This is a genomic window from Streptomyces sp. H27-H1 (genome assembly GCF_026627445.1).
Lineage (GTDB): Bacteria > Actinomycetota > Actinomycetes > Streptomycetales > Streptomycetaceae > Streptomyces.
This window is the reverse complement of the sequence record NZ_JAPNLJ010000011.1, coordinates 1-56,678: the sequence shown is the minus strand read 5'-3', so window position 1 is coordinate 56,678 and position 56,678 is coordinate 1. Positions and strand designations below refer to the sequence as shown.

Annotated in this window: 47 protein-coding genes (1 of these 47 running past the window's edge); 24 read left to right on the top strand and 23 right to left on the bottom strand. The window is 72.5% G+C overall.

Annotated features, from left to right (window positions below):
• Both OTB20_RS14395 and OTB20_RS14390 read right to left on the bottom strand, forming a co-directional pair.
• Positions 1 to 712, bottom strand: partial view of an MFS transporter gene (locus OTB20_RS14395; RefSeq protein WP_267761019.1) — the 5' portion only. 638 nt of this gene lie to the left of the window's left edge; only the first 712 of its 1,350 coding nucleotides appear in the window; it begins with the start codon at positions 710 to 712; its stop codon lies beyond the left edge, outside the window.
• Positions 713 to 736: 24 nt separating this feature from the next.
• On the bottom strand, positions 737 to 1,174 hold the full coding sequence (locus OTB20_RS14390; protein WP_267817669.1) for a MarR family winged helix-turn-helix transcriptional regulator: 438 nt from the start codon (positions 1,172 to 1,174) through the stop codon (positions 737 to 739).
• 119 nt (positions 1,175 to 1,293) lie between these two features.
• On the opposite strand from OTB20_RS14390, the gene OTB20_RS14385 reads away from it, so the two are divergent.
• A complete protein-coding gene (locus tag OTB20_RS14385) occupies positions 1,294 to 1,476 on the top strand; it encodes a ribbon-helix-helix protein, CopG family (RefSeq protein ID WP_267761025.1) in 183 nt (60 codons plus the stop codon).
• A gap of 60 nt (positions 1,477 to 1,536) precedes the next feature.
• On the opposite strand, the gene OTB20_RS14380 is transcribed toward OTB20_RS14385, so the two are convergent.
• Complete coding sequence (locus OTB20_RS14380) at positions 1,537 to 2,943, bottom strand: NCS2 family permease (RefSeq protein ID WP_267817667.1); 1,407 nt, start codon at positions 2,941 to 2,943, stop codon at positions 1,537 to 1,539.
• Positions 2,944 to 3,079: 136 nt separating this feature from the next.
• Between OTB20_RS14380 and OTB20_RS14375 the strand changes: the two genes are divergently transcribed.
• From OTB20_RS14375 to OTB20_RS14360, 4 genes are all read left to right on the top strand, one after another.
• Positions 3,080 to 3,379, top strand: coding sequence for a DUF2530 domain-containing protein (locus tag OTB20_RS14375; protein ID WP_267817665.1), 300 nt, complete (start codon positions 3,080 to 3,082; stop codon positions 3,377 to 3,379).
• Between the two features lie 218 nt (positions 3,380 to 3,597).
• Entirely contained in the window at positions 3,598 to 6,072 is a 2,475-nt protein-coding gene (locus OTB20_RS14370; protein ID WP_267817664.1) for a cation-translocating P-type ATPase, read from the top strand.
• Between the two features lie 65 nt (positions 6,073 to 6,137).
• Positions 6,138 to 6,449, top strand: coding sequence for a hypothetical protein (locus tag OTB20_RS14365; protein ID WP_267817663.1), 312 nt, complete (start codon positions 6,138 to 6,140; stop codon positions 6,447 to 6,449).
• Positions 6,446 to 6,889, top strand: a complete 444-nt coding sequence (locus tag OTB20_RS14360; protein WP_267817662.1) for a hypothetical protein — start codon at positions 6,446 to 6,448, stop codon at positions 6,887 to 6,889. The genes OTB20_RS14365 and OTB20_RS14360 overlap by 4 nt, the downstream gene beginning before the upstream one ends.
• A 14-nt stretch (positions 6,890 to 6,903) precedes the next feature.
• On the opposite strand, the gene OTB20_RS14355 is transcribed toward OTB20_RS14360, so the two are convergent.
• Positions 6,904 to 8,094 carry an MFS transporter gene (locus tag OTB20_RS14355; protein ID WP_267817661.1) on the bottom strand — a complete coding sequence of 397 codons (1,191 nt, stop codon included), beginning with the start codon at positions 8,092 to 8,094 and terminating at the stop codon, positions 6,904 to 6,906.
• A 73-nt stretch (positions 8,095 to 8,167) separates the two neighbouring features.
• On the opposite strand from OTB20_RS14355, the gene OTB20_RS14350 reads away from it, so the two are divergent.
• A complete protein-coding gene (locus OTB20_RS14350; RefSeq protein WP_267817659.1) occupies positions 8,168 to 9,163 on the top strand; it encodes an ArsR/SmtB family transcription factor in 996 nt (331 codons plus the stop codon).
• Positions 9,164 to 9,169: 6 nt separating this feature from the next.
• On the opposite strand, the gene OTB20_RS14345 is transcribed toward OTB20_RS14350, so the two are convergent.
• Both OTB20_RS14345 and OTB20_RS14340 read right to left on the bottom strand, forming a co-directional pair.
• Positions 9,170 to 10,810, bottom strand: a complete 1,641-nt coding sequence (locus tag OTB20_RS14345; RefSeq protein WP_267817657.1) for a hypothetical protein — start codon at positions 10,808 to 10,810, stop codon at positions 9,170 to 9,172.
• Positions 10,811 to 10,904: 94 nt separating this feature from the next.
• Positions 10,905 to 14,105, bottom strand: coding sequence for a sacsin N-terminal ATP-binding-like domain-containing protein (locus OTB20_RS14340; RefSeq protein WP_420716395.1), 3,201 nt, complete (start codon positions 14,103 to 14,105; stop codon positions 10,905 to 10,907).
• Positions 14,106 to 14,226: 121 nt separating this feature from the next.
• Here OTB20_RS14340 and OTB20_RS14335 point away from each other — a divergent pair, with 121 nt between their 5' ends.
• On the top strand, positions 14,227 to 14,811 hold the full coding sequence (locus tag OTB20_RS14335; RefSeq protein WP_267761470.1) for a TerD family protein: 585 nt from the start codon (positions 14,227 to 14,229) through the stop codon (positions 14,809 to 14,811).
• Positions 14,812 to 14,832: 21 nt separating this feature from the next.
• On the opposite strand, the gene OTB20_RS14330 is transcribed toward OTB20_RS14335, so the two are convergent.
• From OTB20_RS14330 to serC, 3 genes are all read right to left on the bottom strand, one after another.
• Complete coding sequence (locus OTB20_RS14330; RefSeq protein WP_267817653.1) at positions 14,833 to 15,477, bottom strand: class F sortase; 645 nt, start codon at positions 15,475 to 15,477, stop codon at positions 14,833 to 14,835.
• Positions 15,470 to 16,267 carry a hypothetical protein gene (locus OTB20_RS14325; protein ID WP_267817651.1) on the bottom strand — a complete coding sequence of 266 codons (798 nt, stop codon included), beginning with the start codon at positions 16,265 to 16,267 and terminating at the stop codon, positions 15,470 to 15,472. Before OTB20_RS14325 ends, OTB20_RS14330 begins: the two co-directional genes overlap by 8 nt.
• 375 nt (positions 16,268 to 16,642) lie before the next feature.
• A complete protein-coding gene (gene serC / locus OTB20_RS14320; protein WP_267761477.1) occupies positions 16,643 to 17,761 on the bottom strand; it encodes a phosphoserine transaminase in 1,119 nt (372 codons plus the stop codon).
• A gap of 95 nt (positions 17,762 to 17,856) precedes the next feature.
• On the opposite strand from serC, the gene OTB20_RS14315 reads away from it, so the two are divergent.
• Complete coding sequence (locus OTB20_RS14315; RefSeq protein WP_420716394.1) at positions 17,857 to 20,961, top strand: FAD-binding and (Fe-S)-binding domain-containing protein; 3,105 nt, start codon at positions 17,857 to 17,859, stop codon at positions 20,959 to 20,961.
• 47 nt (positions 20,962 to 21,008) lie between these two features.
• A complete protein-coding gene (locus OTB20_RS14310; protein WP_267817650.1) occupies positions 21,009 to 22,004 on the top strand; it encodes an EamA family transporter in 996 nt (331 codons plus the stop codon).
• On the opposite strand, the gene OTB20_RS14305 is transcribed toward OTB20_RS14310, so the two are convergent.
• The 4 genes from OTB20_RS14305 to OTB20_RS14290 form a co-directional block, all read right to left on the bottom strand.
• Positions 21,965 to 22,825 carry a hypothetical protein gene (locus OTB20_RS14305; RefSeq protein ID WP_267817648.1) on the bottom strand — a complete coding sequence of 287 codons (861 nt, stop codon included), beginning with the start codon at positions 22,823 to 22,825 and terminating at the stop codon, positions 21,965 to 21,967. The two genes, OTB20_RS14310 and OTB20_RS14305, sit on opposite strands and share 40 nt — an antisense overlap.
• A gap of 25 nt (positions 22,826 to 22,850) precedes the next feature.
• Positions 22,851 to 23,825 (bottom strand): hypothetical protein, encoded by a 975-nt coding sequence (locus OTB20_RS14300; RefSeq protein WP_267817646.1) that lies wholly within the window; start codon positions 23,823 to 23,825, stop codon positions 22,851 to 22,853.
• Between the two features lie 146 nt (positions 23,826 to 23,971).
• Positions 23,972 to 24,178: a hypothetical protein gene (locus OTB20_RS14295; protein WP_267761793.1), complete on the bottom strand. Its 207-nt coding sequence runs from the start codon at positions 24,176 to 24,178 to the stop codon at positions 23,972 to 23,974.
• Between the two features lie 113 nt (positions 24,179 to 24,291).
• Positions 24,292 to 24,966: an HAD family hydrolase gene (locus OTB20_RS14290; protein ID WP_267817887.1), complete on the bottom strand. Its 675-nt coding sequence runs from the start codon at positions 24,964 to 24,966 to the stop codon at positions 24,292 to 24,294.
• Between the two features lie 338 nt (positions 24,967 to 25,304).
• On the opposite strand from OTB20_RS14290, the gene OTB20_RS14285 reads away from it, so the two are divergent.
• The 7 genes from OTB20_RS14285 to OTB20_RS14255 all read left to right on the top strand — a co-directional run bounded on the left by OTB20_RS14285 (position 25,305) and on the right by OTB20_RS14255 (position 34,417).
• Positions 25,305 to 26,120 carry a TIGR03084 family metal-binding protein gene (locus OTB20_RS14285; RefSeq protein WP_267817645.1) on the top strand — a complete coding sequence of 272 codons (816 nt, stop codon included), beginning with the start codon at positions 25,305 to 25,307 and terminating at the stop codon, positions 26,118 to 26,120.
• A gap of 95 nt (positions 26,121 to 26,215) precedes the next feature.
• Positions 26,216 to 28,027, top strand: coding sequence for an acyclic terpene utilization AtuA family protein (locus OTB20_RS14280; protein ID WP_420716400.1), 1,812 nt, complete (start codon positions 26,216 to 26,218; stop codon positions 28,025 to 28,027).
• Positions 28,024 to 29,622, top strand: coding sequence for an acyl-CoA carboxylase subunit beta (locus OTB20_RS14275; protein ID WP_267817642.1), 1,599 nt, complete (start codon positions 28,024 to 28,026; stop codon positions 29,620 to 29,622). The genes OTB20_RS14280 and OTB20_RS14275 overlap by 4 nt, the downstream gene beginning before the upstream one ends.
• Before the next feature lie 8 nt (positions 29,623 to 29,630).
• Positions 29,631 to 31,580, top strand: coding sequence for an acetyl/propionyl/methylcrotonyl-CoA carboxylase subunit alpha (locus OTB20_RS14270; RefSeq protein ID WP_267817640.1), 1,950 nt, complete (start codon positions 29,631 to 29,633; stop codon positions 31,578 to 31,580).
• A complete protein-coding gene (locus tag OTB20_RS14265) occupies positions 31,577 to 32,752 on the top strand; it encodes an acyl-CoA dehydrogenase family protein (RefSeq protein WP_267756647.1) in 1,176 nt (391 codons plus the stop codon). The genes OTB20_RS14270 and OTB20_RS14265 overlap by 4 nt, the downstream gene beginning before the upstream one ends.
• 328 nt (positions 32,753 to 33,080) lie before the next feature.
• Positions 33,081 to 33,818: an enoyl-CoA hydratase family protein gene (locus tag OTB20_RS14260; protein ID WP_267817638.1), complete on the top strand. Its 738-nt coding sequence runs from the start codon at positions 33,081 to 33,083 to the stop codon at positions 33,816 to 33,818.
• Positions 33,806 to 34,417: a TetR/AcrR family transcriptional regulator gene (locus OTB20_RS14255; RefSeq protein WP_420716393.1), complete on the top strand. Its 612-nt coding sequence runs from the start codon at positions 33,806 to 33,808 to the stop codon at positions 34,415 to 34,417. The genes OTB20_RS14260 and OTB20_RS14255 overlap by 13 nt, the downstream gene beginning before the upstream one ends.
• 129 nt (positions 34,418 to 34,546) lie before the next feature.
• On the opposite strand, the gene OTB20_RS14250 is transcribed toward OTB20_RS14255, so the two are convergent.
• Entirely contained in the window at positions 34,547 to 35,653 is a 1,107-nt protein-coding gene (locus OTB20_RS14250; protein ID WP_267817635.1) for a citrate synthase 2, read from the bottom strand.
• Positions 35,654 to 35,860: 207 nt separating this feature from the next.
• Here OTB20_RS14250 and pdxH point away from each other — a divergent pair, with 207 nt between their 5' ends.
• Positions 35,861 to 36,514 (top strand): pyridoxamine 5'-phosphate oxidase, encoded by a 654-nt coding sequence (gene pdxH, locus OTB20_RS14245; protein WP_420716392.1) that lies wholly within the window; start codon positions 35,861 to 35,863, stop codon positions 36,512 to 36,514.
• A 253-nt stretch (positions 36,515 to 36,767) separates the two neighbouring features.
• Here the strand turns inward: pdxH and iscB are convergent, their stop codons facing one another.
• Positions 36,768 to 38,360, bottom strand: coding sequence for an RNA-guided endonuclease IscB (gene iscB, locus OTB20_RS14240; protein ID WP_267817633.1), 1,593 nt, complete (start codon positions 38,358 to 38,360; stop codon positions 36,768 to 36,770).
• A 271-nt stretch (positions 38,361 to 38,631) separates the two neighbouring features.
• Between iscB and OTB20_RS14235 the strand changes: the two genes are divergently transcribed.
• Positions 38,632 to 39,957 (top strand): PAS domain-containing protein, encoded by a 1,326-nt coding sequence (locus OTB20_RS14235; protein ID WP_420716391.1) that lies wholly within the window; start codon positions 38,632 to 38,634, stop codon positions 39,955 to 39,957.
• A gap of 15 nt (positions 39,958 to 39,972) precedes the next feature.
• Here the strand turns inward: OTB20_RS14235 and OTB20_RS14230 are convergent, their stop codons facing one another.
• Positions 39,973 to 40,728: an SIS domain-containing protein gene (locus OTB20_RS14230; RefSeq protein WP_267817629.1), complete on the bottom strand. Its 756-nt coding sequence runs from the start codon at positions 40,726 to 40,728 to the stop codon at positions 39,973 to 39,975.
• 269 nt (positions 40,729 to 40,997) lie between these two features.
• On the opposite strand from OTB20_RS14230, the gene OTB20_RS14225 reads away from it, so the two are divergent.
• Both OTB20_RS14225 and OTB20_RS14220 read left to right on the top strand, forming a co-directional pair.
• Complete coding sequence (locus OTB20_RS14225) at positions 40,998 to 41,690, top strand: metal-dependent transcriptional regulator (protein WP_267817627.1); 693 nt, start codon at positions 40,998 to 41,000, stop codon at positions 41,688 to 41,690.
• A 416-nt stretch (positions 41,691 to 42,106) separates the two neighbouring features.
• Positions 42,107 to 42,991, top strand: a complete 885-nt coding sequence (locus tag OTB20_RS14220; RefSeq protein ID WP_267817625.1) for an alpha/beta fold hydrolase — start codon at positions 42,107 to 42,109, stop codon at positions 42,989 to 42,991.
• Between the two features lie 210 nt (positions 42,992 to 43,201).
• Here the strand turns inward: OTB20_RS14220 and OTB20_RS14215 are convergent, their stop codons facing one another.
• Complete coding sequence (locus OTB20_RS14215; protein ID WP_267817623.1) at positions 43,202 to 46,495, bottom strand: BTAD domain-containing putative transcriptional regulator; 3,294 nt, start codon at positions 46,493 to 46,495, stop codon at positions 43,202 to 43,204.
• Between the two features lie 209 nt (positions 46,496 to 46,704).
• On the opposite strand from OTB20_RS14215, the gene OTB20_RS14210 reads away from it, so the two are divergent.
• Positions 46,705 to 47,769, top strand: coding sequence for an NADP-dependent oxidoreductase (locus OTB20_RS14210; RefSeq protein WP_267817621.1), 1,065 nt, complete (start codon positions 46,705 to 46,707; stop codon positions 47,767 to 47,769).
• On the top strand, positions 47,766 to 48,338 hold the full coding sequence (locus OTB20_RS14205; protein WP_267817620.1) for an NAD(P)H oxidoreductase: 573 nt from the start codon (positions 47,766 to 47,768) through the stop codon (positions 48,336 to 48,338). The genes OTB20_RS14210 and OTB20_RS14205 overlap by 4 nt, the downstream gene beginning before the upstream one ends.
• Before the next feature lie 148 nt (positions 48,339 to 48,486).
• On the opposite strand, the gene OTB20_RS14200 is transcribed toward OTB20_RS14205, so the two are convergent.
• Entirely contained in the window at positions 48,487 to 49,257 is a 771-nt protein-coding gene (locus OTB20_RS14200) for a helix-turn-helix transcriptional regulator (RefSeq protein WP_324290367.1), read from the bottom strand.
• Positions 49,258 to 49,419: 162 nt separating this feature from the next.
• Here OTB20_RS14200 and OTB20_RS14195 point away from each other — a divergent pair, with 162 nt between their 5' ends.
• Positions 49,420 to 49,707, top strand: coding sequence for a hypothetical protein (locus tag OTB20_RS14195; protein ID WP_267817619.1), 288 nt, complete (start codon positions 49,420 to 49,422; stop codon positions 49,705 to 49,707).
• Between the two features lie 93 nt (positions 49,708 to 49,800).
• On the opposite strand, the gene OTB20_RS14190 is transcribed toward OTB20_RS14195, so the two are convergent.
• From OTB20_RS14190 to OTB20_RS14175, 4 genes are all read right to left on the bottom strand, one after another.
• On the bottom strand, positions 49,801 to 50,913 hold the full coding sequence (locus tag OTB20_RS14190; protein WP_267817617.1) for a serine hydrolase domain-containing protein: 1,113 nt from the start codon (positions 50,911 to 50,913) through the stop codon (positions 49,801 to 49,803).
• A 146-nt stretch (positions 50,914 to 51,059) separates the two neighbouring features.
• Positions 51,060 to 52,802, bottom strand: a complete 1,743-nt coding sequence (locus OTB20_RS14185) for a transporter (protein ID WP_267817615.1) — start codon at positions 52,800 to 52,802, stop codon at positions 51,060 to 51,062.
• Entirely contained in the window at positions 52,799 to 53,671 is an 873-nt protein-coding gene (locus tag OTB20_RS14180; RefSeq protein ID WP_267817613.1) for an ABC transporter ATP-binding protein, read from the bottom strand. The genes OTB20_RS14185 and OTB20_RS14180 overlap by 4 nt, the downstream gene beginning before the upstream one ends.
• Before the next feature lie 121 nt (positions 53,672 to 53,792).
• Entirely contained in the window at positions 53,793 to 54,482 is a 690-nt protein-coding gene (locus OTB20_RS14175; protein WP_267817612.1) for a bifunctional DNA primase/polymerase, read from the bottom strand.
• Positions 54,483 to 54,693: 211 nt separating this feature from the next.
• Between OTB20_RS14175 and OTB20_RS14170 the strand changes: the two genes are divergently transcribed.
• Entirely contained in the window at positions 54,694 to 56,073 is a 1,380-nt protein-coding gene (locus tag OTB20_RS14170) for a transcriptional regulator (protein ID WP_267817611.1), read from the top strand.
• On the opposite strand, the gene OTB20_RS14165 is transcribed toward OTB20_RS14170, so the two are convergent.
• Complete coding sequence (locus OTB20_RS14165) at positions 56,045 to 56,452, bottom strand: hypothetical protein (protein ID WP_267817610.1); 408 nt, start codon at positions 56,450 to 56,452, stop codon at positions 56,045 to 56,047. The genes OTB20_RS14170 and OTB20_RS14165 overlap by 29 nt on opposite strands.
• Positions 56,453 to 56,678 lie beyond the last annotated feature (226 nt).

Genomic DNA, 56,678 nt, shown 5'->3' with positions numbered 1-56,678 from the left:
GGCCTTCTCGGAGCTGGCCCTTGGCGCGCGGCTGTACCTCGACCTGGTGCAGGTCGCGCGTCCGCATCAGCAGCAGGGCCACGATCGGGGCCGCGAAGGACAGGCCGTTGAGCAGGAAGGCCCAGCCGGAGCCGACGGCGGTGATCAGGACACCGGCGATGGCGGGGCCGACCAGTCGCGCGGACTGGAAGTTGGCCGAATTCAGGCTGACCGCGTTGGCCACCTGGTCCTTGCCGACCATTTCGGAGACGAAGGTCTGCCGGGCCGGGTTGTCCACGACGGTGACCAGGCCGAGGAGGAAGGCGGCGAGGTAGACGTGCCAGACGTTGACGTGGCCGGCGAGGGTGAGGACACCGAGCGCGAGGCCGGTGAGGCCCATGGCGGTCTGCGTGCAGAGCAGCAGCGGCCGCTTGGGGAGCCGGTCGGCGAGTACGCCTCCGTAGAGGCCGAACAGCAGCATCGGCAGGAACTGCAGCGCGATGGTGATGCCGACCGCGGACGCGGATCCTGTCAGCGACAGGACCAGCCAGTCCTGGGCGATGCGCTGCATCCAGGTGCCGGTGTTCGAGACGACCTGGCCCGTGGCGAAGAGCCGGTAGTTCCGGATCTTCAGCGAGCTGAACATCGAGTTGGTGCTCTTGGCGGTGCCCGGCGTGCGCGTAGTGGTGGATGTGTGGCCGGGGGCGGAGTCTGCTCCGGGTCCCGTACTCAAAAGGTTCGCCTCCTGGCGTCGTTCCTATAGGTGCGCGAGCTTGTCCAGGACGGGCGCGGCTTCGCGCAGCTTCGCCCATTCGTCCTCGGTCAGCTCGGCCGCTAGCCCGGCGAGGAAGGCGTTGCGCTTGCGGCGGCTCTCTTCGAGCATCGCTTCGGCCTCCTCCGTCTGGCGGACCACCTTCTGGCGGCGGTCGTCGGGGTGCGGTTCCAGCGTGACCAGTCCCTTGCCTTCCAGCAACGCGACGATGCGCGTCATGGACGGCGGCTGCACGTGCTCGCGCCGTGCCAGTTCACCGGGGGTGGCCTGGCCGCAGCGGGCGAGGGTGCCGAGGACCGACATCTCGGTCGGGCTCAGCGATTCGTCGACGCGCTGATGCTTGAGGCGCCGGCCCAGCCGCATGACGGCGGAGCGGAGGTCGTTCACGGCGGAGGCGTCGTCGCCATGGGAAAGGTCATGCATGTTCTTTAGAGTAACTCATTACTCTTCCTAAGGAACACCATTATCCGGTGTCACTCGTACGGGTGAGTCGGCTCCGGAAAGTGACACGCGTCCATGCCCTGTGCCCCGACTCTTTCGGCATGGGGACACATGTGCTGAGCATGCGCATAGACGGGGAGCTCCTCGACAGGCTCCGGACTCATGCCGCCAAACGAGGAATGAGCGTCCAGGACTATGTGGTCCGGACGCTCATTCGCGACGACTTCGACGAACGCTTCAAGGCGGCCGTCGACGAGACGGAGAGGTTCTACGGGCTCACCTGAGCCCGTAGAACCTCTCCGGGTTCCGACTTGTGGGTTCCGACCGCGGGTACTGCCGAGGGGCTACGTGAGGCCCAGCGCCGGCATCGCGTAGTAGAAGACGAAGACCGCCGAGACCACGTACATGGCCCCCGGGACCTCGCGGCCCCGGCCGGTCGCCAGCCGCAGCACGGAGAAGGCCACGAAGCCGATGCCGATGCCGTTGGTGATCGAGTACGTGAACGGCATCATCACCATGGCCAGGAAGGCCGGGACGGCGATGGTGAAGTCGTTCCAGTCGATGTCCCTGACCGAGCCGGCCATGATCAGGAAGCCGACCGCGATGAGGGCGGGGGTGGCGGCCTGTGAGGGGACCATCGTGGCGAGCGGCGTGAGGAACAGCGACACGGCGAAGAGGCCGCCCGTCACGATGTTCGCCAAGCCCGTCCTGGCGCCCTCGCCGACGCCCGCGGTGGACTCCACGAAGCAGGTGGTGGCCGAGGAGGAGGAGGCGCCGCCCGCGGCGACGGCCATGCCGTCCACGAACAGCACCCGGTTGATGCCGGGGAAGGAGCCGTCCGGCTTCGTCAGCTTCGCCTCGTCGCCGACGCCCAGGATGGTTCCCATCGCGTCGAAGAAGCAGGACAGCAGCACGGTGAACACGAAGAGGACGCCGGTCAGCATGCCGACCTTGCCGAAGCCGCCGAACAGGCTGACCTGGCCGATGAGGCCGAAGTCGGGCGCGGCCACCGGGTTGCCCGGCCACTCCGGGACCGTCAGGCCCCAGGCCGTGGCAGGGAGCTCGGTGATCAGCTGGACCACGAGGCCGGCGACGGTCATGGCCACGATGGAGATCAGGATCGCGCCGGGGGTCTTGCGGATGATCAGGGTCAGCGTCAGCAGGACGCCGACCACGAAGATCAGGACGGGCCAGCCGTGCAGGTGGCCGTTGCCGCCGAGCTGGAGCGGGACCGTGGTGTGCGCGAGGTCCGGCATCCGGGTGATGAAGCCCGAGTCGACCAGGCCGATCAGCATGATGAACAGGCCGATGCCGATCGCGATGCCCTTGCGCAGGCCGAGCGGGACGGCGTTCATGACCCGCTCGCGCAGGCCGGTGGCGACCAGCAGCATCACCAGGAAGCCGGCCAGGACGACCATGCCCATGGCGTCGGGCCAGCTCATGCGCGGGGCGAGCTGGAGGGCGACGACGGTGTTGACGCCGAGTCCGGCCGCGAGTGCGATCGGGACGTTGCCGATCACACCCATCAGGAGGGTGGTGAAGGCGGCGGTCAGGACGGTGGCGGTGACCAGCTGGCCGCCGTCGAGCTGGTGCCCGTACATGTCCTTCGCGCTGCCCAGGATGATCGGGTTCAGCACGATGATGTAGGCCATCGCGAAGAAGGTGGCGAAGCCGCCGCGGACCTCGCGGCCGATGGTCGAGCCGCGCTCGGAGATCTTGAAGTAGCGGTCCACGGGGGCCGACGTGCTCATGGGGGTCCTGGTCCTCAGTGGTGGTTTCGTACGATGAAAACGGGCCAAGCCCAAACCGTTTCAGTATGAACACATGAACGAAGGGGCGTCTATCTCCGCGCGTAGACCCTCCGCCGACCGGCCTAGACTTGGCCCCATGGCGAAATGGACTGCGCAGCACGAGGCCCCCGAGCCCCTTGAGGGTCCGATCGTCGCCACCGTGACCGGCGGCACGATCCTGTGGTTCGCCCTCTTCCTCTTCCAGCTCCCCTTCTGCGGGTGGTTCGCTGACCGGGGCATGCTGTGGTGGGTCTGGACCTGCGCGCTCGGCGGAGTCCTCGGCCTGGTCGGCCTCTGGTACGTCCGCGGTCGCGATGCGGCGCTGAAGCGCCACGCCGATGCGCTGGCCGCGGGGAACGAGGGGGAACAGGCCGGCCCCGCACCCCGGGCAGGCTAGGCCGTCTCTTTCGGATCGCGGGCAGGCTGTGGCTGGTCGCGCAGCGCCCCGCGCCCCTGGCGGTCCGCTGCGCGGGCTCGTCCGGGCATCCCGCGTCCCCCTCCGGGGCGTCCGGTAGCCCGTAAGGGGCTACCGGAGGAGGATTTGGCTCATCCGGAAGTCGGATCTTCGTACTTCTCGGCGGGTGCGGGGTTGAATCGCCCTTTACCGTCGAAAGCATGACGCAGCGGGCGAGGATCGAAGCAGATGGGCCGGAGCCGGGCGGCGGCAGTGGCGCGGCCGCCGGGACCGCCATCGACGCGGGGGCCGAGCTGGATCCCGTACACCCGATCAAGCCGCCGGCCCCCCGGTTCAAGCCGGCGGGCCTGACCACCGCCGAGGTCGCCGAGCGCGTCGCCCGCGGAGCCGTCAACGACGTGCCCGTCCGCAGCAGCCGCTCCACCTCGGAGATCGTCCGCGCCAACGTCTTCACCCGCTTCAACGCCATCATCGGCGTCCTGTGGGTGGTCATGCTCTGCGTCGCGCCGATCCAGGACAGCCTCTTCGGCTTCGTGATCATCGCGAACACCGGCATCGGCATCATCCAGGAGATGCGGGCCAAGAAGACCCTCGACGGCCTCGCCGTCATCGGCGAGGCCAAGCCCAGCGTCCGCCGCGACGGCCGCACCGCCGAGATCTCCACCTCCGAGATCGTCCTCGACGACGTCATCGAGCTCGGCCCCGGCGACAAGGTCGTCGTCGACGGGCTCGTCGGCGAGGCCGACGGCCTGGAGATCGACGAATCGCTCCTCACCGGCGAGGCCGACCCCGTCCTGAAGAAGCCCGGCGACCCGGTGATGTCCGGCTCGTTCGTCGTCGCCGGCGGCGGCGCCTTCACCGCCACCAAGGTCGGCCGCGAGGCCTACGCCGCCCAGCTCGCCGAAGAGGCCTCCCGCTTCACGCTCGTCCACTCCGAGCTGCGCTCCGGCATCTCCACCATCCTCAAGTACGTCACCTGGATGATGATCCCGACCTCCATCGGGTTGATCATCAGTCAGCTGATCGTCAAGGACAACAACCTCAAGGACGCCATCGCCCGCACCGTCGGCGGCATCGTCCCGATGATTCCCGAAGGCCTCGTACTCCTCACCTCCGTCGCCTTCGCCATCGGCGTCATCCGGCTCGGCCGCAAGCAGTGCCTGGTCCAGGAGCTGCCCGCCATCGAGGGGCTCGCCCGCGTGGACGTGGTCTGCCTCGACAAGACCGGCACCCTCACCGAGGGCGGCATGGACGTCACCGAGTGCCGCCCGCTCGGCGGCGCGGACGCCGCGTACGTCAAGAAGGTCCTCGGCGCCCTCGGCGAGAGCGACCCGCGCCCCAACGCCAGCCTCCAGGCGATCATCGACGCCTACCCCGACAGCGCCGAGTGGCGCTGCACCGAATCGCTGCCCTTCTCCTCCGCCCGCAAGTACAGCGGCGCCAGCTTCAGCGAGGGCGACGGCGAGAACAACACCTGGCTGCTCGGCGCCCCCGACGTACTGCTCCCGGCCGGCGACCCGGCCCTGGAGGAGATCAACGAGCTCAACGAGCAGGGCCTACGGGTCCTCCTGCTCGGCCGGGCCGCCCGCGAACTCGACGACCCGGCCGTGGCCACCGGGGTCAGGCCGACCGCCCTCGTCGTCCTGGAGCAACGGCTGCGCCCCGATGCCGCCGACACCCTGCGCTACTTCGAGGACCAGGGGGTCAAGACCAAGGTCATCTCCGGGGACAACGCCGTGTCGGTCGGCGCGGTCGCCGGCAAGCTGGGCCTGCCCGGCGCCGAGAACACCGTGGACGCCCGCGATCTGCCCGCCGAGCAGGCAGGCATGGCCAAGGTCCTCGACGAGAACGCGGTCTTCGGCCGGGTCACCCCGCAGCAGAAGCGGGACATGGTCGCCGCCCTCCAGTCCAAGGGCCACACGGTCGCGATGACCGGCGACGGGGTCAACGACGTGCTCGCGCTCAAGGACGCCGACATCGGCGTCAGCATGGGCTCGGGATCGGAGGCGACCCGGGCCGTGGCCCAGATCGTGCTGCTGAACAACAGCTTCTCCACCCTGCCGTCGGTGGTGGCCGAGGGCCGCCGGGTCATCGGCAACATCACCCGCGTCGCCACCCTCTTCCTCACGAAGACGGTCTACTCGGTGCTGCTGGCGGTCCTGGTGGTGTGCTCCCAGGTCGAGTACCCGTTCCTGCCGCGCCATCTGACACTGCTGTCCACGCTGACCATCGGCATCCCGGCCTTCTTCCTGGCCCTCGCGCCGAACAAGGAGCGGGCCAGGCCGCACTTCGTGAAACGCGTGATGCGGTACGCGATTCCGGGCGGGGTCGTCGCCGCCGTCGCCACCTTCGTGACGTACGTGATCGCCCGCCACCACTACACCGGCCCCGACGCCCTCAAGGCCGAGACCAGCGCGGCGACGCTGGCGCTGTTCCTGACCTCGATGTGGGTCCTGGCGATCATCGCCCGCCCGTACACGTGGTGGCGGGTCGGACTGGTCGGCGCGATGGGCGGGGCGTTCCTGATCGTGCTCGTCGTGCCCTGGCTCCAGGACTTCTTCCAGCTCAAGCTGGAGGGAACGGTGATGCCGTGGACCGCCGTCGCCATCGCCACCGTCGCGGCCGTCCTCATCGAGTTCACCTTCCGCTGGGTGGACCGCAGGTTCCCGGCGTAGGCGGTCGGCGGCTTCACCTCTTCGAGGGCTGGACGGGCCCCTCGCAGGCGAGTCATACTCGATGTATGGCCACGAAGAAGATCACGATCACCGTGCCTGAAGAGCTCCTGGAGTCGATCCGGTCCCGGGTGGACGCGCGGGGTGTGTCGGCGTGGATCGCCGAAGCGGCAGCGCGCAGGGACGCGGGGGAAAAGCTGGGTGAACTCGCAGACATGCTGGAGACGGAGTACGGCCCCTACGATGACGCAGCCTACGAGGCTGTGATCGACCGCATCGCAGCGATCGATGCCTGGCACGACGAGCGACGGGTCCAAGAGACCACAAAGGCCGAACAGGCCACTGAGGCCCGAGCTGATCGGTCGGAGCAGGCCGCGTGACCCCTCGCCCCCCGCGGCGGCTACCCAAGCGCCGCCGCACGTTCGTGTTCGACTGCGAGGCCCTCTCCAAGGTCACGCGCGGAGACGCAACGCTCGGTCTCTTCGTCAAAGCCTCATCGCAGGCAGAGATCCGTGTCGTCACGTCGGCACTTACTCTCTTGGAAGCCTGGGACCCGCGGGCTGGGGCGCGGGCCAAGGCATGGGACTGGACGTTGTCGAGGGTTGAGGTCGTCTATCTCGATGAACCCCTCACTTCGGTTGCGCAGGAACTTCTGACGCATGCGGGTTTGCACGGTCACAAATACGCCATCGACTCCGTCCTTGCCGCAGTGGCGCTCCAGTGTGTGCAGCGCGGCGAGGAGGTGGCTGTACTCACCTCCGATGTGGATGACATGAAGCGCCTCCTGGGTGCGCACCCCATCCGTATCGAGCCCGTCTAGTGCTGCGGCCGGGCCTACGCAGCCAGCCCGTGGTCCTGCTTCGTGCGGGCCTCGATGCGGGTGTGCAGGCCCAGGATCGTCACCGCGGCCAACAGGCCGGCCGCGAGGGAGCCCCACCACAGGGCGGCCGCCCCGGCCCCGGTGTAGAGGGCGACGCCCAGGGTGAGGGCGGCGAAGCGGGACATGCCCCAGGTCCAGCTGAAGGCGCCCTGGTAGCGGCCCCGGGCGTCGGCCGGAGCCAGGTCGGCGACCAGGGAGGCCGCGATCCCGGCCACGGCCACCTCGCCGAGCGACCAGACCACCACCGAGACCACGTACCCGGTGACGGAGTCCGCGAGGCCGGTCAGCGCCACTCCGGCGGCGATCAGGGCGCTGCCCGCAGCCTGCACGGGCAGTTGCGGCAGTCCCGACAGCCTGGCCGTCACGAACGGCTGCAGGGCCACCACCAGCACGGCGTTGACCGCCGCCAGGGCCCCGTACACGGCCGGCGAGAGCCCGCTGTCGCGGACGGCCAGCGGCAGCGCCACCTCGGTCAGCGAGTACACGAACAGCTGGATCCCGAGCAGCGGGAGCAGGGCGAGCAGCAGCCGGTCGCGCAGGACGACCCCGTAGCCCAGGCCCGCGGCCTTGGCCGGAGCGGTGCGGGCCGGTTCGCGCAGCCGGGTCGCGACCACGGTCGCGTAGACGAGCGCCGTACCGGCGTCGACGGCGAAGAGCAGCCAGTACCCGTGCGCGGCCAGGAAGCCGCCGAGGACTCCGGCGACGGCCGTGCCGATGTTGACGCCCCAGCCGAACAGGGCGTACGCCCGCTGCCGCCAGCCGGTGTCCACCGCGTCGGCCAGCAGCGCGTACGCGGCGGGCCCGACGGTGGCGCCGGCGGTGCTGAGCAGCAGGGCCGCCGCGGCCATCGTCCAGATCCCCGGGGCCAGGAACAGCGCGCCCTGGGCGACGGCGGAGCCCACGAGCCCGATCAGCATGGTCGGCCGGCGGCCGATCCGGTCGGCCAGCAAGCCGCCGATGGCCGGGCCGAGCAGGTTGCCGGCGCCGAGCGCGCCGAGCACGAAGGAGATGTCGGATCCGGTGATGCCCCGGTCGGCGAGCAGGAAGACCAGGAACGGGGTGACGAGGTAGCCGAGCCGGTTGACGACCGTACCGGCGAAGAGGGTCCAGACGAGGGGCGGCAGTCCGCGGAAGGAGGAGGGCATGGCAGGAGCCTGCGCCGGGACGGCCGCGGGTCCTATTGATTAAGGTGGGGCCGAATCCAATGGGGGCAGGGCCATGGAATACGAACTGAACTTCTCCGCAGCCGACCTGGCGCAGACCCGCTTCGCGGTGTCGCCGATGTGGGAGGTCGTCACCAGCTTCCGGCTGCTGAACGTCGAGGCCGATGCGCCGCTGCACCGCCGCTGGGCCGCGCAGGTACGGCCCCGGCTGCTGAGCGCGGGCCTGGACCGGGGCTGGCTCGCCGCCCTGATCCCGGGCGCCGGCTACCTCGCGGACTTCCTCAACCCGACCCCAGCCGGCCCCTTCCCGGAACTGGCCGCCGAGCTGGCGGCCATCCGCGGCAGCAGTCCGCGGAACGTGCGCGCGGACCTGGCCACGATCGCGGCGAAGTGCCGTCCGTCGGACCGCGCGGCGGCGCGCCTGCGGCTGCTCCACGAGGACCCCGAGGCCGTACTGGAGAAGGTCACCGACGAGATCCAGACCTACTGGGAACTCGCACTCGCGCCCTACTGGCCCCGGGTCCGCCAGCTCCTCGAAGCCGATGTGTTCCACCGGGCCCGGCAGGTCGCCGAGCACGGCTCCGCGCATGTCCTCAACGAGCTCCACGACACCGTCAGCTGGGACTCCGGAACCCTGCGCATGGTCCGTAGGCACTGCGCGCTGACCCGCGACCAGACCGGCGCCGGACTGCTGCTCGTGCCCTCCGCCTTCGCCTGGCCCCGGATCCTGACCCGCTCGGTGGCCCCCGATCCGCTCCAACTGGCCTACCCGGCCCGGGGGATCGGCACCCTCTGGGAGCCCCGCGCCACCAAGGCCTCCGATGCGGTGGCCGCCGTACTGGGCCGCTCCCGGACGATGCTGCTCGCCGAACTCGACACCCCGGCCTCCACCACCCAACTGGCCCGGCACAGCGGCCTGTCCGCCGCCGCGGTCTCCCAGCACCTCACGGCCCTGCGCGACGCGGGCCTGGTCACCGGCCACCGCGCCGGCCGCTCGGTCCTGTACGCCCGCACGGCCATCGCGGACGCCCTGCTCACGCCGGTGGGCTGAGTGTGGCTACGGGGAGACGACGACCTCGTCCTCGCTGCTGTACGGGGAGTTCGAGTGCAGCGTGTCGAATGACCAGTACCGCACCTTCCAGGATCCGCTCCCGCCGGCGATCCAGCTCCTGCTGAAGTTGCCGCCGGCGGTGGTCGTCGAGGATCCCACGGCCTTCCAGGCGGTTTCCCCGGCCGGCCGGAAGTAGTACCCGACGGACGCGCCGGAGTAGGGCTTCCACGTCGGGTTCGCCTGGGTGACCTTGCCGCTGACGGTGATCCTCTGGCCCCTCTTGACGGGCTCGGGGCCTACGTCGAACTCCGTGACGGCCGTCTTGACCAGCTGGGGGATCTTGATGGCGGGTGACACGGAGCCGTGGACGTCCGGCGTGCCGGCGTACCGCAGCCGGACGAAGCCCGTGCCCGGGTCGGGAATCCTTTTCGCCGCTGACTCCGGGCTCCTGGAGGCAAGTAGGGAGCTGATGTTCATGACCGCGCGCGTGGTCCAGCCGGTCTTGCCGTCGACGGAGGTCTGGACATCCACCCGCAGCCACTTCAGTGCGGCCGGGATGTCGTCCCAGGAGACCATGCCCGTGACCGTCACCCTCCTTTCCTTGTCCATCTCGGCGCGGAGGTCGGACACGAAGACGCCGGTCGTGCTGTCCACCCAGACGGTCGCCTTGTCGGTGTTCAGCCAGGGCGTTGCGCCCTCGCCCTTCCACACCGCGTCCCCGGCGAAGTGTCCGAGCGCGGTGAACCGGCCGGCGTCGTCCGTCGTGCCGTTGCCCCCGTCCCGGCCCAGGCTGATCAGGGCTCCGGCGGGTACCGGCTGCCACGTGCCGTCGGGGGCCTTCCACGTGACGGCGCCGCTGACCTTGGTCTCCGTCCCGTACGGGCCGGTCACGGTCGGGGAGTCCAGCGCGATGTGCGCCTGCACGGGCGTCACCGGGACCTGGAGGAGCTCGTCCTTCGTGATGCCGGCCAGCGCGGCCGTGAAACGGACGTCCGTATTGTCGTCGCCGGGCCCTGCGCTCGGCGCCGCACCGGAGACCTTGATCTTGGACTTGAAGTGTCCCCCGGCGTCCGTCGCCAACGGAGTGGTGACGGTGCCCGTCGTGGCCGTGAACGTGCCGGTGAAGGGTTTGGTCGACTCGGTGCGGGGGTCGTAGGTCTTGATGTCGCCCGAGACCACGGTCTCGGGGGACGCGAGGGACACTCCGTTCGCGGACTTCAGGTTCTGGAAGTACGGCCGGACGCGGTAGTTCAGTGTCGCCCGGTCCTTGTGCAGGACGGTCTCGTCCATGGTGCCGGTGTACTGCACGTCGACGCTGTAGTCGCCGAGCTCGGCGAGCTTCGGCACGAAGGCCTGGAGGGGGTGTGTCAGGGGGTCCCCGCAGGACGGCTCGCAAGCGTCCTGCGGGGAGACGGGCGTGAAGTTCGTGAGGGTGGCGACGGGCGCCGTTCCGCCCTTCCTTCGCAGGATCACCTTGAGGCCCTTGGGAGCGTCCAGGGTGTCGAAGAACAGGACGACCCTCTCGTTCTGAGCGCTCGTGCTGAACGCCCCCGCAAAGGGGTCGGCGGCCTGGGCGGCCGTGGGTACGGCCACCACGACCGCTAGGGCGGTCATGGTGCAGAGCGCGGTGCCGATGCGCTTGTTCAAGTCTTCCCCCTGGGATTTCTTCAACGATCACCCAGGGGGACCACCGGGCCGGCCCGATGGTTGTACGGGCGCGGCCTGATCCGGAAGACGCGCCTTAGTCGAACCAGCGGTCCCGGGCCAGCTCCGCCGTCCGCGAGGGGTCTTCCAGCAGGGCCGCCACCTCGAAGCGGCGCGGCCACTGGCCCGCCGCCCAGGCGAGGGCCGCCGCGACGCCCTCCAGGGTGGAGGCGTGCAGGGTGCCGTCCGGGGTGCGGCGCCAGTCGAGTTCGATGCCGCCCGCCAGGAGCTCCTCGTGCTCCACGTAGCTCGCCGCAGTGGCCGGGCCGAGGAGCTGGTGCACCGGGTCGGGGACCTCGTGGACCTCACCCTCGGTGGTGACCTCCGCCGGGACCGTCTCCGAGAGGCGGCGGACCTGGAACAGCTCCGCCAGGTCGGCGGCCCGGGCCGGGGCCACGGGCAGCAGCGGGAGGCCGCCCGTCAGGGGCAGCAGGTCGGGGGCGTCCGCGATCACCGCGTCGGCCGCGTCCACCACGACCACCTCGCCGTCCACGACCGCGCGCAGCTCGTCGGGCAGGGTGACCTGTTCGGGGTCCAGGTCGGCCAGCGCCCCGTACAGGCCGTGCAGCTGGCGTCCGCCGACCTCGAGGTCCGGGTCGGCGAGGCGGCTCAGGAGCTCGGCCGCGCCGCCCGGCTCCTCCAGCAGGGCGGACACGGTGGTGCGTACACCCAGCGCCCGCAGGACCTGCTCGTCCTCGAAGCCGGTGGCGTCCGCCTGGGTGTAGAGGCCCGCCAGCAGCGGGTCGCCGCCCGCCGCGCGCAGCCCGGCCGGCCGGCGGCCGTCCAGGACCGGGTGGTCGCGCAGCCACCAGGCGGTGTACGAGCGCACGGAGCGGGTGGTGCCGTCCGGGAGCAGGACCCGCACGGGCTGGGTCAGGGCGTCGCGCAACGGGGGCTGGGCGAGCATGGCCAGCGCCTGGGGCCAGCAGTCGTCGTCGACCAGGTCGAGGTCCCGTACGGCGACCAGCTCGGTGGCGACCGGCGGCACCGGGGTGTCGGGGAGCTGGTCCAGGATGTCCTCGCACCACACGTCGACGGCGTCGAGCAGACCGGCGTCGTCGGGCTCGGCGAAGTCCCCGTCACGGGGCTCCAGTTCGTCGGGGTCCAGGACCACGTCGGTGGCGCGTACGAGCTGGAAGGTGGCCAGGACGCCGACGGCGGTGAGGGTCCGCTCGTCCCAGCGCTCCACCAGTTCGGCGTCCACGTAGGGGACCTCGTCCTCGCGGATCACGGAGGCCAGCGGGGAGCCGGGCAGCAGCAGTTCGCCGGCCGGGGTCGGCTCCCCGTCCTCGTCGGGCAGGGCGAGCGCGCCCAGCCACGGTTCGTCGCCGGGGGAGAGCTCGGCATCGCGGACCAGGCCGAGGACGATGTCGGCCAGCTCTTCGGGGTCGAGCGCGTCCTCGTCCCAGATCTCCCCGGCGTCCAGGGAGGCGGCGACGGCCGCCCGCACCTGCGGGGTGGTCAGGACGGCGCGCGGGCTCGCCGGGAGCGCGCCGAGCTTTTCCAGCAGCGGGTGCACCGCGTCCGGGTGGGCCACCTTCAGGCCGAGCCGGGCCAGGCTCTGCGGGGTGCCCGCCCGCGAGGCCTGCGCGCCGGGCAGCAGCAGGTGGCGGGGCCCGATCGCGGTGCGCCCGTCGGCCAGCGGTACCGGGAGGCCGGAGAGCCGGTCCGGGTCCACGCCCGCGAGGCTGTCGTAGAGCCGGTGCCACCAGTCGGGGGTCCGCTCGATGCCCGCGATCCGCTCGATGGCCTCGCCCAGCGGCAGCCGGCCCACCCCGAGGGTGCGCAGTTCGGGGCGGCGCTCCAGCCCGGCCGGGAGCAGGGTCGGCAGGACCTCCGCGAGGACCCGTACGGTATCGGCGCCCGCGCCCTCCACCACCTCGGCTTCGAAGGGGCGCAGGGCGGCCCGCTCCAGGGGTTCGCCCTCCTCCGGCTGCTCGGGCGGGGCGGCCGGCGCGAGGAAGGCGGTACGGGGCAGGCGCCCCAGGATGGCCCCGCGCAGGGCCCCGTCGAGCTCGCCCTTGCCGAGCGGGCCGGGTACGAGGTCCACGAGCGCGGTGCTCACCGGGTCCCAGGCGCCGAGCAGTTCGGCGTACGCGTCGGCGGCGCGTTCCACCAGGAAGTCGGTCAGCGGCCCCGGCGCGGGGTGCCGGCGGGTGGTGTCCAGCGGCAGGGTCGCGATGAGCAGCGCGGGGATGCCCAGCGGTTCGTCGGTCGGGGTCGGTGCGTGCACCACGGCCGTGGTCGAGGGGCGGACCGGGGCGCCTTCGGCGTCGACGGGCACGGACCAGGACACCGCCCAGACGGGCCGCAGCCGTTCCTCGACGGGCCGGTCGGCGAGCAGCGCCTTCTCGATGGGGCCGGAGTGGCGGATGGTGCGCCAACGCTTGGTGTCCGAGGCGGAGTCGGCGATGACGGTGTACGGGCCTTCGGTGCGGCGGGTCAGCGTCCGCACACCCCCCGCTCCCGTCGACGGGGTCTCGATGACGACCTCGGACAGTCCGGGCAGGGTGAGCAGCAGGGCGTCGTCGACGGCGGCGAGCAGCCGCGCGGCCAGCTCCTCGGCGGCGGCGTCGCGCAGCGGGAGCACCACGACGGTGTCGTAGCCCTCGGGCGCGGTCCCCTCGGCGGGCAACGGGAGGCGCAGCAGCGGGACGTGGCCGTCGCGGCGGCGCAGTTCCTCGCTGAGCCCGGAGCTGCCGACGGCCGCGCCGCGGGCCAGTTCCCGGGCCTCGGCCAGCGACCAGCGCACCCCGCCGTGCCGGCCGAGGACGGCGGGCTCGTCGGAGACGGCGAGGACGGCGGCGAAGCCGACGCCGAAGCGGCCGACGCTCCCGGAGGAGTCGTCGCGCTTGGCGGAGGCGCGCAGGGTGGACAGCGACTCCACGCCGGTGGCGTCCAGCGGGGCGCCGGTGTTGGAGACGGCGAGCAGTGCGTGCCCGTCGGGCCGGCCGGTGCCCGCGTGCAGGGTGAGCCGCAGCCGGCCGGGGACCCCGGCGCGGGCGGCCGCGTCGGCGGCGTTCTGCGCGAGTTCGATGACCAGCCGGTCGCGGTACCCGCCGAGCGCCAGGTCCTCTTCGGCGTTGGCGTCCTCACGGAAGCGGGCCGGGCCGGCGCCCCAGGCGGCGAGCACCCCGCGTCGCAGCCGGGCCGTGCCGAAGGGGTCCACGCCGTCCTGGGCCGCCGTCACTCGCACGCTCACGCCGCTGCCTCCAAGCTGTACTGCCCTGTACGACATCCACGGAACACCGGAGGCCGAGGCACTGAAGGTATCGCGTGAGTCCCACGCCTCCGCAAACGAAGCGGCTTCAGGCAGACTTCATGAGTCGGTATCGCACTGCTATTTGTGAGGATTGCGCATGATCACGCTGACCAAGGAAGACGGCCCCGCGGACCTGGGCGGCGTAACGCACCTGTCCATCGGTGTCTCGTGGGACCCCACCGCGGGCAGCAGCGGTGGCCTGATGGGCAAGTTCAAGCGGAAGACCGGGACCGACCTGGACCTGATCGCGATCGCGATGCAGGGCTCGGCCCCGGTCCGGCTCGCGGGCCTCGACTCCCTGGACCCCATGGGCAACGGCTCGCTGCTCCACAGCGGGGACAACCAGACCGGTCACGGCGAAGGCGACGACGAGACGGTGACCGTCGAGTTCGCCCGGGTACCGGGCAACGTCACGTCCATCGTCTTCGTCGCCGCCGCGTACAAGAAGGGCAGCTCCTTCCAGAGCGCCCGCAACATCAGTTTCAAGGTGTACGACGGGACGGGCGGCAGCACGCAGCAGGTCGCCGACATCTGGCCGAGCCTGCTCGGCACCGAAAACGGCTGTGCCGTGGCCAAGGCGGTCCGGGACGGGGGCGGCTGGAAGCTTCACGTCATCAACGAGACCGGGAAGATCAAGCCGGGCGACGAGCAGGCCCTCATGCGGTTCGCCGCCACCAAGTAGGGGCTGTCCCGCGAGGACCTGTCACTTCCCGGATTCCTGGCCGACGAGGTGCGCGAACACCACGACGTTCGCGTCCCAGTGGCGGTCCTCGGTGAGGCTGCCGCCGCAGGTGATGACGCGGAGCCCGGCCTTGCCGTGGGTGTCCCCGTAGACCTTCTCGGTCGGGAACCGGTCCTTCTTGAAGGTGTCGACCTCGTCGACGGCGAAGACCGCGGTACTGCCGTCGTCGCGGTGGACCTCGATCCTCTCGTCCTTCTTCAGCTTCTTGAGGTTGTAGAAGACGGCTTCGGGCACCTTGGGGGTGTCCATGTGGCCGACGACGGCGGCCGCGCCCTTCTCACCGGGCGTCGGGCCGTCCTTGTACCAGGCCGCGTCCATCGGCTTGGCGAAGTCGGGCTCCCGCATGACGCCCTGGGGGTCGAGTCCCACGGTGTCGAGCGGGGCGTCGACCTCGATGTCCGGGATCACGATGCGGTCCGGGACGGAGGGCTTCAGCACGGAGGCGGCGTTGGCGGCCGCCGTGCTGTTCGGGGCGGTGTCACCGCCGCCGGAGGAGCAGGAGGTGACGAGGGCGGCGGTGAGGGCCGACGCGCCCGCCAGGGCGGCCACGCGCAGTACGCGGCCGCTCCGGCGGGGGGCGGGGGCAGGGGCGGACTGCTCAGCCATTGTCAGCGGCGTCCGAGGGGACCCAGCCGAGGGGGGCCTGGCCGGTGTTCACGGAACCCTTGGGGGTCTTGTGGTGCTTCGGGTCGACCGGCTTCGGCTTCGGGGTGGGGGTCACGTCGCCCGTGGCGTCGGCGGTGAACTTCACGGTGTCGAACTTCTTGCCGCCCGCGAAGGCGTCGACGCCGTAGTAGCCGGACTTGACGTTCTTGGAGACGACCGCGGTGCCGGTCCAGACGCCCTTGCCGTTGTCCTTCAGGTTGACCTGGCCGCCGAAGGCGTCGGACTTGACGAAGGCGCTCTTCTCGTTCGGCGCCGTCTTGATGGTGACCTGGATCCTGTCACCGGGCTTGCCGCTGTCCTTGGACAGGCTGACGGCGGACTCCGTCGGCTTGGGGGCGTCGGACTTGACGGTGAGCTGCGCGGTGGCCTGGATCTTCTTCCCGTCGGGGCCCGTGCCGGTGAGGGAGACGCCGTAGGTGCCGGCGGAGACCTTGGCGACCGTGGCCGTGGCGCCGCGCCCGTCGGTCATCTTGACGTCGTTCAGGGCCTTCGAGGAGATGGAGAGGTTCGTCGAGCCGTCCGGCACCTCCATCGAGAGCTGGATGGAGTCGCCCGCCTTGGCCGAAGAGGCCGACAGCTTCAGGGCCACCGGGGCCGGCTTGGGGCTGGCGCTCGCGCTCGCACTGTCGTGCGGGGTCGGCGTGGAGTCGGCGGCGAACGCGGCGGTGGGGACGGCCAGGGCCATGGACGAGGCGAGGGCGATCGCCGAGAACGTAAGTGCCTTGCGCATTGGGTTCCTCCTGAACGGGCCGGGGTTCGTTCCCGGCACACCAGACATGAGGGACATCCTGGGGCGGTTGGTTGCGGTGCTCCGAGGGGTCGGCGGGGGCCCCTGCCGAAGGTCCCGCGGCATAAAGCCGCAGGCGGCGCGGGTGGTTGGGATCCTCCGTTTGCGGGCTCTTTGCCCCGATTTTTGGGACCAAGGTCCCGGGGTTCCGGGCCGTGCGCCGCACCTCGCCCTTCAGGGCCCGTTCAGGACTGCCTCAGGACTGCCTCAGGACTGCCTCAGGATCCCTTCGGGCGGGGCGCGGACAACGCGAAGCCCCCGGTGACCAGGGGTCACCAGGGGCTTCGGAGCGTGTCCTGGCCGGTTGGGGCCGGTCGGTCAGAGGTTCTCGATGACGTAGTCGACGCACGCGGTCAGCGCCTGCACGTCCGCCGGGTCGATCGCCGGGAACATGGCGACACGGAGCTGGTTGCGGCCGAGCTTGCGGTAGGGCTCGGTGTCCACGATGCCGTTGGCGCGCAGCACCTTGGCGACCGCGGCCGCGTCGATGTCGTCCGAGAAGTCGATCGTGCCGATGACGGCCGAGCGCTTGGCGGAGTCCGCGACGAACGGGCTGGCGTACTTCGACGACTCGGCCCAGCCGTACAGGTGGGCCGCGCTGGCCGACGTACGGCCGGTCGTGAACTCCAGACCGCCCTGGCTGTTCATCCACTCCAGCTGCTGGTCCAGCAGGAAGAGGGTGGAGAGCGCCGGGGTGTTGTACGTCTGGTTCTTCAGCGAATTGTCGATCGCCGTCGGCAGCGAGAAGAACTCCGGAATGTGCCGCCCGGAGGCGTGCACGCGCGCCGCGCGCTCCAGGGCCGCCGGGGAGAACGCCGCCAGCCACAGGCCGCCGTCGGAGGCGAAGGACTTCTGCGGGGCGAAGTAGTAGACGTCGGTCTCGGTGATGTCCACCGGCAGACCGCCGGCGCCCGAGGTCGCGTCCACCAGGACGAGTGAACCGGCGTCGGCGCCCGCGACGCGCTTGATCGGCGCCGCCACACCCGTCGAGGTCTCGTTGTGGGTGTACGCGTACACGTCCACGCCCGCCTCGGCGACCGGGTCGGGGTGCGAACCCGGCTCGGAGGAGATCACCGACGGCGCGTCCAGCCACGGCGCGGACTTCGCGGCACTGGCGAACTTGGAGGAGAACTCACCGAAGGTGAGGTGCTGCGACTTCCGCTCGATGAGACCGGCGGTCGCGATGTCCCAGAAGGCGGTGGAGCCGCCGTTGCCCAGGATCACCTCGTAGCCCTCGGGGAGGGAGAAGAGGTCCCTGAGGCCCTGGCGCACCGATCCGACCAGGTTCTTGACCGGGGCCTGGCGGTGGGAGGTGCCGATCAGGGAGGTACCGGTGGCGGCGAGGGCGTCCAGCGCCTCGGTCCGCACCTTGGAGGGGCCCGCGCCGAAGCGTCCGTCGGCGGGCTTGATGTCAGCGGGAATCCGGATCTCAGCCACGGGCTGAGCGTATCCGGTCCAGGTCCACGCCTTGGAGCCGCGTCCACCCGATGAGATGACGCGCCGCGCCGGGAACGAGTGGCAGGGTGTCGGGCGTGACCTCACCCGGTGAACTCGAACGGACATTGCGGGCGAACCTGCGCGGAGAGGTGGACTTCGGCGCCGCCGCACGGGCCCTGACCACCATGGACGCCTCGAACTACCGCCGGATCCCGGTCGGTGTGGTCGCCCCGCGCGACGCCGAGGACGTGGCCGCCGCGCTCGCGGTGTGCGCCGAAGCCGGGGTCCCGGTCGTCCCGCGCGGCGGCGGCACCTCCATCGCCGGCCAGGCCACCGGGACCGGGGTGGTCCTCGATCTGACCCGGCACATGAACACCCTCGTCTCCCTGGACCCCGCCGCCCGCACCGCCCTGGTCCAGCCCGGCCTGGTCCTCGACCGGCTCCGCGCGGCGGCGCGCCCGCACGGGCTGACCTTCGGGCCGGACCCCTCCACGCACTCCCGGTGCACCCTCGGCGGGATGATCGGCAACAACGCGTGCGGGGCCCACTCGGTGGCCTGGGGGACCACCGCCGACAACGTCGCCGAGCTGGCGGTGACGGCGTACGGAGGCACCCCCTACCGGCTCGCCACCGGCTGGGCGGGCGCGCCGCCGGGGCTGCGGGAGCTCGTGTCGGGAAATTTGGCGGTCCTGCGCACCGGCATGGCCGACGGCTTCTCGCGGCGGATCTCCGGCTACGGCGGCCTGGACGCGCTCCTCCCCGAGCGGGGCACCGAGCTGGCCCGGGCGTTCTGCGGGAGCGAGGGCACGCTCGGGGTGGTGACCGAGGCGCTGGTGCGCCTCGTGGAACTGCCCGCCGCACCGGTGCTGGCCGTCCTCGGGTACGCCGACGAGAGCGCGGCGGCCGACGCGGCGGCGGGCCTGCTGCCCGGGGGCACCTCCCGGACGGAGTCCGGGGGCGGGCCGCTGACCATGGAGGGGATGGCCGCCGACCTGGTCGGCGGGGCGGCCGGCGGGCTCCCGAGGGGCGGGGCGTGGCTGTTCGCGGAGATGCGCGACGAGGGCGCGGCCCGCGCGCTCCTACGGTCCTGCGACGCGGTCGACAGCCTGCTGATCACCGACCCCGCGGGGCAGCGGGCTCTGTGGCGGATCCGCGAGGACGCGGCGGGCACGGCGACCCGGATGCCAGGGGGAGCCATGGCCTGGCCGGGATGGGAGGACTGCGCGGTACCGCCCGCCCGGCTCGGCGCCTACCTGCGGGAATTCCGGGCACTGCTGTCGGAGCACGGGCTGCACGGATCCCCGTACGGCCACTTCGGCGAGGGCTGCGTACACGTGCGGATCGACTTCGACCTGATGACACCCCGTGGCGTGGCCCGCTTCCGGGCCTTCTCCCTGGCCCTGGCCGACCTGGTCGTCGCGCACGGGGGCTCCCTGTCCGGGGAACACGGGGACGGCCAGGCACGGGCGGAGCTGCTGCCGCGCATGTACGGGCCTTCGGTGATCGGGCTCTTCGAGTCCTACAAGCGGGTCTGGGACCCGGCGGGCGGCATGAACCCCGGGATCCTGGTCCGCCCGGCCCGGCTCGACGAGAACCTGCGCTTCGAGGTGCTCCCGGGCGGAGGCCTGTCCGACGGAGTCGCCCGCTGCGTGGGCGTGGCGAAGTGCCGGTCGACCGACGTCGGAGGGCCGGAGGTGATGTGCCCGTCGTACCGGGCCACCGGGGAGGAACGCCACTCCACGCGGGGCCGGGCCCGACTGCTCCACGAGATGCTGGCCGGGGAGATCGTCCGAGACGGCTGGCGCTCGGCGGAGGTCGCCGAAGCGCTGGACCTCTGCCTCGGCTGCAAGGGCTGCCTCAGCGACTGCCCGGTGGGGGTGGACATGGCCTCGTACAAGGCGGAGTTCCTCCACCACCACTGGGCGGGCCGGCTGCGCCCACTGTCCCACTACCTCCTCGGCGGCCTGCCGACGCTGCTCCGCGCGATCGCCGCCCTACGCCTGGCCCGCCTGGTGAACGCCACATCCCGAACCCTCCGAGTCCCCGGCCTGAACCCCGCCCGCCCCCTGCCCCACCTGGCCGTCACCCCCTTCACCCACCGCCGTCCCCCCGCGAACCGGGCCGCCGCCGCCCGCCCCGCCGTCCCAGGGGACCAGCCCCCGGACCCCCGCGCCTCAAGCGCCGGCGGGGCTGGATTGGGCCGGCGTCTCGTGTCCATCTGCCGGAGCTGGCGGGCTGGATGGCCCGTAGGGCAATCACAGCCCCGCCGGCGATTGAGGCGCGGGGACCGGGGCGGAGCCCCAGGGGGTCCGGGCGCAGCCCGGGGAACGGTGGAAGGGAGGGCAGGGGATAGCCGCCCGCAGGGCCCGCCTGCACCCGAGCCGGGGGCTGCGCCGGGGCCCGTGCCCGAGCCGGGGCTCGCGCCGGGGGCCCCGCCCGAGCCGGGGCCCGCGCCCGGGACCGTCGTGACGGTGTGGCCCGACACGTTCACGGAGTACCTCGCCCCCGAGGCCGGCCACGCCGCCGTGCGGGTGCTGCGGGCCGCAGGCCTGGAGACCGTGCTGCCGACGGGCAGGGTGTGCTGCGGGCTGACGTACATCTCCACCGGCCGCCTCGACCGCGCCCGCAGGGTCCTGCGCCGCACTCTGGACGCCGTAGGCACCCCGCAGGGGCCCGTCACCGTCCTCGAACCGAGCTGCGCGGCAGCGCTCCGCACCGATCTGCCCGCCCTCCTCCCGGGGGACCCCCGCGCGCACCGCCTCGCGGCGGCCGTCCGGACCTTCGCCGAGACCCTGGAGGAGTACGCCCCGCACTGGCAGCCGCCCCGCCTCGACCGGCCGGTCACCGGCCAGACGCACTGCCACCAGCACGCCGTCCTGGGGGATGCCCCCGACCGCAGGCTGCGCGAGCGCGCCGGGCTGACGGGTGAGCTCAGCGGCGGCTGCTGCGGCCTCGCGGGCAACTTCGGCTTCGAGCCGGGCCACCACGAGGTCTCGGTGGCCTGCGCCGAGGAACAGCTCCTGCCGTCGCTGCGCACGGCCGGGCCGGGCACGGAGGTGCTGGCGGACGGGTTCTCCTGCCGGACCCAGATCGCACAGCTGGCCGGAGCCCGGGCCCGTCATCTGGCGGAGGTCCTGGCGGAGGGCTTGCCCGGGACGGCGCCGCCCCCGCCCGCCGACCGGGACGTACACCAGATGTAAGGCAAAACACGGACGCACGGTCCTTACGCACCCCCTAATCTGGATAAATGCCCGCACCTGCCTCACCCACGAGCACCCCCACGGCACCGGCACCCGCACCGGCACCCGCATCCGCACCGGCGCCCGCCCCCGCCGACGGCTCTCTCCGGGCGCGCTTCGGCCCCGTAGCCCTGGTCGTCACCGCGGGCGTCTCGGTGCAGTTCGGTGCCGCCCTCGCGGTGATGCTCATGCCGAGGGCGGGCGCGGCGGGCGTGGTCACGCTGCGCCTGGCCGCGGCCGCGCTGGTGCTGCTGCTCGTCTGCCGGCCCAAGGTGCGCGGATACTCCCGCTCCGACTGGTCGACCGTGGTGTGGTTCGGCGTGGCCATGGCCGGCATGAACGGCTTCATCTACCAGGCCATCGACCGCATCCCCCTCGGCCCCGCCGTCACCCTCGAGGTGCTGGGCCCGCTGGTGCTCTCCGTCGTGGTCTCCCGCCGCCTGCTGAACCTGCTGTGGGCCGGGCTGGCGCTGGCCGGAGTCGTCCTGCTGTCCACCCACGGAGGAGGCGGCCTCGGCGGCCTCGATCCGCTGGGCGTGGCCTTCGCGCTCGCCGCGGGCGGCATGTGGGCGGCGTACATCGTGTTCAGCGCGCGGACCGGCCGCCGGTTCCCGCAGGCGGACGGGCTGGCGCTGGCGATGGCCGTGGCCGCCGTACTGTCCCTGCCGCTCGGTGTGATCGAGGCGGGCTCGGCCCTGCTGCTCCCCAGCACCCTGCTCCTGGGCCTCGGCGTGGCGCTGCTGTCCTCGGTGCTGCCCTACACGCTGGAACTGCTCGCCCTGCGCAGGCTCCCGGCGCCGACCTTCGCGATCCTGATGAGCCTGGAGCCCGCGATCGCCGCGACGGCCGGGTTCCTGATCCTGAACCAGGCGCTGTCGGCGCTCGACGCGGCGGCGATCGCACTGGTCATCGTGGCGAGCATGGGCGCGGTCCGCTCGCAGATCCGACCGAGGCCCTCCGTTAGTCAGACCGTCGTCACCGGGGCCGACACGGGCAGGAACTGATCGTAGAAGCCGGCCTTGAGCCGTAGCGCCTGCTCCTGCGTCTCCTTGAAACCGGCCACCCCGCCCGTACGGGAGAGGAGCTCGGTCACCCGCGCGGCCAGCCGGTCGGAGTGGGTGTCGGACAGCATGGACACGGTCGCGAGCGAATGCGTCTTCGCGTCGTGGACCAGGTGCGGGTGGTAGAAGCGCGAATGATTGCGGCCGCCCGGCTCACCCGTGAACAGCGGCCCGATCCGTTCCCACAGCCGCCCGTACTCGACGGAGACCAGCACCTCGCCCCAGAAGCGGAGGAAGGTCAGCAGCCGCAGGTCGGCGTCGGCGCGGCCGCCGGCGTCCGCGATCAGTTCGAGGGTGTCGGTGATGGCGCGCCTCGTGGCGGCCGTGGGCCTCGACGCCGCCAGGGCCTGCCTGGACACTCCGAGCCGGCGCAGGTCATGCGTCATGTCCTCGCGGTGCGAGGGTGCGTGTCCGTGGGGGTCCGGGTACTCCTCGCGCAGGATGATCCGCGCGATCCGCAGCCCCTCCTCGTCGCCGAGCAGGTCGATGGCCAGGTCGTAGGACGGGGTGAACGCGAGCGATACGAAGCGCCGCTGGAGGAGGAGAGCGGTGAAGTCCTCGTCCGGCAGCCGGTTGATGTCCGCCAGGACCGGATGCTCCTGGAAGCGCTCGATCAGCGCGTTCTCGAACCCGTCCAGCGCGTGCAGCCCGGTCTTCTCGTCCATCTCCTCCGTCTCGGCTGTCGCGTCCGTCCCGTCGGTGGGGTCCGTCCCGTCTGCGCGGTCCGCCCCGTCCGTCACGTCCGCCGAGTCCAAGTCGTGCATGGCCGTACCTTTCCGTGGATCGGGATCACCAGCTGATGTTCCGGAGCGACTCGCGCCAGTCGGGCAGGGCCACGTCGCGGCCGATGTCCCACAGCGTGTCCAGCTCCTTCTGGACCTGCCGGCCCATCGTGGTGGCGGCGCCGTCGATCTCGATCTGGGCGGACTCGATCGCGAGCTGGCGGTGCAGGAAGGAACTGACCAGAAAGTGCTCGTCGGCCTTGTGCACGGCGATGGACGGAAGCGAGTTGTACACGCGCACCCTGAGCAGCGTCCGGCCTTCCGGCCCGACCGCCCTGTGCAGCTCCGCGAGCCCGGCCAGGCACATCTCCACCCGCGCCTTCACGTCCACCGCGAAGGCGGGATCCCGTACCGTCCGCAGCGCCTCGTCGCGCAGCCCCGCCACGGGGGAGGACGGGTACAGCAGCATGACGCGGACCGGGATCCGCTGGTCGACGAGCGCCTTCTCCAGTGACGGCTGGAGCTGCTCCAGGTTGGGTATGAAGGTCTGCAGGATGGCCACCTCCTGCGTGGCGCCCTCCACGAACACGTTGAACTGCACGTCCGGGAACTGGCCGTGCACCCGGATCACGCCGAGGTAGTTCTCCTGCTTGAGCTGCTGCGCGACGGTGTCGATGTCCAGTTTGGCGAGCTGTGCCTGAAAGCCGGTGTCGAGGCGGGCGACCTGCGCCTGGACGGTTTCGTCGAGGCGGGCGACCTGCGCCTGGAGGGTCTCGTCCAGGCCGGAGATCCGGCTGCGGACGGTCTCGTCCAGCGCGGTGACCTGGTCCTGGACCACGTCGAGCTTGCGCAGGCGGTCGATCTCCAGCAGCAGGAACACGGTGACCGTACTCAGGATGAGCAGGGTGACCTTGGGGAGCGCGCCCCCGGGGGCGAGTGCGTCGAGCCACCCGAAGAGGTCCGCGATCAGTACCACGACGCCCGATGCGGACATCAGGGACAGCGCGATGCGCTCCACCCGATAGCGAACGTCGACACTCATGTAGCTCCAGCCCCCGTGCCTGTCCCGGTCGGCGACGACGCTATACCGACTCCCCTTGTCTCAGGGGAAGTTAAGGGCGCGTCAGGGGAGGGTCTGGGTGAGTTCAGGCCAAGCCGGGCCGGTCGGTTCCAGATGATTTCGCCGTCCTACCGGGGCGCCACGTCCGCGTGCTGGACGTTCGCCTCGACGTGGCTCTCCGCGGTCGGCCAGTCCGCGGACCAGGCCGAGAGCGGGAGGCCGGAGTCGCCCCGGTCCCCGTCCGGGAAGTCCTGGCCCCAGCCGTTGGCCACGGCCACGCCCAGCGCGAGGGCGCTCAGGGCGGCAGCGGCGAGGTATATCCGAGGAGGCGTCATGGGCGGAGCATTCCAGGAGCCGCGCGGGGAGGGAAGACCTCGGCCGGCCCTCCTTGCCGCCCCGTCCCCACCCCGTGGCGGGGCGCCGGGCGCCCACGCTGCCGGGGTGTGCGTCAGAGCAGTCCGAGCACCGCGCTCAGCCCGTTCGGCCGTCGCTCGACCGGCAGGTGCTCGACCAGCAGGACCCGGCACCCGAGCGCCGCGGCCCCGGTGTCCGCGACGGCGTCGTCGCCGACCATGAGGACGTCGGCGGGCGCCGCCCCGAGTGCTTCGCAGGCGGCCCCGAACAGGCGGGGGTCGGGCTTTTGGACTCCGTGCTCGAAGGACAGTACGTACGCGTCGACGAGCTGGTCGACCCCGTGGGCGCGGAAGACGGGGCGCAGATCCCAGCCGATGTTGCTGACGACGGCGACGGGGACGCCCCGTGCGCGCAGGGCTCCGAGCGTGGCAGCGGTATCGGGGTAGGGCCGCCAGGCCGCCGGGGTCCGATGCCGTTCGTAGAGGGCGTCGGCCAGCTCCGCGGAGGGCAGCGGCACCTCCCGGGCGAGCGCGGTGTAGGCGGCCCGGTGCTGCCCGGGGCTCAGGTCCCGCTCCCGCCACAGCGGCTCCAGCCGGGCCGGGAGCCGCCGCGGCGAGGCGCCACCCGGCAGGGCGCCCGCCTCTTCCAGCAGGGCGGCGCAGGCGGTGAGTTCGGCCTCGGACAGATCGATCCCGGCGTCCGCCACCACCGCACGCAGCCAGTCCTCGGTGGGCTCGACGCGGAAGAGGGTGCCGGAGAAGTCGAACATCACGCCTTTGACGGAGCCCTCGAGCCTGTCCGCTTGCACGTTCTCTCCCACTTCCGCTGTCACGTCCACTTCCACTTCAACGTCCCCTCCCACGCCCGCGTCCACGCCCACGTCCACTCCCGCGTCCACTTCCTCGTCGCCGGTCCCGGCCCGGTGTGCTGCCGTGGTGAGGATCCTTGCCGCGGGCGTACGGCACGTGCAAGCGGTCGTGGCGGGCGCGCGCTCCAAGTGGTGAGCGAGCGACCCTCGTTCACCCCTCGACAAATAATGCAAGCACGCTTGATTGTTTTGATGGCGGCTGCCACGCTTCCCCTCACGCCGAGAAGGGGAGCGCACCCGTGCCCGATCCGTCCGCTGTCGAGAACGCCTTCGCCGTCTTCGCCGATCTCCGCGAGGAGGGCCGGGAACTCGACTCCCTGGTGGGGGATTTGCCCGCCCCCGACTGGGCGAGGCCAACCCCCGCGCCCGGCTGGAGCCTGGCCCACCAGATCGCCCACCTGCACTGGACCGACCGGGCCTCACTGCTCGCCCTCACGGATGCCACCGCCTTCGCGGGGCTGGTCGAGGAGGCCCTGAAGGCCCCCGACTCCTTCGTCGACGCGGGCGCCGAGGAGGGGGCCTCGCTGGCCCCCGCCGAGCTGCTCGCCCGCTGGCGGGCCGGCCGCGGCGCACTCGACGAGGCCCTTGCCGCGGCCTCGCCCGACACCAGGTTCCCCTGGTACGGGCCGCCGATGAAGGCCGCGTCGATGGCGAGCGCCCGCCTGATGGAGACCTGGGCGCACGGCCAGGACGTGGCCGACGCGCTCGGGGTGCGCCGCGTACCGACGGCCCGGCTGCGGCACGTGGCACGGATCGGGGTACGGGCCCGCGACTACGCGTATGCCGTACGGGGCCTGCCGGCGCCGGCGGGGGAGTTCCGGGTGGAGCTGACGGCTCCGGGAACGGGCGCCGAGGTGTGGACGTACGGCCCCGAGGACGCGCCACAGCGGATCACCGGCCCGGCACACGACTTCTGCCTGCTGGTGACCCAGCGCGCCCACCGCGCCGACCTGGCCCTGACGGCGTCCGGCCTCGACGCCGACCGCTGGCTCGACATCGCGCAGGCCTTCGCCGGCCCGGCGGGCCCGGGGCGCACGCCCGGGGCCTCCCGGTGACCGCGCGCCCGGGGCGCCCCAGGAACCCCCGGCGCCCGCTGCTCATCGGCAATGCGTCGGGCTTCTACGGAGACCGGTCCGCGGCCTTCCGCGAGATGCTGACGGACGGCCCCCTCGACGTACTGACCGGGGACTACCTGGCCGAGCTGACCATGCTGATCCTCGGCCGCGACCGGCTGAAGAACCCGGAACTCGGCTACGCCAAAACCTTCCTGCGCCAGCTGGAGGAGTGCCTGGGCCTCGCACACGAGCGGGGCGTGCGGATCGTCGCGAACGCGGGCGGGCTGAACCCGGCGGGACTCGCCGCGGCGGTACGGGCCCTCGCCGCGAAACTCTCCGTCCCCGTCTCGGTCGCGCACGTCGAGGGCGACGACCTGATGCCGTACGGGCAGGACGCGCTCACCGCGAACGCCTACCTCGGCGGCGCCGGCATCACGGCCTGCCTGCGGGCGGGCGCGGACGTGGTGGTGACCGGCCGGGTCACCGACGCGGCGCTGGTGAGCGGGCCCGCGGCGTGGTGGTTCGACTGGGCGCCGGACGATCACGACCGGCTCGCGGGTGCGGTGGTGGCGGGCCACGTGCTGGAGTGCGGAACGCAGGCGACCGGCGGCAACTACGCCTTCTTCACCCGGCACGACGTGACCCGGCCGGGGTTTCCGCTGGCGGAGATCGCCGAGGACGGCTCGTCGGTCGTCACGAAGCACCCGGGCACCGGCGGCGTCGTCTCCGTCGGCACGGTCACGGCGCAACTCCTCTACGAAACCCAGGGAGTCCGCTACCTCGGCCCCGACGTGACGGCCCGCCTGGACACGGTCCGGCTGGCGCAGGCGGGACCGGACCGCGTCGCGATCTCGGGCACCCGCGGCGAAGCCCCACCCGCCACGCTCAAGGTGGGCGTGACCCGGATCGGGGGCTGGCGCAACGAGGTGGTCTTCGTCCTGACGGGCCTGGACATCGAGGAGAAGTCGGCGCTGGTCCGGGAACAGTTGGCGCCGCTCCTGGCCGAGGTGGCCTCCGCGGAGTGGACGCTGGCCCGTACGGACCACGAGGACGCGCCGACGGAGGAGACGGCGAGCGCCATGCTGCGGCTGGTGGTCCGCGACCCGTCCCCCGACCGGGTGGGCCGGACCCTGACCTCGGCCGCGATAGAGCTCGCCCTGGCCAGCTACCCGGGCTTCCACGTCACGGCCCCTCCGGGCCCGGCCCAGCCCTACGGCGTCTTCACCTCGACCACCACCCCCGCCGCCACGACCCCCCACACGGCAGTCCTGGCGGACGGCACCCGGGCGGGGGTGGCCCGGAACCCGGCCTCGACGCCGCATCCAGCCTCGCCGGCGTTTGAGGCGCAGGGGTCCGGGGGCGGAGCCCCCGAAGGGGTCGGGGCGCAGCCTCGGCCCGGGGGCCCGGGGGCCGAGCCCCCGGTTTCGGGAAGGGGCGGGGTGGGGGACAGCCCCGCAGGGCGGACGGCCACCGCACCGGCGGCACCGGTCCCCCCATCGGCACCACCCACCCGCCGAGCCCCACTCGGCCGCCTGATCGGGGCCCGCAGCGGCGACAAGGGCGGCGACGCCAACGTCGGCGTATGGGCCGAGAGCGACCCCGCCTGGGAGTGGCTCCACCGCACCCTGACCGTGGACGCCTTCAAGACCCTGCTCCCCGAGACGGCCCCCCTGGCAGTGACCCGCCACGTACTGCCGGGCCTCCGCTCCCTCAACTTCACCATCACCCGGATCCTCGGCGACGGCGTCGCCTCCGGCCACCGCTTCGACCCCCAGGCCAAGGCCCTCGGCGAGTGGCTCCGCTCCCGCCACCTGGACATCCCCACCGCCCTGCTGTCCGATCCGCCCGGCCACCGCCCCGGAGGGGACCCGATCCCCGAGACCACCACCCCGGAGGGGACCCCGTGACCCGCCTCAAGAGCGCCGTCGACCCGCTGACCCCCGAGCACACGCAAGCCCGTACCGCCGCCCTGGAACGGCTCGCCGAGCTCGATGCCGCGCACGCCGGCGCCCTCGACGGGGGCGGCGAGAAGTACACCGCCCGGCACCGGAGCCGCGGCAAGCTGCTGGCCCGTGAGCGGGTCGAGCTGCTCCTCGACCCGGACACCCCGTTCCTGGAGCTGTCCCCCCTCGCCGCGTGGGGCAGCGACTATCCGGTCGGCGCCTCCATGGTCACCGGCATCGGCACCGTCGAGGGCGTCGAATGCCTGGTCACCGCCAGCGACCCCACCGTCCGCGGCGGCGCCTCCAACCCCTGGACGCTCAAGAAGGCGCTGCGGGCCAACGAGATCGCCCGCCAGAACCGGCTCCCCTGCATCAGCCTCGTCGAGTCCGGCGGCGCCGATCTCCCCTCGCAGAAGGAGATCTTCATCCCGGGCGGCGCCATCTTCCGCGACCTCACCCGGCTCTCCGCGGACGGGGTCCCCACCATCGCCGTCGTCTTCGGCAACTCCACCGCCGGAGGCGCGTACATCCCCGGCATGTCCGACCACACCATCATGATCAAGGACCGCTCCAAGGTGTTCCTGGGCGGCCCGCCGCTCGTCAAGATGGCCACCGGCGAGGAGAGCGACGACGAGTCCCTCGGCGGAGCCGACATGCACGCCCGGACCTCCGGTCTCGCCGACTACTACGCCCTCGACGAGTACGACGCCATCCGCCAGGCCCGCCGCGTCGTCGCCCGCCTCAACCACCGCAAGGCCCAGCCCGATCCGGCGTGCGCCGAGGAGCCGCTGCACGATCCCGAGGAGCTCCTCGGGATCGTCCCCGCCGACCTCAAGACCCCCTTCGACCCCCGCGAAGTCATCGCCCGCATCGTCGACGCCTCCGACTTCGACGAGTTCAAGCCCCTCTACGGCACCAGCCTGGTCACCGGCTGGGCCACCCTGCACGGCTACCCGGTCGGCATCCTCGCCAACGCCCAAGGGGTGCTGTTCAGCGCGGAATCGCAGAAGGCGGCCCAGTTCATCCAGCTCGCCAACCAGCGCGACATTCCGCTGCTGTTCCTCCACAACACCACCGGCTACATGGTCGGCAAGGAGTACGAGCAGGGCGGGATCATCAAACACGGCTCGATGATGATCAACGCGGTGTCGAACTCGAAGGTCCCGCACCTCTCCGTCCTCATCGGCGCCAGCTACGGCGCCGGCCACTACGGAATGTGCGGCCGCGCCTACGAGCCCCGCTTCCTCTTCGCCTGGCCCAGCGCCAAGTCCGCCGTCATGGGCCCCGCCCAGCTCGCCGGCGTGCTCTCCATCGTCTCCCGCCAGTCGGCCGCGGCGAAGGGACAGCCGTACGACGAAGAGGCCGACGCCGGCATGCGCGCCTTCGTGGAGGCGCAGATCGAATCCGAGTCCCTGCCGATGTTCCTCTCCGGACGTCTCTACGACGACGGGGTCATCGACCCGCGCGACACCCGAACCGTCCTCGGCCTGTGCCTGTCGGCCGTCCACAACGCCCCCGTCGAGGGCGCCCGTGGCGGCTTCGGCATCTTCCGGATGTGAGCCCGCACATGACCCAGAACCCTCCCCCGCAGCCGCTGCACTCCCTCCTCGTGGCCAACCGCGGCGAGATCGCCGTCCGTGTCTTCCGCACGGCCCGCGCCCTGGGCCTGGCCACCGTCGCGGTCCACTCCGACCCCGACGCCGATGCCCTGCACGTCCGCTCCGCCGACGCGGCCGTACGGCTGCCCGGCGCGGCCCCCGCCGATACCTACCTGCGCGGCGACCTGCTCATCGAGGCCGCCCTCGCGGCGGGCGCCGACGCCGTCCACCCCGGCTACGGGTTCCTTTCCGAGAACGCCGACTTCGCCCGTGCGGTCCGGGCCGCCGGACTCACCTGGGTCGGCCCGCCGCCCGAGGCCATGGAGGCCATGGCCTCGAAGACCCGCGCCAAGGAGCTGATGCGCGCCGCCGGGGTCCCGTTGCTCGATCCCGTGGACCCGCACGCGGCCACCACCGCCGACCTCCCGCTGCTCCTCAAGGCCGCGGCGGGCGGCGGCGGCCGCGGGATGCGGGTGGTGCGGGACCTCGACTCCCTGAAGGAGTCCCTGGAAGCCGCCTCCGCCGAGGCGCTGTCCGCCTTCGGCGACGGAGAGGTGTTCGCCGAGCCCTACGTGGAGCTCGGCCGCCACGTCGAGGTGCAGATCCTCGCCGACTCCCACGGCACCGTCTGGGCGCTCGGCACCCGCGACTGCTCCCTCCAGCGGCGCCACCAGAAGGTCATCGAGGAAGCCCCCGCGCCCGGCCTCCCCGAGGCCCTGCGCACCACCCTCCACGAGGCCGCCGTGGCCGCCGCCCGCGCGGTCTCGTACGAGGGTGCGGGCACGGTCGAGTTCCTCGTCACCGCCGACGGCCGCCCGTACTTCCTGGAGATGAACACCCGGCTCCAGGTGGAACACCCCGTCACCGAAGCCGTCTTCGGGATCGACCTCGTCGCCCTGCAACTGCGGATCGCCGAGGGCGCGGCCCTCCCGCTCACCCCGCCGCGGTCCGCCGGACACGCCGTCGAGGCCCGCCTCTACGCCGAGGACCCGGCCCGGGACTGGCGTCCGCAGACGGGGACCCTGCACACCCTCGCCGTCCCCGGCGAGGTCCGCGTGGACACCGGCTTCGGCGACGGGGACACCGTCTCCATCCACTACGACCCGATGCTCGCCAAGGTCGTCGCCCACGCCCCGACCCGCGCCGAGGCGGTCCGCGCCCTGGCCCACGCCCTCGCCGGAGCCCGGATCCACGGGCTGACCACCAACCGTGAGCTCCTCGTACGCTCCCTGCGGCACCCGGAGTTCGCGGCCGGCCGGCTCGACACCGGCTTCTACGAGCGCCACCTGCCCGCCCTGACGGAGGCCGCCCCGGACGACGCCGGCCCGGCGCTCGGCGCCCTCGTCGCCGCCCTCGCCGACGCGGCCCCCGCTGCGGACGCCCCCCTCGCTTCCCGCATCGGCGGCTGGCGCAACCTCCGCTCCCAGCCGCAGAGCCGCCGCTACACGGCCGCCGGCACCGAGTACGAAGTCCGGTACCGCCCCTCCCGCAGCGGACCCCCGGTACTCGTCGACCACCCCGGTGTGCGCATCCTGTCCGCCGCGCGACACCGGGTGGCCCTCGAAGTGAACGGCGTCCGGCGGCTGTTCCACGTGAAACACAAATCGAACACGGTCTACGTCGACTCCCCGCTCGGCGCCCACGCCCTGACCCCCGTGCCCCGGTTCGCGGACCCCCAGGACCGCACCGAACCGGGCTCCCTGCTCGCCCCCATGCCCGGCACCGTCGTCCGCGTCGCCGAGGGCCTCGCCCCCGGCAGCTCCGTCACCGCCGGACAGCCCCTGCTCTGGCTGGAGGCCATGAAGATGGAGCACCGCATCCTCGCGCCCGCCTCCGGCACGCTCACCGCGCTCCACGCCGCCACCGGCCAACAGGTCGAATTCGGCGCCCTGCTCGCCGTAGTCCAGGAGGAAGCATGAGCTCCACCATCGCCGCCACCAGCCTCGAAACCGAAGAACACAAGGCCCTGCGCACGGCGGTCGCCGCCCTCGGCCGCAAGTACGGCCGCGAGTACCTCGCCCGCATCGCCCGGGAGGGCGGCCACCCCGACGAGCTGTGGGCGGACGCCGCCGCCCTGGGCTACCTCGGGGTCAACCTCCCCGAGGAGTACGGCGGCGGAGGCGGCGGCATCGCCGAACTCTCCATCGTCCTGGAAGAACTCGGGGCCGCGGGCTGCCCCCTGCTCATGATGGTCGTCTCACCCGCCATCTGCGGCACGGTCATCGCCCGCTTCGGCACCGAGGCCCAGAAGCAGGCCTGGCTCCCCGGTCTCGCCGACGGCACCCGCACCATGGCCTTCGGCATCACCGAACCCGACGCCGGCTCCAACTCCCACCGCATCACCACCACCGCCCGCCGCGACGGCGACGACTGGATCCTCACCGGCCGGAAGGTCTTCATCTCCGGCGTGGACATCGCCGACGCCACCCTCATCGTGGGCCGTACGGAAGACGCCCGGACCGGCAGCCTCAAGCCCTGCCTGTTCATCGTCCCCCGCGAGGCCCCCGGCTTCGCCCACACCCCGATCGACATGGAACTCCAGGCGGCGGAGAAGCAGTTCGAACTGGTCCTGGACGAGGTACGCCTCCCCTCCGACGCCCTGGTCGGCGACGAGGACGCGGGCCTCCTCCAGCTCTTCGCCGGCCTCAACCCCGAGCGCGTCATGACCGCCGCCTTCGCCATAGGCATGGGCCGCTACGCCCTCGCCCAGGCCGTCGACTACGCGAAGACCCGCCAGGTCTGGAAGGCCCCGATCGGCGCCCACCAGGCCATCGCCCACCCCCTGGCAGCCGTCCACATCGAGCTCGAGCTCGCCCGCCTGATGATGCAGAAGGCGGCCCACCTCTACGACGCCGGCGACGACATGGGCGCGGGCGAGGCCGCGAACATGGCCAAGTACGCCGCCGCCGAGGCCTGCGTCCGCGCGGTGGACCAGTCCGTCCACACCCTGGGCGGCAACGGCCTCACCCGCGAATACGGCCTGGCCGCCCTGATCGTCGCCTCCCGGGTGGCCCGAATCGCCCCGGTCAGTCGAGAAATGATCCTCAACTTCATCTCCCACCAAACCCTGGGCCTCCCCAAGTCCTACTAGCCACCCACGCCGCGAGGCCTGCCGCTCCCCGCCCGTTCCCTGGGGCTCCTCCCAGACCCTCGCCGCCGCTAATCCAGCCCCGCCGGCGCACATCAGCCTCGCCGGCGATGGAGGCGCGGGGTCTGAGGCGGAGCCCCAGGAGCGCTTCAGCCCGTCCGGCGTTTGAGGACCGGGCTCCGGGCAGCGCCCGGGGAACGGGCGAAGGGAGGGTAGGGGACTTCGCCCCGCGCAGCGGACCGGGCTACCCGTCGACCCACGCCGCAGGCGACCCGAATACCCTCCCCCGAGGGGATCCCGACCGACCGAACACCCCCTCCGGAGGAGAGCCATGCCCCCCCTGGTCCACGCCGCACGAGCGCCCGGCCTCACCACCCTCACCCTCGACTCCCCGGCCAACCGCAACGCCCTCTCCGCCGCCCTGGTCCAGGACCTCCGCACCGCCCTCGCCGCCGCGGCCGCCGACCCGGCCACCCGGGCCGTGGTCCTCACCCACACCGGCACCACCTTCTGCGCGGGCGCCGACCTGAAGTCCCCCTGCGACCCGGCGGACTTCCTGGCGCTGCTCTCGGAGATCGCCGAACTCCCGCGGCCCGTGGTCGCCCGAGTGACCGGCCACGTCCGCGCGGGCGGCCTCGGGCTGCTCGGCGTCTGCGATGTCGCCGCCGCCGGGCAGGCGTCCACGTACGCCTTCACCGAGACCCACCTCGGCGTCGTACCGGCCGTCATCTCCGCGCCGCTGCTCCCGCGCCTGGACCCCCGCGCCGCCGCCCGCTACTTCCTGACGGCGGAGGTCTTCGACGCCGCCGAAGCCACCAGGATCGGCCTGCTCACCCTGCACGGCACGGACGTGGACAAGGTCCTGGCGCCCGTCCTGGAGGGCCTGCTCAAGGCGGGCCCGGAGGCCCTGGCCGCCACGAAACGGCTGGTCACCGCCCCCGTACGGGAGGCCCTGGCGAGGGACGGCGCCGCGCTCACCGAGCTGTCCGCCCGGCACTTCGCCTCCGCCGAGGCCCGTGAGGGCATCGGCGCCCGCTTCGAGCGACGGGACCCCTCATGGCTGCGGTGACCACGGAAACCGGCCCGACCGGACCCAAGCAGGCCCGCGGCCGGGTGACCCGCCGCCACCTCCTGGAGGCGGCCGTCTCCTGCCTCGCCGAACAGGGCTGGGCCGGATCCACCGTCGCCGTCGTCGCCGAGCGGGCCGGCGTCTCGCGCGGGGCGGCCCAGCACCACTTCCGTACCCGCGAGGAGCTGTTCACGGCGGCCGTCGAGTACATGGCCGAGGAGCGCTCGACCGCGCTGCTGGACCTGTTCCCGCACGGCGGGACGGCGGCTGCCCGCGCCGATGTCGTCGAGGCGCTCATCGACCTCTACACCGGCCCGATGTTCCGCGCCGCCCTGCAGCTGTGGGTCGCGGCCTCCCACGAGGAGCAGCTGCGGCCCCGGGTGGCCGAGCTGGAGGCCCGCGTCGGCCGGGAGACGCACCGGATGGCCGTGGAGCTGCTGGGCGCGGACGAGTCCGTCCCGGGCGTACGGGAGACCGTGCAGGGCCTGCTCGACATGGCCCGCGGCCTGGGCCTGGCCAACGTCCTCACCGACGACACCGCCCGCCGGGCGCGGGTGGTCGCCCAGTGGGCCCGCATCCTGGACTCGGAACTGGGCTGACCGGCCCCGGGAACGCGGCGGGCGCCGCACCCCCAGGGGATGCGGCGCCCACGGCGAGCGGCGGCCCTGTGCGGGGGGCAGCCGGCGCGTATCGGCACACTCGGCCGGCTACAGCCGGTCCCGGCCGTCTCAGGCCGTCGTGGCCATGTCCGCGTAGCCGTCGATGTCGCGGGGGTTGCGCACGCCCGGACCGGTGTAGCGGGCCGAGGGGCGGACCAGGCGGCCCGTGCGCTTCTGCTCCAGGATGTGCGCCGACCAGCCCGCGGTACGGGCACACGTGAACATCGAGGTGAACATGTGCGCCGGCACCTCCGCGAAGTCCAGCATGATCGCGGCCCAGAACTCCACGTTCGTCGCGAGCACCCGGTCGGGACGGCGCGCGTGCAGCTCCTCCAGGGCGGCCTTCTCCAGCGCGGCGGCCACCTCGTAGCGCGGGGCGTCCAGCTCCTTGGCCGTACGTCGCAGCACGCGGGCGCGCGGGTCCTCGGCGCGGTAGACCCGGTGGCCGAAGCCCATCAGCCGCTCACCCTTGTCGAGGGCCTTCTTCACGTACGCCACGGCGTCGCCGGTGCGCTCGATCTCCTCGATCATGCCGAGCACCCGGGAGGGCGCCCCGCCGTGCAGCGGCCCCGACATGGCGCCGACGGCGCCCGACAGGGCGGCGGCGACGTCCGCGCCCGTGGACGCGATGACGCGCGCGGTGAAGGTGGACGCGTTCATCCCGTGCTCGGCGGCGGAGGTCCAGTACGCGTCGACGGCCTTGACGTGACGCGGGTCGGGCTCGCCCCGCCAACGGATCATGAACCGCTCGACCACGGACTCGGCCTTGTCGATCTCGCTCTGCGGGACCATCGGCCGGCCCTGGCCGCGGGCGGACTGGGCGACGTACGACAGGGCCATCACGGCCGCCCGCGCCAGGTCGTCGCGGGCGGTCCGCTCATCGATGTCGAGCAGCGGTTTCAGGCCCCACACGGGGGCGAGCATGGCGAGCGCGGACTGCACGTCGACCCGGATGTCACCGGAGTGCACCGGGATCGGGAAGGGCTCGGCGGCCGGCAGGCCTGGGTTGAAGGCACCGTCGACCAGCAGACCCCACACGTTCCCGAAGGAGACGTGGCCCACCAGATCTTCGATGTCGACACCTCGGTATCGCAGCGACCCGCCCTCCTTGTCGGGTTCGGCGATCTCCGTTTCGAACGCGACGACTCCCTCGAGCCCGGGTACGAAGTCGGACATCAGGCGGCTCCTCAAATAGTGCGAACACGCTCGGCTTCCGGCGTGATTCGCGGTCCGGCGCGGTCATCCCCGTTGATGCCCGGCACGGCCGATGGCCATCCGTCGGGGACCGTCGGACCGGCCCCAAGATTTTGTCCGTTCCGCTTGGCCTGGGGAAGCGTGACATACGGCACAGTCCCGGGCGGTCCGCTGCGGCAGGATGGCCGCGTGACCGATCAGCACCTTGACCCCGCGGACATGCGCAAGCAGTACCGCTCCCAACTCGTCGCCGAGGAGAGCCTCGCCGAGGAGCCGATGGGCCAGTTCGCCCAATGGTTCCGGGACGCCGCCGAGGCGAACGTCTTCGAGCCCAACGCGATGGTCGTCGCGACCGCGACCCCGGACGGCCGCCCCAGTTCGCGCACGGTGCTCCTGAAGCAGTTCGACGAGCGGGGATTCGTCTTCTTCACGAACTACGACTCCCGCAAGGGCCGCGAACTGGCCGCCAACCCCTCCGTCTCCCTGCTCTTCCCCTGGCACCCCATCGCCCGCCAGGTCATCATCACCGGCACGGCCTCCCGCATCGGCCGCGACGAGACGGCCGCGTACTTCCGCTCCCGCCCCCACGGCTCCCAGCTGGGCGCCTGGGCCAGCGAACAGTCGAGCGTGATCGCCTCCCGCGCGGAACTGGACCGCCGCTACGCGGAACTGGAGGCCCGCTACCCGGAGGGCGAACAGGTCCCCGTCCCGCCCCAGTGGGGCGGCATCCGCGTGGCCCCCGACGCGGTGGAGTTCTGGCAGGGCCACGAGAACCGTCTCCACGACCGCCTGAAGTACGTCCTGGAAGCCGGGAAGTGGCGGGTCGAGCGCCTCTGCCCGTAGCTACGGGCGCCGAGAACGCAGACGACCCGCGAGCTCGGGTTTCCCCCCTGCAGTGGGGGAAGCCGGCCGGACGTACCGGCGAGCTCGCGGGTCGGGTGACTGCTTGGGATTGGCCGACGCAAGCGCCGGCACCGCACTAGGTGCGTGGACGACGGGCGTTAGCCCGCAGTCACCTCGCTTGTCCGAGTGGAAATCACTTCGGGACACCTCCTTTCTGAGCGTGGCGTCAGCCTAGGAGCGTGCGGGCCCCGGCTCAACCGATTATTTCTGGGGAAATCCCGTACGTGTAGCCGTCACCGCGCTGCAACAGCCGAACATTCCTGTGACTGACGTCGAACCGGCAGGTCGCAGTGGTCAGCCGGTGCTGGCCGGAAGCCCGTACGGCGATCCTCCCGACCCACCGGCCGCGCCACTTGCCTCGTGAGAGGTCCGCCCGGACCAGATCGCCGGTGGCGAAGCCGTAATGCTGCTTTTTCCTGGGGCGGAGCAGACGAGGGAAGCCGTACCGGTCCGGAGTGGTCCGGGCGTACGAGCCGCGGCCGGTCGCCGTCACCACCAGTACCTGTTGCGGTACGCGGACGACCGCAGCGCCGCCCAGGTGATCCAGATGTCCGGTCACCAGCGCATCGAGCGTGTGGCTCTTCGGCAGACCCATCGCCGTGCGATTCCAGTGGGTGAGGGCTCCGGACCAAGTGGACACGGGCCGCTGCAGCGTCGTCAGTGCCTCGACCAGACGGTTGCGGGTCGCGTTCATGGCAGCGGCGTCATGGAGGTCCGTCTGCGCCTGAGCCATGAGCTGCCTGAGCCGGGCCGGGCGGTGGGCGAGGAACACTTCCACCCGGAGCGTCCCTTTGGCCACGTTGCAGGGGACGCAGGCAAGGGCCAGATTGGACGTCCGTCCGGAGCCACCATGGCTGCGGGGCCGGATGTGCTCGATGTTGAGAGGCACACCGGAGACCCCGCAGTAGGCACAGGCCCGCTCCCACTTGGTTCGCAGGTATGCCCGGATCTCGGCGCCCGCGCGCGTCCCGTCCCGGTAATCCGCTCCTGCGATGGCGCAGGTGTCGAATGCCACGAGTTCCACGTGGATGGCCGTGACGGGCGCGTACCGGCACAGCCGGCGAACGAGGGACAGGGTGGACTCCACCCGGTGGAGCAGGGACGGTGGAAGCCATCCGTCCGGCCGGGTGCGGTTCCGGTTCCTCGGGGCTCGGTATCTGAGGTTGCCCGAACGGCGCCGCCGGCGGTATCCGGCACGCCGCCGCAACCCGTCCCTGATCTGCGCGCCGCGGTGGCGGAGCTCGACAGCCACGAGTCCCCGGCGGACGGAGGCTGCCGCACCGTTCCGGCGTATGTGGACGCGGTCCTCGGAGACGGCGATGCCAGTCCGCTTGGAGCCCGGGTCGATACGGACCTCCACGCCGTCCACCTCGGAATCGGCGAGGGTTCTGCGGGTGAGCCTGATGACGAACGGCGCACGGCGGGCCACAACGGCCCGCCCGCCGTCGAGGAGCTCGCGTGCGCGGGCGGGGTGGCAGGGCATGAGCGGCTCCCCGCCTTTGGCGAGTACGAAGACCCGGCTTGCTGCGAAGGGAACGTCACCGCTCCCGTGTTCTGCCGTCCCTGTGGCCTCGGCCGCAGGGACGGCGTGTCGCCGACGGGGCTTGGTGCGGGCCTCGTCGGTCTCCCCTCGCTCATGTCCCCTGCCGGTGCCCCGCCGCGCGGCAGGGACTCCGTGAGCCGTTTCGTCCCTGCTCCCAGGGGTGTCTGCTCCCACGGATTCCAGAGCGGGCCGCTGAGGAAGCACGGCCCGGTGGGTCTTCTCGCCTGCGGGAAACGTAGTCATCGATGCACACCCCATCTGATCGGAGATCGTGATGACTTGAGCTGGCCACTCGATGCGATACGGAGCGAGCGGCCTCCCTTCTCGTGTGATCCGGACGATAGAAGACGGCGTGCGGCGACGGCTCTCCGTGTGAATCGGGTTCCTCCGAACGTGTCACCGGCGCCAAGGAGGGACATACCGGGAGGATTGCGAGAACCGGATGTGGGCTGGGTCACGTTCGAGTTCAATGCTGTGACGTGCCGCACACGCGAACACCTGCATGGGGGCCCAGGTGACTGCATCCGGACGTAGTGAGACCACCGACGATCTGCTCGCAGCGCTGCTCGACGGGATGGACGCGGCCTTGTGCGCGTTCGACTCCGACGGGGTGATCACCCACTGGAACCGCGAGGCCGAGCGGATCCTCGGGTGGTCGGCGGCCGAGGCCGTGGGGCGCAAGGGTTTCGACGGGTGGGCCGTACGGGCCGCCGACGCTCAGGACGTCCAGGACAGACTCATGGCCGCCCAGCAGGTGCCGGGGCGTCAGGTGCACGAGTTCGCCCTGCTGACCAAGGACGGCGGGCGGGTGCTCGTACGGACCCAGTCCGCGGGGGTGCCGGGCGCCGACGGGAAACCCGCCGGGGTGTACTGCGCCTTCAGCGAGGTGCACGCGCAGATCGACCTGGAGCGTTCCATCGCGCTGAGCGAGGCGCTGATGGAGGACGCCTCCTGGGGCGTCGTGATCGTCGACGTGGACCTGCGCCCCGCCGTGGTCAACGCGCATGCCGCCCGCGCCTTCGGCTCCGGCCGCACCACGCTGCTGGGGCGGCCGCTGGGGGAGCTGCTGGCGCAGGGGGTGGAGGAGCTGGAGGGGGCCCTGCAGCACGTACTGGCCGAGGGTGCGCCCCCGGCCCCCGTGGAGCTGTGGGTGTCCGTACGCGGCCCCGAGGGCGTGCGGCGGCGGTGCTGGCGGTGCGGGTTCCTGCGCCTCGCGTCGCCGCTCGCGGAGGAGCCGGTGCCGCTCGGGGTCGGCCTGTTGTTCCAGGACGTCACCGAGGCCCGCCAGGCACAGATGGACACGGCGCAGCTGCGGTTCCGGTCCCACCAGCTGTACCGGGCCGGGCGGGCCGCCGCCGAGTGCGAGGACCCGGCGGAGGCGGCGGCCGTGCGGCTGGAGTTCGCCCTGGCGGGCTTCGCCGAGCACGCGCTGATCGACGTACTGGACGTGCCCGTACGAGAGTCCGTGCGGGAGCCGGGGCTGCCACGGCTGCTGCGCTGGGCGGCGTCCCCGCCCGGCCTGGCGGGGCTGCCCGAGCCCGGGGCGATCCCCGTGCCCTACGAGCCCGGCCACCCGGCGCTGCAGGCGCTGGACCGGACCGGGTCGGTGCGGAGCAGTGCGCCGCGCGGGGTGGCCGACGGGGCGTGGGCGGGCGCCCGGCGCTGGCCCGAGGGCGCTGCACACGCCCTGTGCACGGTCCTGCGCAGCCGGGGCCGGAGCCTGGGGACGCTGACGTTCCTGCGCGGCCCGTCCAGGGCCGCCTTCGAGCGCGCGGACGCGGCGTACGCGGAGGAAGTGGCGGCCCGCGTCGCGGCGGACCTGGACCTGGCGGGGCGGTGAGGTGAGGTGCCCGGCCTAGTGGCGGAAGAAGATCCGGTCGCTGTACTCCTGCATGACGCGGCCGTTCCACTCGTGGCCGCCGTCCACGTTGCCCGAGCGGAGCAGCGGCGGTTCGACTCCGCGGGCGACGAGGTCGCCGGCCGCGGCGGCCATGACCGCCTGCATGATCGCGCTGGTCACGACGGTGGAGGCGGGGGCGAAGGGTGCCTCGATGCCGTCGAGGGTGAGCTCGGCGTCGCCGACCGCGATCTTGCTGTCGAGGACGATGTCGCAGTGGTCCTTGAGGAAGGTGCCGGAGACGTGGCGGGACCTGGTGTCGGTCGCGTAGGCGACCGAGGTCACGCCGATGACCTTGAGGCCGATCGCGCGGGCGTTCATGGCCATCTCGACCGGCAGCGCGTTGCGTCCGGAGAGGGAGATGATCACGAGGACGTCGCCGTCGCCGGCCGGGCTGCTGTCCAGGACCGCCCCGGCGAGGCCGTCGACGCGCTCCAGGGCGCTGCCGAGGGTGGCCGGCATGACGTCGATGCCGACGGTGCCGGGAACGGCGAGGAAGTTCATCAGGGCGAGTCCGCCGGCCCGGTAGACGACGTCCTGGGCGGGGAGCGAGGAGTGCCCGGCGCCGAAGGCGAAGAGCTTGTTCCCGGCGGCCACGGCGTCCGCGATGACGGCGCCGGCCTCGCCGATGCGGTCGGACTCCTCGTCCCGTACCCGCTCCAGCAGGCCGATCGCGGCGTCGAAGAACTGACCGGCCAGCTTGCTCTCGCTCATACGCCGATGGCCTTCCGGGGATGGGAGTGGGTGGGGTTGTCGTCCGTGTCCGCCGCTCACCGTGCGGTCTGGACCAAGGGCATGTCAATACGAACTTCAATCCAAGGGGCGAATGGCCCGGTGGGAGGCGTAATGAGAGGCGACGGGAGGGGCTGGGGGGGCGTTTCGAGGCAGTTCGGAAGAGGCCTTGAAGTCCTGCACGGGACGGTTGTCGGCGCGATGCGTCAGAATTGGGGGCAGGGCCAGCGCACGCAATCCGAGGGGCACGAATGTCCGGACTGATCGACACCACGGAGATGTACCTCCGCACCATCCTCGAGCTGGAAGAGGAAGGTGTGGTCCCCATGCGCGCCCGCATCGCCGAGCGGCTCGACCAGAGCGGCCCGACGGTGAGCCAGACGGTGGCGCGCATGGAGCGCGACGGCCTGGTGGCCGTCGCCAGCGACCGGCACCTGGAGCTGACCGAAGAAGGGCGCCGGCTGGCGACGCGGGTGATGCGCAAGCACCGGCTCGCGGAGTGTCTGCTCGTCGACGTCATCGGCCTGGAGTGGGAGCAGGTACACGCCGAGGCCTGCCGCTGGGAGCACGTGATGAGCGAGGCGGTGGAGCGGCGGGTGCTGGAGCTGCTGCGTCACCCGACCGAATCGCCGTACGGGAACCCGATCCCGGGGCTGGAGGAGCTGGGCGAGAAGGCCGAGGCCGATCCGTTCCTGGAGGAGGGCATGGTCAGTCTGGCCGAGCTGGACCCGGGCGTGGAGGGCAAGACCGTCGTGATCCGCCGGATCGGGGAGCCGATCCAGACGGACGCGCAGCTCATGTACACGCTGCGGCGGGCGGGCGTGCAGCCCGGCTCGGTCGTCAGCGTGACCGAGTCGCCCGGCGGTGTGCTGGTCGGCAGTGGGGGCGAGGCCGCGGAGCTGGAGGCGGGCGTCGCCTCGCACGTGTTCGTGGCGAAGCGCTGACGGCCTGACCTGACGGGCCTGACGGCCGGTCGGCCTGGCAGGCCGACCGGGGGCTGAGGGGCCGGTTGAAGGGTGGATCGAAAGGCTGACGCACGGTCGTTCGATCGGGTCGTCAGTACGAGCGAATGTGGCCGGTGTCGGCCGATGTGGAACGGTGCGGATCTGTATGGATGGTCCCGGCGCCTTGCGGCGCCGGGACCGGTCCTCCCCTGCTTGACCTGGAGCCCCGAGCTCTCAAGGTCATCCCTTCGGACCGTCTTCCCCGAGCGGCCCGCCTCCCTGTTGAAAGGATCTCCATCGGCAGCGGCGATCAATCCTTGAGCAAGGTCACTCGAAAGAGCGGTGTTGTCGGTGAGAACCCCGTTTTCGAATACGGGTTCGATACTGTGGCCGGGAGCGAAGGGGGTGCATCTGCGGTGGTACGACGCCTCGATGTGACGGGGGCCGACGGCGTACGCCTGGCGGCCTGGGAGTTCCGCGCGGCCGCGGAGCCGTCGCAGCCGCCGTCGGGTGAGCCCGCGGCCCTCTTACTGCACGGACTGATGGGCCGCGCCCTCCACTGGTCGGGCACCGCGCGCTGGCTCGGCGCCAGCCGCCGCGTCGTGGCCCTCGACCAGCGTGGCCACGGCCTCAGCGAGCGCCCGCCGGCCGCCGGCCACGGCAGCTCCATCGCCTACGGCCGCGAGGCCTTCGTGGCCGACGCCGAAGCCGCGGTCGAGCAGCTCGGCCTCGCGCCGGTGACGCTGATCGGCCATTCCATGGGCGCCCTCACCGCCTGGCAGCTGGCGGCCCGCCGCCCCGATCTCGTAGCGGCCCTGGTCATCTGCGATATGCGGGCCTCGGCGCTCGGGGAGGCGTCGCAGCAGGAGTGGGAGGACTGGTTCCGCCGCTGGCCGCTGCCCTTCCCCACGCAGGACGCCGCGCGGCGCTGGTTCGGGGAGGACGATCCACGGGTGGAGCGCCCGGACCCCGGCCGGGGCGAGTTCTTCGCCGAGGTGATGCACGAGGCCGACGACGGCTGGCGCCCGCTGTTCTCGCGCCGTCAGATGCTGAACGCACGGGAGACGTGGGTCCACGACGCGCACTGGGAGGAGCTCGCCCAGGTCCGCTGCCCGACGCTGGTCGTCCGCGGCCTGGACGGTGAGTTGGGCCGCGCGGAGGCGCAGGAAATGGTCCGGGTCCTCCCGGCCGGGCAGTACGCGGAGATCCCGGACGCCGGCCACTACCTCCACTACGACCACCCGACGGCCTGGCGGGAGGCGGTCGAGCCGTTCTTGGACGGGATCAAGACGCCGGTGTGAGGAGGGGGCGGCCGGGCCCTGGCGGGGGCGAGGGGCCGGTGGCGGGCTCCCTGGGCCCCCAGGCACCCGCTCGGTGGGCCCGACCGGGCCCGACCGGGCCCGACCGGGCCTGACGGGGCCTCACGGGGCCCTGAGGGCCTGCGGGGACCGTGCGGGGCTCCCGCGTGGGACCCCTGCGGGTTCCGGTGCGACCGACACCGCCGGGCGCGGTCAAGCCTGAGGTGGCGGGCCGGTACTGCCCTGGGGGGTTCCCAAGAGGGCGAGTTGCTCCGCCAGGGGGAGGGCTTCGCCCGTGGTGAAGGCGGTGGCGAAGGCCTCCGTGCCCAGGGCCGTGCGGGCGCGGATCGTCGCCCGGTCGGTGTCGGCGCGTTCCGCCCGGGGGCGGGGGGTGCCCACCGAGGCGCGGAGAGCCGTCGCCGTGCCCAGCAGGGATGCCGCCCGGGTGGGCGGGAGTATCCCCGCCAGGCCTTCGAGGGCCAGGGCCAGTGCGCGGGGGTCCCCGCTGCGGCGGGCCGCCGCGAGGCCTTCGCGGTGGAGGGACTCGGCCGCGGCCGGGTCTGCCCGCAACTCCGCCACGTACCCCAGCTCCGCCAGGATCAGGGCCGCGCCGGAGTCCACCCCGAGCCGCTGGTTCCAGTCGAGCCACGGCCGCAGCCGGGCCTCGGCGCCGTCCAGATCGCCGCCGCGCCGTGCGCCCAGGGCGAGCCCGAGCGTCGCGAACTGCTCGGCGGGGCGGTGGCACTGCTCCTCCGCCAGCCGCAGGGCCCGCTCGTGCAGCACGGCCGCTTGCGCCAGGTCGCCGGTCAGCAGCGCGATCCGCCCCTGTCTGGCCAGCCGGAAGGAGGCATGCGTCCACAACTCCAGTGCCTGTGCGTCCCGTACGCCGTCCTCGTGCAGCCGGGTCGCGGCCGCATAGTCCCCGGCCACCTCGGCGAGGATGCCGAGCTGCTCCGAGGTCTGCAACTGGCCCCACCGGTCACCGAGTTCGGTGAAGACCGCGGCGGCCGCCTCCGCGTTCCGGCGCAGGGCCCCGAGGTCGCCGTCGTAGAGCGCCCGCGTCGAGAGCGTGAGCAGCGCGACGGCTTCGCCCCATCGGTCGCCGGTTTCGCGGAACTGTTCCGGGAAGAAGATGAGTTCGTCCTCCTGGACGCCGGAGCCGAAGCCGCACCGCGCGTAGGCCAGGAGCCACTGTTCGCGGAGGCCGGCGGCGGAGAAGTCGCCGCCCAAGTGGCTGTCGTCCCCGCCGAGCAGCGCGAAGGCGGCGTGCAGGGCCGTGGCGCCCGCTGTTCCGGTGGCATCGGCGGCTTCCTGGATCCGGCCGCGCAGGAACCAGTACCAGGACTGCGCGGTGACCAGTCGCAGCCCCAACTCCCCTGCTCCCGTGTGCTCCAGGGCGGCCCGGGTGTTGAGGCCCTCCCGGTCGAGCCGCCGCAGCCACTCGCCCTGCTCCGGCCCGTGCAGCCGCTCGGCCGCACGCTCGGCGAACCCGGTGTAGTACTCCGCGTGCCGTTGCCGGGCCGCGCCCGTCTCCCCGGCCGCGTCGAGCCGTTCCAGCCCGTACGCCGCCACCGACTCCAGCAGCCTCAGGCGCGAGTCCCCGTACGCCGAGACCACGAGCGAGCAGTCCACGAGCCGGGTGACGAGATCGAGCACGTCCCCACGGGCCACACCCCCGACGGCTCCGCCTACCGCCCCCGGTCTCCCCTCGGCCACCCTGGTGGCCCCGGCCCCGGCCCCGGCCCCGGCTCCTGGGCCTGCGGGCATCGGACCCACGCCCGCAAGGCCGATGGCCGCAGGGTCCCCGTCCGCGCATACCGCCTCGGCCGCCTCCAGGGTGAATCCGCCCGCGAACACCGACAGCCGGCGCAGCGCCGTCGCCTCGGCCGGGGAGAGCAGCTCCCAGCTCCAGTCGATCATCGCGCGGAGCGTGCGCTGCCGTGCCGGGGCGTCCCGGCGTACCTGATTGAGCAGTCGGAACCGGTCGTGCAGCCGTTCCGCCAGCGCCTCCACGCCCAGTACCCGTACCCGTGTCGCGGCCAGTTCCAGCGCGAGCGGGATGCCGTCCAGCCGGCGGCAGATGAGGGCGACGGCCCCGGCGGTGTCGGGGCCGAGGGCGAAGCCGGGGGCGGCGGCCGCCGCGCGGGCCGCGAACAGCTCGATCGCCTGTGCCTCCGCGAGGGGCTGGACGGCTTCGATCACCTCGCCCGAGAGCGCGAGCGGCTCCTGGCTGGTGGCCAGGACGCGCAGGCCGGGGGCGTGGCGCAGGAGCCGTTCGGTGAGGGCCGCGGCGGCCGGGAGGAGGTGTTCGCAGTTGTCGAGTACGAGCAGTGCCGCGCGCCGCCGCAACGCGTCGGCGAGCCGCTCCTCGACGCGGCCGCCGCCCGCGTCGTCCTCGCGCATCCCGATCGCGGCGGCCACGGCCTCGGCGACCGACGTGCCCTGCGCGCCGGCGAGTTCCACGAACCACACCCCGTCGGGGTGGGCCTCCTCCAGCCGCGCCGCCGCCGCGAGGGCGAGCCGGGTCTTGCCGACGCCGCCGGGCCCGCAGAGCGTCACCAGCCGGCCGGCGCCGAGCGCCGCGCACACCCGGACGACGGCCTCCTCGCGCCCCACGAGGGAGCTGACGGGAGTGGGCAGGTTGCCGCCGCCGTACGCTCCGGCCCGCGCCACGGCCGGGTCCGTGGGGGCGGTCGGCGCGGGCGGTACGGCCTGTGGTGCGAGCGGCGCCGCTGGTACGGGCGGGCCCGTCAGGGCGGGGTCCTGGCGGAGGATGGCTTCGTACAGGGCCGCGAGTTCCGCGCCGGGGTCGATGCCGAGTTCCTCGGCGAAGAGTCCGCGCAGGCGCGCGTAGACGGCGAGGGCCTCGTTCTGGCGGCCGGCGCGGTACAGGGCCCGCATCTGGCTGCCGCGCAGCCGCTGGCGCAGCGGGTGGGCTTCGGCGAGCCCGGTCAACTCGTCCGCGAGGAAGTGGTGTTCGCCGAGTTCGAGGCGGGCCTCGGCCAGGTCCTCGTGCGCCGTGAGCCGCTGCTCCTCCAGCCGGGCGATCGCCGCCTGTGTGAAGTCCGCGTCCCGGAAGTCGGCGTACGCCTCCCCCTGCCACAGCCCGAGCGCCCGTGCCAGCAGCCCGGCCCTGGCCCGCGGCTCCGCGGCCTTGTGCGCGGCGGCCGCCAGCTCCGTGAAGCGGTCCGCGTCCACGGCCGGAGCCGGAGCGCGCAGGGCGTAGCCCGCCGGACCGTACGCGATCAGGGAGCGTGCGCCGTCCTCGGCCTCGGCGAGGGTGCGGCGCAGCTGGGAGACCTTGGTCTGGAGGGTGTTCCCCGGGTTGCCGGGGGCGGCGGCGCCCGCTTCGCCCCACAGGTCGTCGATCAGCCGGTGCGCCGGCACGGGCCGCCCGTCGCGTACGAGGAGGGCGGCGAGCAGGGCCCGTACCTTCGCCTCCGGAACGGGTACGGGGGTCCCGTCATCCGTGCGGACGGTCAGTGGCCCCAGCACCTCGAAACGCATGCCGCAACGTTACTTCTTGCCCGTCAGGCCGGTCTGCGGGGGCGGCCCGAGCCGCGTACGCACGCTTGCGCGCGTGGGCCGGCAAGGACCCGGCGGGCGTCCCGCGTGCGCCGTGCGTGACTCGTGCGCGGCCCGTGCGCGACCCCGGACATGGTGCTCCTGTGACCGCGACCCAGCGGCCACGGGAACGAACCGGAAGGAACAGTCGGATGACCACCATCGCCGGCACCACCACGCAGACCCGCTCCCGGGAGATCCGCCTCGCCGCCCGCCCCGTCGGCGAACCGGGCCCGCACCACTTCGACCTGGTCGCAACCGAGGTCCCGGAGCCCGCCGAGGGCCAGGTCCTCGTCCGCAACACCTGGATGTCCGTGGACCCGTACATGCGATGCCGGATGGACGACGCCCCCTCCTACATCCCGCCGTTCGTCCTCGGCGCGGCCCTCGAAGGCAGCGCGATCGGCGAGGTCGTCGCCTCCCGCTCCGCGTCGGTACCGGTCGGGGCGACCGTCTCGCACTTCCTCGGCTGGCGGGAGTACGCGGTCCTCGACACGGCCGCCGCCACCGTCGTGGATCCCGCGATCGCCTCGCAGTCCTCGTACCTCGGTCCGCTCGGCACCACGGGCCTGACGGCGTACGCGGCGCTGACCCGCACCGCCCCGGTCCAGGAGGGCGACGTCGTCTTCGTCTCCGCCGCCGCCGGCGCGGTCGGCAGTGTCGCCGGGCAGCTGGCGCGGCGCCTCGGCGCCTCCCGGGTGATCGGCTCGGCGGGCGGTCCGCTGAAGACGAGGAAGCTGCTGGACCGCTTCGGCTACGACGCGGCCGTCGACTACCGCCAGGGCGACCTGGCCGGGCAGCTCGCCGAGGCGGCTCCCGAGGGCATCGACGTCTACCTCGACGCGGTCGGCGGCGACCACCTCCAGGCGGCCATCGGCGCGATGCGCCAGGGCGGCCGGATCGCCATGGTCGGCGCGATCAGCGGCTACAACGCCACCACCCCGGCGCTGGGCCCGGACAACCTCTTCCAGGCCGCGGCCCGCGAGGTCACCCTGCGCGGGATGCTCGTCTCCAGCCACTTCGACCTGTTCCCGGAGTGGATCGGCCGGGCGGCGGGATGGCTGGCGGACGGCAGCCTTCATGCGGAGGAGACCGTAGTCGACGGAATCGCACACGCCCCGGAGGCCTTCCTCGGCATGATGCGCGGCGCGAACACCGGCAAGATGCTGGTCCGCCTCGCGCCGGCGACCTCCCCCGCCGCCCCGGACGCCCGATGAGCGCCGCCCTGGTGGTCGTGGCCCACCCCCGCAGCGACTCCCTGACCGCCCAGCTGGCCCGCCGCGCGATGGCCCGGCTGGAGGCCGACGGCCACACGGTCGACGTACTCGATCTGCACGCCGAGGGCTTCGACCCCCGGATGGGCACCGAGGACGAGCCGGACTGGTCGGACCCGGACAAGGAGTACTCCGCCGAGACCCGGGCGCACATGGACCGGATCGCCGCAGCAGAGATCCTCGTCGTGGTCTTCCCGCTCTGGTGGTTCGGCCTGCCGGCCATTCTCAAGGGCTGGATCGACCGGGTCTGGAACAACGGCTTCGCCTACGGCCGCAGCCGCCCGCTGCTGACCGGCAAGCGGATGGTGTGGATCGCGCTGGTGAGCTACCCGGAGGCGAAGTTCAAGGAACTGGACTGGGTCGAGCCGGTGGACCGCCTGTTGCGGGTCGGGATCTCGGAGTACTGCGGCATCCAGGACGCCACCGTCCACTTCGTCTACGACTCCCTGAGCGCGGGCGAGTCGGCCCTCGCCGAAGCGGACAAGGCCCTGGCGGCTCCCCGCACTCCGTGATCGGCGGGCCGAAGGGAGAAGGCGCCGTTGGCGTGGCCGCCGCCGTAGCTCGCGAGAGATCGGAGCGGGCGCTCCCGCGTGAGCGGATCGGGCGCTCCCGCGCGAGCGGCTCCCGGCGGCGAGGATCCGGCCGCCGGGAGCCGTTTCGCTACTCCGTGGCCGGGAGCCAGCCGCGCTGCACCGCGCGGACGCCGAACTCGAACCGGCTCACGGCGCCCAGCTGTTCCATGAGCCCGTTGGCCAGCCGACGGGCCGTGCGCGAGGAGACCGAGAGCCGCTTGGCTATCGCCTCGTCGGTCAGCCCCTGCGCCAGCAGCCGGATCACCGTGGCCTCCTGCGGGCTGAGTTCGCCCTCGCGTCGTTCCTCGGTGGCGCCCAGCGGCACCGCGGCCGACCAGATGTTCTCGAAGAGCGCGCACAGCGCCGTCAGGGTGCCCTCGCCGGTGAGGACCACCGCGCCCGCGCCGCTGTCGTCGTTGCTGACCGGGATGACGGCGGTGGTCCGGTCGAAGACCATCAGCCGGGTGGGCAGGTCGGGAGTGGTCCGGACCTCCCCGCCGAGCTCGCCGAGCCATGCCGCGTAGGCCACGGTGGTCTGGCTGTTGCGCACGCTGTCCTGGTACAGGGACCGCATCCGTACCCCGCGGTTGAGCAGGGTCAGGTCGTTCGCCTTCGACGCCTCCAAGGTGTCGGGCCGTTGGCCGCCGCCGGGCGAGAACGTCATCAGCTCGTTCTGGACCTCGTGCGCCAGAGCGCTGATCCGGCTCCGGATCTCGTCCAGGCCCACCAGCTGCTCGACGCCCGGGCTGGAGCCGGCCGGGCTCATGTCGGCGAACTCCGAGATCAGCTGCGCGGCTGCCGCGCGCGAGGCCTCGATGCGCAGCTGCTGGGCCGCGAGCTCAGCCTGCTGGCGGGCCATCAGGATCTCCATGCCGACCCCGGGCGGGACGGCGCGTAGCTCTCCGTCCTGTTCGTAGGACGGCCGGAGCAGAGCCAGCTCGCTGAGCAGGTCCAGGCTGCGTCTGACCCCAACGGCTCGATCGTCAAGGAGGTCTCGGGCGCCAACTCCACCGTCTACGTGATGGCCGGCGGTGTGGCGGTTTCCTTGACCAACGCGGACTTCACGGGCTTCGGCTACGACAAGCTCCCGCTGCTCGGCATTCCGGGCGAGTGGCTGGCCTCGGCCGCCGCCAAGGCCGCCCCGGCCAACGGCACGATGCTGCTCTCCCCGGACAGCAACACCGTGTGGGAGATCACGAACGGCAAGAAGCGGGCGATGGCGGGCTCCGAGTTCGGCGCCGGCAAGCGCAGCTTCGACGACGTGGTCAGCGTCGGCAACGCCTTCACGGCGAAGTTCCCGACCGTCTGATCGCCCGGCCCGGGCCGTCGGCCTCCGCTCCCTCCGGGAGCGGAGGCCGACGCTCGGGGCACTGCGTGATCGGCGCTCCGAGGCGGCGGGGTCTCAGAAGGCGGCGGCCGCGATGCCCAGGTAGCGCTTCTGTATCTCCTTGTCGTCGGTGGTGAGCGGCACCAGCGAGTAGACGAGACCGCGGCGGAGGTCCCGGGTGGCGAAGACGCCGTTGGTGTATCCGCCGAGGCTGCCGCTCTTGCCGTAGACCTCGGTGCCGTCCGGGAGCTTCGCGTACTGCACTCCGCCGCGGGTGAAGCCGCGCTCGGCGTGCCGGGGGAGCTCGAAGAGCAGCCTCTGCTGGGCGGGCGGCAGGAGCCGGCCGCGCAGCAGCTGTCCCAGGAACCGTTCCAGATCAGGGGCGTTGGAGACCATTCCGCCCTCGGCCCAGGGCCACGGGTCGGTGGGCGCGAGGTCCGGTGCCAGCGCCGGTGCGCGCAGTGCCGTCTCTCCCCATGCGGGGACGTAGGTGTGGGGCAGGCCCAGGGGGCGGACGATGCGGCGGTCCACCTCGTCGGCGTAGGAGTGCTGGGTGACCTTCTCGATGACCATGCCGAGAACGAAGTAGTTCACGCCGTTGTAGACCTGGGGTATGTCGGGGCCGGTGGTGGGCTCACCGGCCTGGGAGCACTCGGTGACCGTTTTCACCAGGTCGGCCGGGGTGTACACGGTGTCCGGGTCCCAGCAGGCGGCGCGCGGCAGGCCGCTGGTGTGACTGATCAGCTGTTCCACGGTGATGGGCTGCCAGTGGGCCGGGAGCGTGCCGGGCAGCAGTTCCTGGACCGGGGTGTCGAGGGAGAGCCTGCCCTCGGCCACGAGCTGGAGTGCGACGGTGGAGGTGAACAATTTGGTGATGCTGCCGATCCGGAAGGAGGCGGCGGGGTCCGCGGAGACCGTGCCCATCGTTCCCGTCCACCGCCCGTCGTGTCCGCCGACGCGGGCCATGGCTCCCGCGAACGATCCGTCGGCGGGGGTGCCGAGGGCGGCCTGGAGCGCGGCCGCATCGATGCGCTCCCGGGCGTCGAGGGCGGTGGCCGAGGCCGGCTGCGGCCGGTCCGCCGCACCGGCGGGGAGGGCAGCCGTGACCGTCACCAGGGCGGCGCCCGCGGCGGCCAGGCCGACCCAACGGGGGTTCAGGGAGCGGGAGCGCGATCGGGGCTTCGTCATGCCGCCAGTATTTCGGCCGAGCCGGTGGCGACCCATCGGGGATGTCCCTGGCGCAGCCCTGGAACTGCCCTGACGCACCCCTGAGTTGGCAACGAAAAAGGGCCCACCCCCTGGCGCACGCGCCAGGGGGTGGGCCCCGTTGCCGCTCAGCCCTTGCTGACCGCCAGCAGGATCTCCGGGAGCCTGCGCACCACCGTGGGGGCCGCCAGGCGCAGGCCGGCCCAGGTGGCCAGGGTGCCCCAGGCCACGCCCAGGGGGAGCAGGATCCAGCTCAGGGACTGGTGGTCCGCGCCGTTGAGGTAGACGGTCAGGACGATCACGGGGGAGCAGATCAGCGCCGAGGCGAACAGGCCGCCGAAGATGCCCGCCCACGCCAGGGCGCCCTGGCCGGGGGCGACGTTCTTGAAGGCCCCGTCCGTCGGGATCGAGTACGGGAAGCGGGCCGAGGCAAGGGCTCCCGTGCAGAGCATCGAGCCGAGCAGGGCCAGCGCCAGTCCCAGGGCGGCGGGGAATCCGGCCCGGTCGCCGACCAGGGCGGCCGTCACCGCCGCGACCACCACCGTGTAGGGCACGGTGACCAGCGCGAGGGCCAGCGCGCGGGCACGCAGTTCCACGTAGGCGTCACGGGTGCTCGAAATGGTCTGCGCGACCATCCAGAACGCCGAGGTGTCCTGCCCGAACTGGTTGTACATCTGGACGCCGAGCATGCCCGAGGCGAAGCAGGTCAGATAGACGGAGCCGCTGCCTTGCAGGGCGTTGGCGACCGGGATGATCATGCCGACCGCCAGGGCCGACACCCAGGCCGCCTTGGTCTTCGGGTCGCGGACGATGTAGCGCAGCGCGCGCTGCACGGCCGCGCCCGTACGGTCGTCCGGCAGCAGTGGCCAGCGGCCGAGTACGCCGCCCGCACCCGCTGCCCGCTGCTTCTTCTCCTTGGCGGCCGAGATCGTCGAACCGTCCGGGGTGACCATCAGCTTGGTCAGGCTGCGCTCCCAGAACCAGAGCAGCAGACCCAGGGCCGCGACCGTGATGAAGAGCTGGGCGGCCGCGATCCCGTACGCGCCCTCGCTCGCGGAGTCCACCATCCCGACGGCCGTCGCCGGCGGCAGCCAGCGTACGACCGCCTCGGCCGGCTCCAGCCGCTCCAGGCCGCCGCTCTCGAACAGCCGCTGGCCGGCGAAGTTCGCCACCTGCGCGCCGATCGCGATCAGCAGGCCGCTGAGCAGCGCGAGGTCGCGCCCCTTGCGGCTGGTCAGCAGCCTGACGTTGGCGGTCGCCACCGCCCTGGCGAGCGCGACACAGCCGACCAGCAGCAGCGGCGCCGCCAGTACGGCGGCCACCGCGCCCGCCGCGCCCCGTGCGAGGGCGATCGTCGAGCCGATGGCCAGGCTCAGGGTGAACAGCGGCCCGATGCCGACGAGGGAGGAGGCCAGCAGGGCCCGTACGAGCGGACGCGGGCGCAGCGGCAGCATGACCAGCCGGCTCGGGTCGAGCGTCTCGTCGCCGGTGGGGAAGAACAGCGGTACGAACGTCCAGCAGAGGGCGAGGATCGCCGCCAGCAGTACGACGACGGTGCTCGCGTGCGCGTTGCCGCGCAGCAGGGCGAGGCCGAGCGTGGCGAAGAAGGCCACGACGAGGGCCGAGGCGAGGGCGCCGAAGTAGGCGGCCTTCCGCTTCGAGGAGCCCTTGAGGCCGTTGCGCAGGAGGGACAGCTTGAGGCGGACGAAGATCGGGGTGATGTTGACGGACCGGGCGGCGGAGGCGGCGGCCTTGCCGGCGCCGTCGGGCCCGGCGCCCGCACCCGCACCGGTGAGGACACCGGTCGCGTTCCCGGCCGATGGGGCGGCGGGAACCGGTCCCGGTCCCGCGGGTGCGGCCGAGGTGTTCATCGGAGACCCGCCCCGTTGCCCGTTGCCCGGGTGGTGCCCGCGCCGCCGAGCCAGTCCAGGGACTCGCCCGTGGCCCGGCCCTGCGCCCCGACCAGCTCCAGGAAAGCGGCCTGCAGCGAGGGCGCGTCGCCCCGTACGGCGGCCAGCGGGCCCGCGGCCCGGATCCGGCCCGCGGCCATGACGGCCACCCAGTCGCACAGCGACTCGACGAGCTCCATGACGTGGGAGGAGAAGACGACTGTGGCCCCGGAGGAGGTGTAACGTTCCAGCACTCCGCGGATGGTCTGCGCGGACACCGGGTCCACACCCTCGAACGGCTCGTCCAGGAACAGCACTTCGGGGTTGTGGAGCAGCGCGGCCGCCAGGCCGATCTTCTTCCGCATGCCGGTCGAGTAGTCGACGATCAGCTTGTTCTGCGAACCGGCCAGGTCCAGGATCTCCAGCAGCTGCGTGGCCCTGCTGTCCGTCTCGCGTCCCGGCAGCCCCCGCAGCCGGCCCATGTATCCGAGCAGTTCGCGCCCGGAGAGCCGCTCGAAGAGCCGCAGTCCCTCCGGCAGCACGCCGATCCGGGACTTCACCTCGACCGGGTCCGCCCACACGTCGTGCCCGGCGACGATCACCCGGCCCATGTCCGGGCGGAGCAGCCCGGTGATCATCGACAGTGTCGTCGTCTTGCCCGCGCCGTTCGGCCCGACCAGGCCGATGAACTGCCCTGCGGGCAGTTCCAGATCGATTCCGGCCACGGCCACTTGCTCGCCGAACCGCTTCCACAAACCCTCGACCCGCACGGCGGCCGTGGCGGACGGCGCGGGTCGCGCACCGCCACCCGTTCCGTCCGTCCCGCCCGTCTGAGCGCCCTGGTCCGGCATGCGCCTGCCTCTCGTTCTGTTCCCCGTGTCCTGCTTTTCTCACCATAGGAGGCGGGGGAGAGGCGGAGCAGTTACTTATGTCATGAGTTTCCCGCTGGAAATGTCCGCTGGTCAGGGCGGGTTACGGGGTGCGCCGGGCGCGTTCCGCCGCCGCCTCGCGGCCGCACGCGTAGGCCAGCGCGTCGATCAGCTCCTCCACGTCCGGCAGCCACCGGTTCGCGGCCGTCGGCGGCTGCGCCCACTGCGCGGAGCCGCGTCCGCCGATCCGGGTCGGGGGAGCGGCCACGTACTCGCCCTCCCCGCGCGCGGTCAGGTCGAGTTGGGCCGGCTGCCAGCCGATCTTGCGCAGCAGGTCGGGCACCTTCGCCCCGGCGCCGGGCAGGACGAAGAACAGCATCCGCCCGGCGGGGTTGGCGATCACCGGTCCGAGGGTGCGCTGCATGCGCTGGAGCCGGGCCAGCGCCAGGAAGCCGGCGGCGTCCGGGACGTCGAGCGCGTCGAAGGTCCGGCCGGTCGGCAGCAGGATGGCGGCTTTCGGGTTCTTGCCCCAGAGCCGCCGGACCTGCACGGCGCTGCCCGATGCGTGGGAGGTCCAGTCCTTCACCGTCGGGTGCGCGCCCGGCGTCGCGCAGTCCGCGGCGCCGCACGAGCACTGCTCCCGCCCGTCCGCGGACACCAGCCAGGTGCCGGCGAAGACATCCCAGTGCCGTTCTTCCGTGTACCGCACGGCATGGTCCAGCAGCGGCTCACTGCGCTGCAGGGGGATGGGCGCGGTCTCCGTGACTCCGATGGTCTTTTCCACGTGCAACACAACTCTTGCGGTCACCGGGGGTTACGGGCGTAAACCAGCCGGGGTCCGGAGCATCGATCCTGCATACGGGGCGCATCGGTGCATCGCGGGGGGCGCGTAGGAGGTCGGGGCGCCGGAGGTGGGTAACGACAGGACGCAATGGGGAAGATTCCCCGCACATCAGGCGGGAAGTGATCATTCCAACGATCACCCGCGGCTTCTGGGGGTTTTCATGGCAGCCAGGCCTCTCGTCGCCCGCCAGCCGAACGAACGGCTGCAGGCGCTCATCCAGGAAGCCGGGTGTTCCAATGCCGGGCTCGCCCGGCGCGTCAACATGTGCGGGGCCGAGCACGGCCTCGACCTCCGCTACGACAAGACCTCCGTGGCCCGCTGGCTGCGCGGCCAGCAGCCGCGCGGCCGGGCCCCCGGGATCATCGCCGAGGCACTGGGCCGCAAACTCGGCCGGACCGTCACCATCGACGAGATCGGCATGGCCAACGGCAAGAACCTCGCCTCCGGTGTCGGCCTGCAGTTCTCCCCGACCGTCGTCGGCGCGATCGAGCAGGTCAGCGAGTTGTGGCGGAGCGACGTGGGCCGGCGCGACTTCCTGGCCGGATCCAGCGTGGCCTCCTCGGCGCTGGTCGAGCCGAGCCGCGACTGGCTGATCACCGGGGCCGACGCGCAGGTCGCGCGCAGCGGCGGCTCGCGGGTGGGGATGTCGGACGTGGAGGCGGTACGGGCCACCACGCAGGCGCTGAAGGACCTCGACCACCGCTTCGGCAGCGGGCACGTGCGCCCGGTGGTCGTGCACTACCTCAACTCCGTGGTCTCCGGCCTGATCGGCGGCTCGTACCGGGAGCCGGTCGGCCGGGGGCTGTTCGCGGCGGTGGCCCGCCTCACGGAACTGGCGGGCTACATGGCGGTGGACACCGGCCAGCCGGGCCTGGCCCAGCGCTACTACATCCAGGCGCTACGACTCGCGCAGGCGGCCGGCGACCGGGCGTACGGGGGGTACGTACTGGCGGCTTCGATGAGCCACCTCGCGGCGGAGCTGGGCAACCCGAGGGAGATCGCGCAGCTGGCGAGAGCGGCACAGGAGGGGACGCGGGGCCTGGTCACCCCCCGGGTGGAATCGATGTTCTACGCGGCGGAGGCTCGGGGGCACGCCCTGCTCGGTGACGCGCGGTCGACGGCGGTGCTGTCCTCACGGGCGGTGACCGCGCTGGAGCGGGCCGAGCCGGAATCGGGGGACGACCCGGAGTGGATCCGGCACTTCGACACCGCGTACCTCGCGGACGAACTGGCGCACTGCCACCGGGACCTGGGGCAGGCGGACGCGGCGGCGCAGCGCGCGGAGGAGGCCCTGCGCGAGCTCCCGGCGGGCAAGGCGCGCCGCCGGGCGATCGGTCTGCTCCTGCTGGCGGCGGCGCGGGTGCAGCAGCGCGAGGTCGAAGCCGCCTGTCAGACGGCGGCGCAGGCCGCGGACCTCCTGTCGGGCATCCGCTCCAACCGCGGGGCGGTCTACCTGGAGGATTTCCGCACCCGCCTGGACCCGTACCGGGAGGACCCGGCGGCCCGCGAGTTCACCGCCCGGCTGGAGCCGGTCTCCTGACCCCGCCGCCCGGGTTCCGGGTGACGGGGCCCGTGGACCAGCCGGTGACCTCGATGCGGCCCTCCGTGCCGTTGGCGACGATGTGGGCCGCATCGGCGTCGACGAAGCGGATCCGCCAGTGGCCGCCGGCCTGGGCGGTGAACTTCTTGCCCACGGCTCCGTTGGCCAGGGAGACGGACGTGCCCATCTCCTGCCACACGGTCGAGCCGTCGGGCCGGAAGTAGTAGCGGACCTTCTGGCCGGGGCAGGGCACGGATCCTCTGGTGCGGGTGTAGGTGTTCAGGACCGCGGAGACGTAAAACTGCCGGCCCTTGGCCACGGGGCGCGGTCCGAAGCGCTCGTCGGTGACCGTCGTCTCGGTACGCGTCGGGCGGATCACCCTGGTGCCCGTGCTGGGGCCGATGTTGGTGCTCCCCGGGGTGTGTACACGCCACCCGTCCGACCCCCTGCCCGGGGGGTTGACCGTCAGGGCGAACTTAGAGGTCGCGCAGATAGGCGCGGTGGGGAGCCTTGGGCGAAACAGGCACAGGCCCTGGGCGATCACGTAGTTGTCACGTTCTGTGATTTCTCGGGGTCTGCCGCGAACGGAGTGGCTGTACGCCTGG

What these genes read in the sequence shown, in the direction of transcription:
- OTB20_RS14390 (WP_267817669.1), bottom strand. Translation starts at nt 1,174, where the DNA reads ATGCATGACCTTTCCCATGGCGACGACGCCTCCGCCGTGAACGACCTC.
- OTB20_RS14385 (WP_267761025.1), top strand. Translation starts at nt 1,294, where the DNA reads ATGGGGACACATGTGCTGAGCATGCGCATAGACGGGGAGCTCCTCGAC.
- OTB20_RS14380 (WP_267817667.1), bottom strand. Translation starts at nt 2,943, where the DNA reads ATGAGCACGTCGGCCCCCGTGGACCGCTACTTCAAGATCTCCGAGCGC.
- OTB20_RS14375 (WP_267817665.1), top strand. Translation starts at nt 3,080, where the DNA reads ATGGCGAAATGGACTGCGCAGCACGAGGCCCCCGAGCCCCTTGAGGGT.
- OTB20_RS14370 (WP_267817664.1), top strand. Translation starts at nt 3,598, where the DNA reads ATGACGCAGCGGGCGAGGATCGAAGCAGATGGGCCGGAGCCGGGCGGC.
- OTB20_RS14365 (WP_267817663.1), top strand. Translation starts at nt 6,138, where the DNA reads ATGGCCACGAAGAAGATCACGATCACCGTGCCTGAAGAGCTCCTGGAG.
- OTB20_RS14355 (WP_267817661.1), bottom strand. Translation starts at nt 8,094, where the DNA reads ATGCCCTCCTCCTTCCGCGGACTGCCGCCCCTCGTCTGGACCCTCTTC.
- OTB20_RS14350 (WP_267817659.1), top strand. Translation starts at nt 8,168, where the DNA reads ATGGAATACGAACTGAACTTCTCCGCAGCCGACCTGGCGCAGACCCGC.
- OTB20_RS14340 (WP_420716395.1), bottom strand. Translation starts at nt 14,105, where the DNA reads ATGTCGTACAGGGCAGTACAGCTTGGAGGCAGCGGCGTGAGCGTGCGA.
- OTB20_RS14335 (WP_267761470.1), top strand. Translation starts at nt 14,227, where the DNA reads ATGATCACGCTGACCAAGGAAGACGGCCCCGCGGACCTGGGCGGCGTA.
- OTB20_RS14330 (WP_267817653.1), bottom strand. Translation starts at nt 15,477, where the DNA reads ATGGCTGAGCAGTCCGCCCCTGCCCCCGCCCCCCGCCGGAGCGGCCGC.
- OTB20_RS14325 (WP_267817651.1), bottom strand. Translation starts at nt 16,267, where the DNA reads ATGCGCAAGGCACTTACGTTCTCGGCGATCGCCCTCGCCTCGTCCATG.
- OTB20_RS14310 (WP_267817650.1), top strand. Translation starts at nt 21,009, where the DNA reads ATGCCCGCACCTGCCTCACCCACGAGCACCCCCACGGCACCGGCACCC.
- OTB20_RS14305 (WP_267817648.1), bottom strand. Translation starts at nt 22,825, where the DNA reads ATGCACGACTTGGACTCGGCGGACGTGACGGACGGGGCGGACCGCGCA.
- OTB20_RS14300 (WP_267817646.1), bottom strand. Translation starts at nt 23,825, where the DNA reads ATGAGTGTCGACGTTCGCTATCGGGTGGAGCGCATCGCGCTGTCCCTG.
- OTB20_RS14295 (WP_267761793.1), bottom strand. Translation starts at nt 24,178, where the DNA reads ATGACGCCTCCTCGGATATACCTCGCCGCTGCCGCCCTGAGCGCCCTC.
- OTB20_RS14290 (WP_267817887.1), bottom strand. Translation starts at nt 24,966, where the DNA reads ATGTTCGACTTCTCCGGCACCCTCTTCCGCGTCGAGCCCACCGAGGAC.
- OTB20_RS14280 (WP_420716400.1), top strand. Translation starts at nt 26,216, where the DNA reads ATGCTGACGGACGGCCCCCTCGACGTACTGACCGGGGACTACCTGGCC.
- OTB20_RS14270 (WP_267817640.1), top strand. Translation starts at nt 29,631, where the DNA reads ATGACCCAGAACCCTCCCCCGCAGCCGCTGCACTCCCTCCTCGTGGCC.
- OTB20_RS14265 (WP_267756647.1), top strand. Translation starts at nt 31,577, where the DNA reads ATGAGCTCCACCATCGCCGCCACCAGCCTCGAAACCGAAGAACACAAG.
- OTB20_RS14260 (WP_267817638.1), top strand. Translation starts at nt 33,081, where the DNA reads ATGCCCCCCCTGGTCCACGCCGCACGAGCGCCCGGCCTCACCACCCTC.
- OTB20_RS14255 (WP_420716393.1), top strand. Translation starts at nt 33,806, where the DNA reads ATGGCTGCGGTGACCACGGAAACCGGCCCGACCGGACCCAAGCAGGCC.
- OTB20_RS14250 (WP_267817635.1), bottom strand. Translation starts at nt 35,653, where the DNA reads ATGTCCGACTTCGTACCCGGGCTCGAGGGAGTCGTCGCGTTCGAAACG.
- iscB (WP_267817633.1), bottom strand. Translation starts at nt 38,360, where the DNA reads ATGACTACGTTTCCCGCAGGCGAGAAGACCCACCGGGCCGTGCTTCCT.
- OTB20_RS14230 (WP_267817629.1), bottom strand. Translation starts at nt 40,728, where the DNA reads ATGAGCGAGAGCAAGCTGGCCGGTCAGTTCTTCGACGCCGCGATCGGC.
- OTB20_RS14225 (WP_267817627.1), top strand. Translation starts at nt 40,998, where the DNA reads ATGTCCGGACTGATCGACACCACGGAGATGTACCTCCGCACCATCCTC.
- OTB20_RS14215 (WP_267817623.1), bottom strand. Translation starts at nt 46,495, where the DNA reads ATGCGTTTCGAGGTGCTGGGGCCACTGACCGTCCGCACGGATGACGGG.
- OTB20_RS14210 (WP_267817621.1), top strand. Translation starts at nt 46,705, where the DNA reads ATGACCACCATCGCCGGCACCACCACGCAGACCCGCTCCCGGGAGATC.
- OTB20_RS14205 (WP_267817620.1), top strand. Translation starts at nt 47,766, where the DNA reads ATGAGCGCCGCCCTGGTGGTCGTGGCCCACCCCCGCAGCGACTCCCTG.
- OTB20_RS14200 (WP_324290367.1), bottom strand. Translation starts at nt 49,257, where the DNA reads ATGGCCCGCCAGCAGGCTGAGCTCGCGGCCCAGCAGCTGCGCATCGAG.
- OTB20_RS14195 (WP_267817619.1), top strand. Translation starts at nt 49,420, where the DNA reads ATGGCCGGCGGTGTGGCGGTTTCCTTGACCAACGCGGACTTCACGGGC.
- OTB20_RS14190 (WP_267817617.1), bottom strand. Translation starts at nt 50,913, where the DNA reads ATGACGAAGCCCCGATCGCGCTCCCGCTCCCTGAACCCCCGTTGGGTC.
- OTB20_RS14185 (WP_267817615.1), bottom strand. Translation starts at nt 52,802, where the DNA reads ATGAACACCTCGGCCGCACCCGCGGGACCGGGACCGGTTCCCGCCGCC.
- OTB20_RS14180 (WP_267817613.1), bottom strand. Translation starts at nt 53,671, where the DNA reads ATGCCGGACCAGGGCGCTCAGACGGGCGGGACGGACGGAACGGGTGGC.
- OTB20_RS14170 (WP_267817611.1), top strand. Translation starts at nt 54,694, where the DNA reads ATGGCAGCCAGGCCTCTCGTCGCCCGCCAGCCGAACGAACGGCTGCAG.